The 57,671-nt window shown below is 49.4% G+C and carries 42 protein-coding genes and 1 pseudogene (2 of these 43 cut by a window edge); 27 read left to right on the top strand and 16 right to left on the bottom strand.

Annotation, left to right across the window (positions count from 1 at the left end; translation table 11 throughout):
• The 4 genes in view from NW212_RS01460 to NW212_RS01445 are tightly spaced (at most 44 nt apart) and all read right to left on the bottom strand, a layout consistent with a single transcriptional unit that may run on beyond the window.
• Positions 1-1,250, bottom strand: the 5' portion of a protein-coding gene (locus NW212_RS01460) for a dipeptidase (protein WP_258336881.1). Its footprint begins 121 nt before the window's first position; the window shows 1,250 of its 1,371 coding nt (coding positions 1-1,250); its start codon is at positions 1,248-1,250; its stop codon lies off the left edge, out of view.
• A gap of 5 nt (positions 1,251-1,255) precedes the next feature.
• The gene (gene aroC, locus NW212_RS01455) at positions 1,256-2,329 is read right to left on the bottom strand and encodes a chorismate synthase (RefSeq protein ID WP_258336880.1); all 1,074 of its coding nucleotides are present in this window, start codon (positions 2,327-2,329) and stop codon (positions 1,256-1,258) included.
• Between the two features lie 44 nt (positions 2,330-2,373).
• Complete coding sequence (locus NW212_RS01450) at positions 2,374-3,303, bottom strand: YgcG family protein (protein ID WP_258336879.1); 930 nt, start codon at positions 3,301-3,303, stop codon at positions 2,374-2,376.
• Positions 3,304-3,315: 12 nt separating this feature from the next.
• Complete coding sequence (locus NW212_RS01445; protein ID WP_258336878.1) at positions 3,316-3,906, bottom strand: LemA family protein; 591 nt, start codon at positions 3,904-3,906, stop codon at positions 3,316-3,318.
• A 93-nt stretch (positions 3,907-3,999) separates the two neighbouring features.
• On the opposite strand from NW212_RS01445, the gene lepA reads away from it, so the two are divergent.
• From lepA to NW212_RS01425, 4 genes are all read left to right on the top strand, one after another.
• A complete protein-coding gene (lepA, locus tag NW212_RS01440; protein WP_258336877.1) occupies positions 4,000-5,781 on the top strand; it encodes a translation elongation factor 4 in 1,782 nt (593 codons plus the stop codon).
• A gap of 525 nt (positions 5,782-6,306) precedes the next feature.
• On the top strand, positions 6,307-8,862 hold the full coding sequence (locus NW212_RS01435; protein WP_258336955.1) for a zinc-dependent metalloprotease: 2,556 nt from the start codon (positions 6,307-6,309) through the stop codon (positions 8,860-8,862).
• Positions 8,863-8,894: 32 nt separating this feature from the next.
• Positions 8,895-12,239, top strand: a complete 3,345-nt coding sequence (locus NW212_RS01430; protein ID WP_258336876.1) for a SusC/RagA family TonB-linked outer membrane protein — start codon at positions 8,895-8,897, stop codon at positions 12,237-12,239.
• Positions 12,240-12,251: 12 nt separating this feature from the next.
• Positions 12,252-13,601, top strand: a complete 1,350-nt coding sequence (locus NW212_RS01425) for a RagB/SusD family nutrient uptake outer membrane protein (protein WP_258336875.1) — start codon at positions 12,252-12,254, stop codon at positions 13,599-13,601.
• A gap of 143 nt (positions 13,602-13,744) precedes the next feature.
• Here NW212_RS01425 and NW212_RS01420 read toward each other — a convergent pair whose 3' ends face one another.
• Complete coding sequence (locus NW212_RS01420) at positions 13,745-14,395, bottom strand: HU family DNA-binding protein (RefSeq protein WP_258336874.1); 651 nt, start codon at positions 14,393-14,395, stop codon at positions 13,745-13,747.
• A 412-nt stretch (positions 14,396-14,807) separates the two neighbouring features.
• On the opposite strand from NW212_RS01420, the gene NW212_RS01415 reads away from it, so the two are divergent.
• The 9 genes from NW212_RS01415 to NW212_RS01375 all read left to right on the top strand — a co-directional run bounded on the left by NW212_RS01415 (position 14,808) and on the right by NW212_RS01375 (position 23,332).
• Positions 14,808-15,203, top strand: coding sequence for a SoxR reducing system RseC family protein (locus NW212_RS01415; protein ID WP_375337933.1), 396 nt, complete (start codon positions 14,808-14,810; stop codon positions 15,201-15,203).
• Positions 15,204-15,217: 14 nt separating this feature from the next.
• Positions 15,218-16,096, top strand: coding sequence for a Fe-S cluster domain-containing protein (locus NW212_RS01410; protein ID WP_258336872.1), 879 nt, complete (start codon positions 15,218-15,220; stop codon positions 16,094-16,096).
• A gap of 25 nt (positions 16,097-16,121) precedes the next feature.
• Positions 16,122-17,459: an electron transport complex subunit RsxC gene (rsxC, locus tag NW212_RS01405; protein WP_258336871.1), complete on the top strand. Its 1,338-nt coding sequence runs from the start codon at positions 16,122-16,124 to the stop codon at positions 17,457-17,459.
• Between the two features lie 12 nt (positions 17,460-17,471).
• Complete coding sequence (locus NW212_RS01400; RefSeq protein ID WP_258336870.1) at positions 17,472-18,461, top strand: RnfABCDGE type electron transport complex subunit D; 990 nt, start codon at positions 17,472-17,474, stop codon at positions 18,459-18,461.
• Positions 18,458-19,240 (top strand): RnfABCDGE type electron transport complex subunit G, encoded by a 783-nt coding sequence (locus NW212_RS01395; protein WP_258336869.1) that lies wholly within the window; start codon positions 18,458-18,460, stop codon positions 19,238-19,240. The genes NW212_RS01400 and NW212_RS01395 overlap by 4 nt, the downstream gene beginning before the upstream one ends.
• Positions 19,233-19,817: an electron transport complex subunit RsxE gene (gene rsxE, locus NW212_RS01390; RefSeq protein ID WP_258336868.1), complete on the top strand. Its 585-nt coding sequence runs from the start codon at positions 19,233-19,235 to the stop codon at positions 19,815-19,817. The genes NW212_RS01395 and rsxE overlap by 8 nt, the downstream gene beginning before the upstream one ends.
• A gap of 17 nt (positions 19,818-19,834) precedes the next feature.
• A complete protein-coding gene (gene rsxA / locus NW212_RS01385; RefSeq protein ID WP_258336867.1) occupies positions 19,835-20,437 on the top strand; it encodes an electron transport complex subunit RsxA in 603 nt (200 codons plus the stop codon).
• Between the two features lie 171 nt (positions 20,438-20,608).
• Entirely contained in the window at positions 20,609-21,643 is a 1,035-nt protein-coding gene (gene galE / locus NW212_RS01380; protein WP_258336866.1) for a UDP-glucose 4-epimerase GalE, read from the top strand.
• 324 nt (positions 21,644-21,967) lie between these two features.
• Positions 21,968-23,332, top strand: a complete 1,365-nt coding sequence (locus NW212_RS01375; RefSeq protein ID WP_258336865.1) for an MATE family efflux transporter — start codon at positions 21,968-21,970, stop codon at positions 23,330-23,332.
• A 2-nt stretch (positions 23,333-23,334) separates the two neighbouring features.
• On the opposite strand, the gene NW212_RS01370 is transcribed toward NW212_RS01375, so the two are convergent.
• The 5 genes from NW212_RS01370 to NW212_RS01350 form a co-directional block, all read right to left on the bottom strand.
• Entirely contained in the window at positions 23,335-24,078 is a 744-nt protein-coding gene (locus NW212_RS01370; protein ID WP_258336864.1) for an SDR family oxidoreductase, read from the bottom strand.
• An 8-nt stretch (positions 24,079-24,086) separates the two neighbouring features.
• On the bottom strand, positions 24,087-28,355 hold the full coding sequence (locus NW212_RS01365) for a DEAD/DEAH box helicase family protein (protein WP_258336863.1): 4,269 nt from the start codon (positions 28,353-28,355) through the stop codon (positions 24,087-24,089).
• A 13-nt stretch (positions 28,356-28,368) separates the two neighbouring features.
• Complete coding sequence (locus NW212_RS01360) at positions 28,369-29,148, bottom strand: hypothetical protein (RefSeq protein WP_258336862.1); 780 nt, start codon at positions 29,146-29,148, stop codon at positions 28,369-28,371.
• 185 nt (positions 29,149-29,333) lie between these two features.
• Entirely contained in the window at positions 29,334-29,720 is a 387-nt protein-coding gene (gene crcB, locus NW212_RS01355; protein WP_258336861.1) for a fluoride efflux transporter CrcB, read from the bottom strand.
• Positions 29,717-32,230: a heavy metal translocating P-type ATPase gene (locus tag NW212_RS01350; RefSeq protein ID WP_258336860.1), complete on the bottom strand. Its 2,514-nt coding sequence runs from the start codon at positions 32,228-32,230 to the stop codon at positions 29,717-29,719. Before NW212_RS01350 ends, crcB begins: the two co-directional genes overlap by 4 nt.
• 98 nt (positions 32,231-32,328) lie before the next feature.
• Between NW212_RS01350 and NW212_RS01345 the strand changes: the two genes are divergently transcribed.
• Positions 32,329-34,620, top strand: coding sequence for a cation:proton antiporter (locus NW212_RS01345; protein WP_258336859.1), 2,292 nt, complete (start codon positions 32,329-32,331; stop codon positions 34,618-34,620).
• A 129-nt stretch (positions 34,621-34,749) separates the two neighbouring features.
• On the opposite strand, the gene NW212_RS01340 is transcribed toward NW212_RS01345, so the two are convergent.
• From NW212_RS01340 to NW212_RS01325, 4 genes are all read right to left on the bottom strand, one after another.
• Entirely contained in the window at positions 34,750-35,178 is a 429-nt protein-coding gene (locus NW212_RS01340) for an RNA-binding S4 domain-containing protein (protein ID WP_258336858.1), read from the bottom strand.
• Between the two features lie 15 nt (positions 35,179-35,193).
• A complete protein-coding gene (pth, locus tag NW212_RS01335; RefSeq protein WP_258336857.1) occupies positions 35,194-35,757 on the bottom strand; it encodes an aminoacyl-tRNA hydrolase in 564 nt (187 codons plus the stop codon).
• 22 nt (positions 35,758-35,779) lie between these two features.
• Positions 35,780-36,376 carry a 50S ribosomal protein L25/general stress protein Ctc gene (locus NW212_RS01330; protein WP_258336856.1) on the bottom strand — a complete coding sequence of 199 codons (597 nt, stop codon included), beginning with the start codon at positions 36,374-36,376 and terminating at the stop codon, positions 35,780-35,782.
• A 143-nt stretch (positions 36,377-36,519) separates the two neighbouring features.
• Positions 36,520-36,903, bottom strand: coding sequence for a PUR family DNA/RNA-binding protein (locus NW212_RS01325; RefSeq protein WP_258336855.1), 384 nt, complete (start codon positions 36,901-36,903; stop codon positions 36,520-36,522).
• Between the two features lie 172 nt (positions 36,904-37,075).
• On the opposite strand from NW212_RS01325, the gene nusB reads away from it, so the two are divergent.
• From nusB to NW212_RS01260, 13 genes and pseudogenes are all read left to right on the top strand, one after another.
• Positions 37,076-38,002 carry a transcription antitermination factor NusB gene (gene nusB / locus NW212_RS01320; RefSeq protein ID WP_258336854.1) on the top strand — a complete coding sequence of 309 codons (927 nt, stop codon included), beginning with the start codon at positions 37,076-37,078 and terminating at the stop codon, positions 38,000-38,002.
• Positions 38,003-38,038: 36 nt separating this feature from the next.
• Positions 38,039-38,347: a preprotein translocase subunit YajC gene (gene yajC, locus NW212_RS01315; protein ID WP_258336853.1), complete on the top strand. Its 309-nt coding sequence runs from the start codon at positions 38,039-38,041 to the stop codon at positions 38,345-38,347.
• Between the two features lie 17 nt (positions 38,348-38,364).
• Entirely contained in the window at positions 38,365-39,396 is a 1,032-nt protein-coding gene (locus NW212_RS01310; protein WP_258336852.1) for a YbbR-like domain-containing protein, read from the top strand.
• A complete protein-coding gene (gene coaE, locus NW212_RS01305; protein WP_258336851.1) occupies positions 39,389-39,994 on the top strand; it encodes a dephospho-CoA kinase in 606 nt (201 codons plus the stop codon). The genes NW212_RS01310 and coaE overlap by 8 nt, the downstream gene beginning before the upstream one ends.
• 79 nt (positions 39,995-40,073) lie before the next feature.
• A complete protein-coding gene (locus NW212_RS01300) occupies positions 40,074-40,493 on the top strand; it encodes a DUF5606 domain-containing protein (RefSeq protein ID WP_258336850.1) in 420 nt (139 codons plus the stop codon).
• A gap of 292 nt (positions 40,494-40,785) precedes the next feature.
• Positions 40,786-41,289 carry an RNA polymerase sigma factor gene (locus tag NW212_RS01295; protein ID WP_258336849.1) on the top strand — a complete coding sequence of 168 codons (504 nt, stop codon included), beginning with the start codon at positions 40,786-40,788 and terminating at the stop codon, positions 41,287-41,289.
• A 302-nt stretch (positions 41,290-41,591) separates the two neighbouring features.
• Entirely contained in the window at positions 41,592-42,527 is a 936-nt protein-coding gene (locus tag NW212_RS01290) for a two-component regulator propeller domain-containing protein (RefSeq protein ID WP_258336848.1), read from the top strand.
• A gap of 33 nt (positions 42,528-42,560) precedes the next feature.
• Entirely contained in the window at positions 42,561-44,330 is a 1,770-nt protein-coding gene (locus NW212_RS01285; RefSeq protein ID WP_258336847.1) for a helix-turn-helix domain-containing protein, read from the top strand.
• 346 nt (positions 44,331-44,676) lie between these two features.
• A pseudogene (locus NW212_RS01280) lies at positions 44,677-47,889 on the top strand (SusC/RagA family TonB-linked outer membrane protein).
• 12 nt (positions 47,890-47,901) lie between these two features.
• A complete protein-coding gene (locus NW212_RS01275) occupies positions 47,902-49,635 on the top strand; it encodes a RagB/SusD family nutrient uptake outer membrane protein (protein ID WP_258336846.1) in 1,734 nt (577 codons plus the stop codon).
• Between the two features lie 31 nt (positions 49,636-49,666).
• The gene (locus NW212_RS01270) at positions 49,667-51,130 is read left to right on the top strand and encodes an Ig-like domain-containing protein (protein WP_258336845.1); all 1,464 of its coding nucleotides are present in this window, start codon (positions 49,667-49,669) and stop codon (positions 51,128-51,130) included.
• 76 nt (positions 51,131-51,206) lie between these two features.
• Positions 51,207-52,442: an alginate lyase family protein gene (locus NW212_RS01265; protein WP_258336844.1), complete on the top strand. Its 1,236-nt coding sequence runs from the start codon at positions 51,207-51,209 to the stop codon at positions 52,440-52,442.
• Positions 52,443-52,568: 126 nt separating this feature from the next.
• Positions 52,569-55,691 carry a glycoside hydrolase family 2 TIM barrel-domain containing protein gene (locus NW212_RS01260; RefSeq protein ID WP_258336843.1) on the top strand — a complete coding sequence of 1,041 codons (3,123 nt, stop codon included), beginning with the start codon at positions 52,569-52,571 and terminating at the stop codon, positions 55,689-55,691.
• Positions 55,692-55,780: 89 nt separating this feature from the next.
• Here NW212_RS01260 and NW212_RS01255 read toward each other — a convergent pair whose 3' ends face one another.
• Both NW212_RS01255 and NW212_RS01250 read right to left on the bottom strand, forming a co-directional pair.
• The gene (locus NW212_RS01255; RefSeq protein WP_258336842.1) at positions 55,781-56,212 is read right to left on the bottom strand and encodes a Fur family transcriptional regulator; all 432 of its coding nucleotides are present in this window, start codon (positions 56,210-56,212) and stop codon (positions 55,781-55,783) included.
• Between the two features lie 73 nt (positions 56,213-56,285).
• Positions 56,286-57,671: the 3' portion of an Rne/Rng family ribonuclease gene (locus NW212_RS01250; RefSeq protein WP_258336841.1), read on the bottom strand. Its footprint extends 189 nt past the window's final position; the window shows 1,386 of its 1,575 coding nt (coding positions 190-1,575); its start codon lies off the right edge, out of view — the gene reads right to left on this strand; the stop codon is at positions 56,286-56,288.

Here is a 57,671-nt window from a genome sequence, read left to right as displayed (position 1 = left end):
AATCCCATCAGGATGGTCTTGATGCCCAGAATGTGCTCAAAGTCGCTGATGATGGGGATGCTTCCTCCGCGGCGCACGGCCAGCGGTTTCTTTCCGAAAGCCTGTGCGAATCCTTTTTCCGCAGCGCGGTAAGCCGGGTGGCTGATCGGGCAGACGTAGCCTTCGCCTCCATGCATGGGAGTTACGCTTACGGTTACAGATTCAGGAGCGATCGAGCGTATATGTTCGGCAAACAGCTTTGATATCTTTTCGTGGTCCTGATGGGGAACCAGCCGGCACGATACCTTGGCATACGCCTTCGAGGGAAGCACGGTTTTGGAACCTTCTCCCGTATATCCTCCCCATATTCCGCACACGTCGAACGACGGGCGGCAGCTGTTCCGTTCCAGCGTGGAATAGCCTTTTTCACCTTTCAGAGCCTTTACTCCGATAGCGTCCATGTATTTCTGCTCATCGAAGGGAATGCTGGCAATCATTTCGCGTTCGGCTTCGGACACTTCCTCCACATCGTCGTAAAAATGAGGGATGGTGATGCGTCCGTCTTCGTCCGTAATCTGATCTATCAGTCCGCACAGCACATTGATGGGATTGGCGACAGCACCTCCGAAATGTCCCGAGTGCAGGTCGCGGTTCGGTCCTGTCACTTCAATCTCCCAGTAGGCGAGTCCGCGAAGCCCTGTGGTCAGCGACGGCAGGTCGGCTCCCAGCATGCTTGTGTCTGATACCAGGATTACGTCGGCCTTCAGCATGTCCTTATGTTCATGCAGAAAAGCGTTGAGGCTCGGCGATCCGATTTCTTCTTCTCCTTCAAGGATGAATTTCACATTGTGTCTGAGCTGGTTCTCGCGGACCAGGTATTCGAACGCCTTTGCCTGTATCATCGACTGTCCCTTGTCGTCATCGGCTCCCCGCGCCCATATATGCCCGTCACGCACTTCCGGTTCAAAAGGCCGGCTCTTCCAAAGTTCCAGCGGTTCGGCGGGCATCACGTCGTAATGTCCGTAGATGAGTACGGTTGGCGCGTCGGGGCTTACCCGCTTTTCGGCATATACCAGCGGATTTCCTTGCGAAGGCATGACCATCGCCTCGTCCGCTCCGGCTTCAAGCAAGAGTTGGCGCCAGCGCTCGGCGCACGCCAGCATATCTTCTTTGTGTTTGGGTTCGGCACTGACGCTCGGAATGCGGATGAGGCTGAAAAGCTCGTCCAGAAACCGGCTTTCGTTTTCTCTGATGTATTCTTTGATGTCCATGGTAATTATAGATGTGTGGTCTTGTTCAGCAGGTAGAAGTCGAGTAGAGTCATGGCAGTCATGGCTTCCACGATGGGCACTGCGCGTGGCAGCACGCACGGGTCATGGCGTCCGCGGGCCTTCAGTATGGTTTCGTTTCCGTTGATGTCTACTGTTGGCTGTTCCATCAGTACGGTTGCCACGGGCTTGAATGCTACGCGGAAATAGATGTCTTCTCCGTTGCTGATGCCTCCCTGGATACCTCCCGAGCGGTTGGTGCGCAGCCTGATATGCCCGTTGTCGTTATAGAATATGTCGTTCTGTTCGCTGCCCTTCATCTCCATGTCGCCGAATCCCCGGCCATACTCGAATCCCTTGACCGCATTGATGCTCAGCATGGCTTGTCCCAGAGCGGCGTGGAGTTTTCCGAACACCGGTTCGCCCAGTCCTATGGGACATCCTTTCACCACACAGCTGACAACTCCTCCAATGGTGTTTCCTTCGCCTTTGATCTTGAAGATATAGTCTGCCATTTCTTTTGCCAGCTCCTGGTCAGGACAGCGCACCGGATTGTCTTCGATCCGTTCGAGGTCGTAGGCCGTGTAGTCTTTGTCGAGCTTGAACGGACCCACTTGTGAGGTGAATGCTGTAATGCGGATGCCCAACTGCCTGAGGGCAAGTTTGGCCAACGCTCCGCCAACGACCCTCGCGATGGTTTCGCGTGCCGACGAGCGTCCTCCGCCCCGATGGTCACGGATTCCATATTTCTGCGTATAGGTATAGTCGGAATGCGAAGGGCGGAACACCTCCTTCATGTTGTCGTAGTCGTTTGAGTGCTGGTTTGTATTCCATACCACGAAACCGATGGGGCATCCTGTAGATACGCCCTCGTATATGCCGGAAAGAAACTCTACGGCATCTGCTTCCTTGCGTGCCGTGGTGATGGCTGATTGTCCCGGACGCCGGCGCGCCAGTTCGTTTTGGATAAAATCCATGTCAATGGCTATTCCCGCGGGGCATCCGTCGATAATGCCTCCTATTGCTTTTCCGTGTGATTCGCCGAAGCTGGTCAGACGGAATATATTTCCAAATGTATTCACGTTTTTAAAGTTGTTTGTAGTAATAATGTTTATCTGCTTTCCTTTCAGAACCGGCTTCCGGCTCCTCCTCCTCCGAAGTCGCCTCCTCCGAAACTTCCTCCTCCAAAGCTTCCTCCGCTGCCGCGTCCGCCTCCGAAACCTCCGAAGAACGGGCCTCCGATAAACGGACCGCCCCCGCCTCCACGGTGTCCGAGGTCATTGTCGTCTTTCTGCTCCTGTACCCGGTGTATGTATCCGCAGTGAGCGCAGCGGTATACTGTTTCTACTGTCCTTATTCCGGCGATGCGCGAAACGGTGCGCGAAGATACCTGGCGCAGCTTGTAATGACGGCATTTCGGACATTTCCTGCGCTGGCGGATAGTAAACCACAGCAGGATGGGAACGCCGGCAAAGCAGAATGCTAAAGCGACAAGCAGCAGCACGTTGTCGGAATTTTCTTCGGCAGGAGTCGGTGCGCCTTCTTCGTCTGCCAGCACCTGCCTCACGGCCTGTATGCCTGCAACCATTCCTTCGTCCCAGTCGCCTTTGCCGAATGCCGGCAGCATGTAGCGGTCTTGGATGCGTTTGCAGAGAGCATCAGGGAGAATTCCTTCCAGTCCGTAGCCGGTGGCGAACTGGATGCAGCGTTCGCCGGTGACCAGGAGCACCACCAGTCCGTTGTCTTTTCCTTTTTGTCCTACACCGTTGGTGCGTCCTAATTGGTAGGCGAACTCAAAACAGTCGCCTCCCGCTATCTGTTCTACGGCCACTGCAAGCACTTGGATGCCTGTCTGTTGTTCCAGCGCATAGAGCATGGTGTCCATGACGGCCACAGCATGATCCGACAATACGCGGTCGGGGTTGCTGACGTAGCGCATCTTGTTCTGCAGATGCACCATCGGTATCTCCTTTACCGTATATTCTTTTGCGGCAAGAGGAAGGCAGCACCACACGCACAGGCAGCACCACAGTCCGATGAATGTCAACCGTTTCATAATCCCTGCTGGTTAGAACTTCACTTCGGGAGCTTTCTCGCTTCCTTCTTCTGCTTCAAAATAAGGATGCTTTTCAAATCCGAACATGCCTGCAATGATGTTTTTGGGGAAGTGTCTGATGGTGGTGTTGAATCCGCGTGCCGCTTCGTTGAATTTCCGGCGTTCTACACTGATGCGGTTTTCAGTTCCTTCCAGTTGCGCCTGAAGTTCCTTGAAGTTTTCGTTCGCTTTCAGGTCCGGATACTTCTCCACGGTGACGAGCAGACGGCTCAGCGCACTTCCCACCGCGCCTTGCGCTTGTTGGTAGGCTGCCATGCTTTCAGGCGTGAGATTGTCTATGTCGATGTGTGTCTGTGTGGCTTTGGCACGCGCAGACACCACAGCGTCAAGCGTTTCCTTTTCGTGTGCGGCATATCCCTTTACTGTGTTCACCAGGTTGGGAATAAGGTCAGAACGCCGCTGGTACTGATTTTCCACGTTGCTCCATGCCGTGTTGACAACCTCTTCCTGGGTGACGAGCGAATTATAGGCAGACGCACACCACGCAACCAGCATGATGAGGACTGCTGCGATAATGATAGGGGTAATCCATTTCTTTTTCATATGTATGAATATTAGTTTCGTTGGCAAACATACATAAAAATCTCATTTTTTTCATACCTTTGCCGCTAAAATTAGAATGTTGCTATACTATATATGAAGAATATAAGGAATTTTTGCATTATTGCCCATATTGATCATGGCAAGTCGACGTTGGCCGACCGTTTGCTGGAGTACACGAAAACGATTAAGATAACCGAAGGTCAGATGCTCGACGACATGGATCTGGAGCGCGAGCGAGGCATCACAATCAAAAGTCATGCCATTCAGATGGAATATATCTACAACGGTGAAAAGTACATTCTGAATCTGATTGATACTCCGGGGCATGTGGACTTTTCGTATGAAGTTTCTCGTTCGATAGCAGCCTGTGAAGGCGCATTGCTTGTGGTTGATGCTTCGCAGGGTGTGCAGGCTCAGACCATCTCGAATCTTTATATGGCACTTGAGCACGATCTGGAAATCATTCCGGTGATGAACAAGTGTGACATGGACAGTGCGATGCCCGATGAGGTGGAGGACGAAATCATCGACTTGCTGGGCTGCAAGAGGGAAGACATTATCCGTGCTTCCGGAAAGACAGGAATGGGGGTGGAAGACATATTGAAAGCTGTTGTGGAACGCATCCCTTGTCCGACGGGGGACGAGAGTGCTCCGTTACAGGCATTGATCTTTGATTCGGTCTTCAATTCGTTCCGCGGAATCATCGCATATTTTAAGGTAGAAAACGGAGTCATCCGCACGGGCGACCATGTGAAGTTTTTCAACACGGGCAAGGAATATGATGCTGATGAGGTGGGCGTGCTGAAGATGGACATGGTTCCGCGGAGGGAGTTGCGTACGGGGGACGTAGGTTATATCATTTCGGGTATCAAAAGCTCGAGGGAAGTGAAGGTGGGCGATACGATTACGCACGTCGACCGTCCGTGTGCGGAAGCAATCGCCGGATTTGAAGAGGTGAAGCCGATGGTGTTTGCCGGTCTTTATCCGATAGAGGCGGATGATTACGAGAATCTTCGGGCTTCGCTTGAGAAACTCCAGTTGAACGATGCTTCATTGACTTTCCAGCCGGAATCGTCCTTGGCTTTGGGATTCGGTTTCCGCTGCGGCTTTTTGGGACTGCTTCATATGGAGATTATTCAGGAGCGTCTTGACCGTGAATTCGACATGAGTGTCATTACTACCGTGCCGAACGTGTCGTATATGGTGTATGACAAGCAGGGCGGCGTGCAGGAAGTGCATAATCCGGGCGGAATGCCTGACCCGACATTGATAGACCGTATCGAGGAACCTTATATCGACGCTTCCATCATCACGACTACCGACTACATCGGGCCTATCATGACGCTGTGTCTGGGCAAACGCGGCGAACTGGTCCGTCAGGACTATATTTCGGGCAACCGTGTGGAACTGCACTATAAGATGCCGCTGGGAGAAATTGTCATTGACTTCTACGACAAGCTGAAAAGCATCTCAAAGGGATACGCCTCATTCGACTATCATCAGGCTGGTTTCCGTCCGTCGAAGCTGGTCAAGCTCGATATCCTGCTCAACGGCGAATCGGTAGATGCGCTTTCTACGCTTACTCATTTTGACAATGCCTATGATTTGGGACGCAAGATGTGTGAAAAACTGAAAGAACTGATACCGCGCCAGCAGTTTGAGATTGCTATTCAGGCGGCCATCGGCTCGAAAATCATTGCCCGCGAAACCATCAAGGCTGTGCGTAAGGACGTGACGGCCAAATGTTACGGAGGCGACGTAAGCCGCAAGCGCAAGCTGCTCGAAAAGCAGAAGCGCGGAAAGAAGCGCATGAAGCAGATCGGTACGGTGGAGGTGCCTCAAAAGGCGTTCTTGGCAGTACTGAAGCTGGATTAGTCGTTTGATAAAAAAGTGCGTGAAACGCTTCTTAAGCGTAAAAGGCATAAAATACAGGGTTGCCCGTTGGCGGAGTTAAATGAATGCGTATTTAACTCTGCCGGCGGGTTTCTTGTTTTTCAATGTCTGGTACGGAATCTTGTTGGCTTTGAATCAATGCAGATAATTCAGGATGCGCACAATCATTGCAGCATTGAGGTTGCTGTCTTTATGGGCAGCGGTGTGCTGTGAGGAATTGCGGGTAGAGTGTTGTGCCTCTGCCCTTTTGGAAGAGTAGCGCTCCGGCTTTTCTCTTCGTGGAGAACTTCGGTGGAATTAGCTCAGCATGAGGATGCTGTTTTCCTTTTTTAAACATTCTGCCGCCTGTTTGGGCACAAATTGTATTTTCGTAAAATATATTAATATTTCTTTGTTGTTGTTCACAATGAAAATTGTCTGCTTCCTATGTTATATTTTTGTGGACTTTTTAATAAAACTAAAGATATGAGAGTTTGTAAGGTAGTAATTTTAACGCTGGTCGTTGGCATGGCGGAAGGATTTGCATTTCCTTCCACAGTTGCAGCCGGTCAGTTGAGGTGGTTTAAGAAGAAAAAGAAGGAGTCGACGGAACAGGTACAGAAGGCATCTCCCTACGAGGATCTTGTGAAAGGCAGCAAGGTTTCAAAAGGAATGTTTTCGGTGTACCAGAAAGGGAATGACTATTATTTTGAGGTTCCGGTTTCCTTGTTCGGAAAAGAAATGCTGGTGGTGAACAAATTGCAGCGTGTGCCTTCTGAGTTGAATGAGGCGGGTGTGAACCGCGGAGTAAACTATGAAAATCAAATGGTAAGTATCGAGTGGAATAAGGCGGACAACAAGCTCATGTTTCGTCAGCGCCGTCCGCTTCCTCTTGTTTCTCCCGAAGATGCGATCAGCCAGTCTGTGAAAGACAATTTTATTTCTCCGCTGATTGCGGGCTTTAAGGTTGAAGCTGTCAATGAAGATTCTACGGCAGTGGTCATTAAGGTGAATGATATTTACGACGGCACGGAAACCAGCATCAACAATGTGTTCACCAATATTAATCTGGGAACTTCTGCCATCAAGAATCTTTCGCGGATCTTGTCGGTCAAGTCGTTTGCGAACAATGTGGTCGCCACATCCGAACTGACAACCAAGGTGACCGAGGGGACAACCAGTGTTTATGTGACGGTTGAGGTAAGTTCGTCGTTGCTGTTATTGCCGGATGTGCCAATGCAGGGACGTTTTGACAATCAGAAGGTGGGGTATTTCACAAATCCGCTGCTGAGTTTCAGCGACCGCCAGCAGGGAACGGACAAAAAGCATTTCATCACTCGCTGGCGGCTGGAGCCGAAGCCGGAAGACCGCGAGGCTTATCTTTCCGGCCAGTTGGTGGAGCCGGCCAGACCGATTGTTTTTTATATTGACAATTCTACGCCTTATCAGTGGCGTCCTTATATAAAGAAAGGAATCGAGGAGTGGCAGGCTGCTTTTGAGCAGGCAGGATTCAAGAATGCGATTCAGGCCAGGGAGATGTCAGACAGCATTGCTATTGACGCAGATGATGTGAACTACTCTGTGGTGACATACGCGGCATCTGAAAAGAAGAATGCGATGGGACCGTCGATACTGGACCCGCGTTCGGGAGAGATTCTTGAAGCTGACATTATGTGGTGGCATAATGTGTTGTCGATGGTGCGCGAATGGATAACGGTGCAGACAGGAGCCGTTTGTCCGGCAGCGAGAAACGTACAGTTGCCGGATTCGCTGATGGGCGACGCAATCCGTTTTGTGGCTTGTCATGAAGTGGGCCACTCTTTGGGACTGCGTCATAACATGATGGCGTCGGCTGCCTTCCCGACCGATTCTTTGCGGTCTGCCACATTCACTTCGCGGATGAACTCAACATCTTCTTCCATCATGGACTACGCCCGTTTCAATTATGTGGCGCAGCCGGGAGATGGCGTAAAGGTGCTTTCGCCTCATATCGGTCCTTATGACAAGTTTGCGATAGAGTATGGTTACCGCTGGTACGGGAAGAACTCTCCGGAAGAGGAAAAAGACCTTTTGTATGACCTGTTGAGCAAATATACCGGCAAGCTCTACAAATACAGCGAAGCACAGGATGTGAGGGATGCAGTAGATCCCCGTGCGCAGAATGAAGACTTGGGGGATGATCCGGTGCGTTCTTCTTTGTATGGAATCGCTAACCTGAAACGAATCGTTCCGGAGATATTGAAATGGACGACTACCGGAGAGAAGGGCCAGACATACGAGGATGCTTCCCGGCTTTATTATGCTGTCATAAACCAATGGAACAATTATTTGTATCATGTGCTGGCCAATATCGGCGGCATCTATATCGAGAACACGACGGTCGGCGACGGTGTGAAGACTTACACGTTTGTTGAGAAAAGCCGTCAGAAGGAGGCGCTTCGTTTTCTGATTGATCAGGTGCTGACTTATCCGGCATGGCTCTTTGACACGGAAGTGGGGCAATATACCTACCTGCTTCGTGACACGCCGAACGGAGTGCAGGAAAACGCGCCCGCACAGATTCTGAAGAATGCCCAGGCATATATTCTTTGGGACTTGCTGGGGAATAACAGGCTGATGCGTATGATTGAGAACGAGTATGAAAACGGAAAGGATGCGTTTACCGTGGTTGAAATGATGGATGAACTTCATAGAAGCTTGTTTGGAGTGACTGAGAGAGGGGGAAATCCGGATGTGATGGAACGTTCGTTGCAGAAGAATTTCCTCGATGCCCTGATGACTGCCGCCGCCGAACCGGAGGCCGTGAAAATCAACAAGAAGCTGGCTGGAGGCCACTGCCTGTTTGCTTGCGGTGAAGCAGAGTGTTCAGATGGAGAGAGCGATGAACGGATGGGTGCTCCCCGCGTGCTTAATTTCTACGGAAGCCAGCTTACGCGGATTTCGGATGCGATATCGGTGAAGCGCGGAGAATTGCTGCGTATCAAGAAACTGTTGCAGAAACGCCTTGGAACATCGGATATGGCGGTGCGCTATCATTATGAGGATATGATTCTGCGCATCAATACGGCGTTGGGTATCAACTGATTATTTTTTTTCTTTAACTGCTTGATAAATTTATGACTAAAAAACTTTTTGGCATTTCATTATGCCTTCTGATCAACTTGTTCGCCAGGGCGTATGCCGGCGACCGTATTGTGACCGGAGTGGTGATTTCCGGTGAGGATGACCAGCCGCTGGTAGGTGCATCTGTTTATGTGCCTGCAGAGGAGCTGAAGAGAGTGGGTGATAACCGGACGGTTGTAGCTACTATAACCGATATTGACGGAAAGTTTTCTCTGTCTGTGCCGGATAAGGTGACTGGATTAGGTTTCAAGTATATCGGATTTGAAGATCTGCATATAAAGCTGAAGGAAGGCAAAAACGATTATCGGGTAATCTTGCAGCCAATGTCGCATATGTTGGAAGACGTTGTGGTTACGGGATACCAGGAGTTGGAACGGCGCAAACTGACGGCAGCCATTTCAAAGGTGGAAGTGACCGAGTCGATGGTGGGAGCTTCTACAAGCATTGACCAGGCATTGGCCGGTCAGATTGCCGGTGTGTCGGTGACCAGCGTTTCGGGTGCTCCGGGAGCGCCAGCCCGCATACGTATCCGCGGTACGGCTTCACTGAACGGAACCCAAGACCCGCTTTGGGTGTTGGACGGCATTCCGCTGGAAGGAACGGACATCCCGGCCATGGACGCGAACAATGCCAACGATATTGTCAATATCGGCCAGTCGTCTGTTGCCGGCTTGAGCCCGAACGACATCGAGAACATCACTATCTTGAAAGATGCAGCCGCTACGGCCATTTATGGAGCGCGTGCGGCAAACGGTGTCATCATAATCACGACGAAGAGAGGACGGACCGGCAAGCCTGTCGTCAACTTCAATACCAAGCTGACCTATACGCCGAATCTCGACACTTCGCGATTGAATCTGCTGAATGCCGATGAAAAGGTAAATCTGGAGCTGCAGCTTATGAAAGAAAAACCTTTCCTGATGTGGGACATTATAGAATATCCCGTATTCAGGGAAAAGGGCGAGGTGGCCGCTATCCTGAAGGCGAACGACGAGCTTGCGCTCTACCGCGAACAGGGATGGGACGCGCTGAGCCCTGAAACGCAGGAGGCGATCAACCGGCTGAGGGGAATAAACACAGACTGGAACGACATCCTTTTCCGTGATGCCGTTACGCAGGAATATAACTTCAGCATTTCGGGCGGAACCGAAAAGGTGACGTATTATAACTCGCTGGGATATACCATAGAGAACGGAAATGTGCCGGGCGTGAGCATGAAGCGTTTCAATCTGACCAGCAAGACTTCCTATCAGGTGAACAAGATCTTGAGGCTGGGCATCTCGGTGTTTGCCAACCGGCGGAAAAACACTTCTTTCGTGTCGGATACGTACGGACTGATCAATCCGGTGTATTATTCGCGTATAGCCAGCCCTTATTTCCAGCCGTTCGACAAGGAAGGAAATTATCTGTACGACTACGATGTGCTGGAGGGCAGCGAGCGTGACGAGAAGCAAGGATTCAATATCTTTGAGGAGCGGGCCAATACCGGAAACGAGTCGGTGACTACCGCCATCAACTCGATCTTCAATGTAGACTTGCGCTTCAATGACCAGTGGAAGGTGTCGTCGCAGGTAGGCGTTCAGTGGGACCAGCTTGCGAAAGAGGAGTATGTGGGCAAAAATACATACAACATGCGCAACCAGCGTGAAAACAACACTTACTATAAGAACGGTACGCGCATCTACCTCATACCGGAAGGAGGAATGCTGCGGAATACATCCAGCACGACTTCGCAGATAACCTGGAAGCTTCAGGGAGAATACAAGAATACGTTCGGAAACATTCATGACGTGCAGGTGATGGCCGGTTCGGAAATCCGCAAGAACTGGCTGGAGAACACGGCATCAACCGGGTATGGCTATGATCCGAAGACGTTGACGTTCCAGAACATCGTGTTCCCCGACGAGAGCCGTGCAAACGACTGGAAGCTGAAAAGCAAAAGCTATCAGGAGAATGCTTTCGCTTCGTTCTACGCCAATGGTTCGTATACGCTCATGAACCGTTATACGTTCGGGGCCAGCGTCCGTCTGGATGGCTCTGACCTCTTCGGGGTGGACAAGAAGTATCGCTTCCTTCCCATCTATTCGGCCAGTGCTCTGTGGAGAATCTCCAACGAAACTTTCATGCAGGAAGCGAAATGGCTGGACAATCTGGCCCTGCGCTTTTCATACGGTCTGCAGGGAAACATCGACAAGAACACGTCGCCCTTCCTTGTAGGCATTTACGACAATGTGAGTCTGCTGCCCGGATTTGGAAGCGAGCAGTCCATTGCCATCAACAGTGCGCCGAACAGCAAGCTGAGATGGGAAAAGACCGCCACGTATAATGTGGGGCTGGACTTCTCTGTGCTGAACCAGGCGATCAACCTGAGCGTAGACTATTATCACCGGAAAGGAACGGATCTGATCGGATCGAAAATGCTGCCTCTTGAAAACGGGTTCAGCACCATGACCATAAACTGGGCAAGTATGCGCAACGAAGGTGTGGAAGTGAACCTGCAGACACGGAACATTGCAACGAAAGACTTCTCATGGTACACGACCTTCAACTTTGCATACAACCAGAACGAGGTGCTGAAAGTGATTACGGAGAAAGATCAGACAACGCCGAGTCTGGAAGGCTATCCGGTAGGAGCGATTTTTGCCTTGAAAACGAAAGGAATCGACAAGGAAACCGGGCAGATTCTGCTGGAAGACAAGCAGGGAAATGCCGTGACCGTGGAAGAAATGTTCAAGATGACGGATACCGGAGCGGGTGACGCTTCATACAACATTGGAGCTACCGTGGAAGAGCAGAGGGATATGTATACCTATGCAGGAACGACAGACGCGCCGTATACGGGCGGATTCCTGAATACATTGTCGTACAAGAACTGGGAGCTGAACATCAACTTCTCGTTCAACTTCGGGGCGCATGTACGCACTTCTCCCAGCTATTCCATCACAGACTTTGACCTGGGGCGCAACGTAAACCGGGATATTCTCGACCGCTGGACGCCGGAAAATCCGAACGGCACGCTGCCTGCGCTGGCAACACAAAGAACGAATCCGGCCGACTATTACCTGTTCAATTCGAGAAGGGACATCTATAATTCGCTGGATATCTGGGTGAAGAAACTGAACTACGCCCGCTTGCAGAACCTGCGCCTGGCTTACCGCCTTCCTTCCGAATGGACTCACAAGCTGCGCATCGGCGACGCAACCGTTGCGATCGAGGCGCGCAACCTGTTTGTCATCAGCAGTGACTACAGCAATTATATGGATCCGGAATCGATGGGCAACCTGTATTCCACACCGATACCGAAGTCTGTGACTTTTAATTTGAATCTTAACTTTTAACGTATGATCATTATGATGAAGAAACTATACCAGACAGCATTCTTGGCCGGATGCCTGTTTTCATTGCCTGCCTGCGACTCTTATCTTGATATACAGCCGGTAGGGAAGGTCATTCCGAGCACGCTCGAAGATTACCGTGCGCTGCTTGCCACGGCTTACGACAAGAAAATGAGCGACCGGGGCGTTTGTGAGCTGCGCACTGATGCCGCTTTCGTATCCGCCAGCAGCAGTTATGATGTCAATATCTACCAGGATATCGAAATCTGGAACGATGTGAATCCGGGAGCAAGCACCCGCCAGTTCGGCTGGTCGGATTATTACAGCAACATCTATTATGCGAATGCAATCATTTCCAAGCAGGACGAAATTGCTGACGGAAGCCCTGAAGACGTGAACCAGCTGGTGGGAGAAGCCTATATGATGCGCGGATACATGCATTTCCTGCTGGTCAATCTTTACGGAGAGCCTTATACGAAAGCGGGAGGACCCGAAAGCAAGGCCGTTCCCTTGAAGTGGGACATGGATCTGGAGGGAACGCCCGGGCGTGTCACGGTGAAAGAAATCTATGATGCGGTGCTTTCGGACATAGCGCGCGCGAAGACGCTGATGAGCAAGGATATATGGGAAACCCAGTATATTTACCGCTTTTCTTCACTGGCGGCCGAGGCTCTTGAATCGAGGGTATACCTTTATATGGGCGAATGGGAAAAAGCATACCAGGCTGCGGAACAGGTGCTGAAAGTGAAGGCTGACCTGGTTGACCTGAACGCTTCGGGCGGAGATACGCCGAAGCTTCCCGGCGAATTTGATTCGGCCGAAATGATCAACGCCTACGAGATTATCTGCGGCGAATCGAATGCTCCTTCAATAAAGGTGGCTCCTGCTTTTGTGGAGCGGTATGAAAACGGGAAGGATCTCCGCCGGGCAACGTACTTCTCGCAAAACGATAACGGCAATTACATTTCGGTGAGGGGAGGAAAATCGCAGTACAAATGCTCTTTCCGCACCGGCGAGCTTTATCTGAATGCGGCTGAAGCGGCTGCGCGCCTTGGCAAGTTGCCCGAAGCCCGCGAACGCTTGCTCCAGCTGGTGAAGAACCGCTACACGCAGGCCGGCTATGAAGAGAAAGCGAGGGCGGCAGAAGCGATGGGCCAGGAGGAGCTGGTTCAGGAAATACTGGACGAGCGCATGCGTGAACTCGCTTTCGAAGGCCATTATTGGTTTGACCTGCGACGCACTTCGCGCCCGAGGATTGAAAAGGAAATCGGCGGCAAATCGTATGTGCTGGAGGAGAACGACTCGCGCTATACGCTGCGCATTCCCCAAGACGCCATCGATGCCAATCCGGGACTTCAGAACTGAATGTCTTTCTGCTGAAGAGCCGTACAAGTCTTTTTAGGGGAGCGACGTAGTTGAAAGGCCAGGTCTGGGAACCGTGTGTTCAGCTTTTGTGCATGAACGCTGTGTCCCCGCGCCTGGCTTTTTGAATGCCGCCGCTCCCTTTTTTATGCCTGCTTTCCTTCTGCTCCGGGAGCCTTTACATAAATCCGGTGGGAGCCTTTCCCTTTGGTTCCGATGTCTTTTCTGTTTGTTTCGAGCCATTTGCGCAGTTCCTTGCTGGCTGTGGTCCGGCTCAGCCCCACCAGTCTGGCATAGTCGCTTACGGTCATCATGGCATGTTCGGAGAGAAACCGCTTTGCCATATCCAGCCGTTGCTCGGGCGTATATTCAGAAACATGGAGCTTCGACTTCTTCGGCGCCCGTTCCAGTCGGCAGTGCAGGCTTGTTTCTTGAACCAGTTCTTTTGCCGGCCTGAAGTTTACCGACCTTATTTCGATGCTTTCCGCATTTCTTCGTGTCCCTTCTCCATCGGGCGTTTCCCTTTCCTTGCCTTTTTTCAGAGTCAGCGAGGGGGTGAACGTGCCGATTCCTTCGAGTTTCACCGCGTGTCCGCCAGCCATTTCTCTGGCCATTCTCTGGGCAAGCTGGCCGATGATTCCCCGTATCTCTCCCGTGCTGAACGTGGTTTCTCCGGCTATCATTCTGGCCAGTTCGTTGGTTCCGCAGCAATCCTGCATGACCATTTTCGGATAAAGCAAGGTTTCTCCTTCTTTCCTGAGATTCTTCATCTCCTGCATCGTATACTTCGCTGCCATGGTGTTTTGTTTGTTTTTTCTTGTTGGACAATATGTTTTGCAATGCGGTTTCTGCATTCCGCGGTGTGGTTTGTATAAACGGCATCGTGGTTTCTGCATTCCACATTGTGGTTTCCAGTTTCGTTTGCGCAAGGACCGGCTTTGCGCCGGAAAGGCAGAGATTCTGTCTGGCTTTTGTCCGGTTTCTGCTTGGGCCTGCCGGCGTATTAAGCGGGGCCTGTATTTCTGCTGATTCCATATTTAAGTAATCTGCTGTTTGGCATATTGTCCATCGTGTTCCGCTTGTTTTAGCAGTTTTTAATTCGATTTTCTCCGTGAACGTTACCAACGAAACAATTTTTATGTTACATTTGCTCCTGCATTGTAATGTACGGTTTGCAAAATGGCTGACAAGATAAAACATCTCGGTATTGTGGAAAACATAAATGGCTCTTGCCTGAAGGTAAGAATCGTGCAGACATCTGCGTGCGGATCATGCGGCGTGAGAGGGCATTGCAGCGCGGCCGATGCGAAAGAGAAGTCGGTCGACGTTATCAATGACAAGCAGATGGAATGTCGTGTAGGCCAGCAGGTTATGATTGAAGGAGCGTCGTCGCTGGGACTGAAGGCTGTGGCATGGGCTTTTGTCTGTCCTTTTCTGGTTATGCTTGTTTCGCTGTTTGCGGCCATGAATTTCAGTGGAGGCAATGAGCCGTTGTCGGCTTTGGTGGCTTTGGGGATGCTTGCGCCTTATTATGCAGGGCTTTATTTCTTCCGGAACCGTCTGAAGCGGACTTTCGTTTTTACCTTAGAGTCAATAATCAATTAATAAACTAACTATCTATGAATCTGATTTTGGTGGCAGTGATTTCATTGGGCGCTATAGGACTGGTTTCTGCGGTCGTCTTGTATGTGGCTTCCAAGAAGTTTGCCGTGTATGAAGATCCTCGAATAGGCAAGGTTGCTGAAGTGTTGCCGCAGGCCAATTGTGGCGGATGCGGCTATCCGGGATGTTCCGGATTCGCTTCAGCTTGTGTGAAGGCCGGTTCGCTGGAGGGAAAACTGTGTCCGGTCGGAGGGCAGGCTACAATGGAGAAGATTGCGGCTATCCTCGGACTGGAAGCTGTGGCCGCAGAAGCCAAGGTGGCTGTAGTGAGGTGTAACGGGACATGTGCCAACCGTCCCAGGCTGACGGTATATGACGGTGTGCGCTCGTGTGCGGTGGCCAGCTCGACTTACGGCGGGGAAACCGGATGCACGTTCGGCTGTTTGGGATGCGGCGATTGCGTTGCGGCATGCCAGTTCGGAGCCATCCGGATGAACGCTGAAACGGGCTTGCCCGAAGTGGACGAAGCGAAGTGCACCGCTTGCGGAGCCTGTGTCAAGGCTTGCCCGCGCAGCATCATCGAGCTTCGGCCGAAGGGGAAGAACAGCCGGCGGGTGTATGTCCGTTGTGTCAACAAAGACAAAGGGGCTGTAGCCAGAAAGGCTTGTGCGTCGGCTTGTATCGGTTGCGGAAAATGTGTCAAGGTTTGTCCTTTTGAGGCCATTACGCTGGAGAACAACCTGGCGTACATCGATCCGGCCAAGTGCAAGTCGTGCCGCAAGTGCGAGATGGAATGTCCGCAGGGAGCGATTGTTGCTGTTAATTTCCCTCCGCGCAAAGCGAAGGCTGCGGCAGAAGACGCGCCCGGCCAGGCAGAAAAAGCGCAAGTAAACTGAATCAAGAATTTAAACAAGAATAACTGTGAGAACATTTAGAATAGGCGGAGTTCATCCGGCAGAAAACAAGCTGTCGGCAGGCAAGGCCATCCGTGAGGCAGGGCTTCCCGGACAGGCTGTCTTTCCTCTGTCGCAGCACATCGGCGCTCCGGCTGTGCCCGTCGTGAAGAAAGGCGATGCGGTGAAGGTAGGCACGAAGATAGCCGAAGCGGGAGGCTTTGTTTCGGCTGCAATCTTTTCGTCGGTTTCCGGAAAAGTGAACAGAATCGATAATGTGGTTGACGCGAGCGGTTACCGCAAGCCTGCCATTGTCATTGATGTGGAAGGCGACGAATGGGAGGAAGGCATCGACCGAAGCTCTGCGCTGGTCAGGGAATGCAGCCTTTCGGCTGAAGAAATCGTTGCAAAGATAAAGAATGCGGGAGTGGTCGGTATGGGCGGCGCATGCTTCCCGACTCATGTCAAGCTCACTCCTCCTCCGGGATGCAAGGCAGAGTATGTGATAATCAATGGCGTTGAATGCGAACCGTATCTCACCGCCGACCATCGGCTGATGCTCGAAAAGACAGACGAAGTGCTGGTAGGGGTGAGCATCCTGATGAAGGCCGTGAAAGTGGACAAGGCTTATATAGGGATTGAAGGCAACAAGCCCGACGCAATCCGGATTATGACTGAAAAGGCGGCCGGCTATCCGGGCATAGAGGTTGTTCCCTTGAAAGTGAAGTATCCTCAGGGAGGAGAGAAGCAGCTGATAGATGCCGTCATCCGCCGGCAGGTTCCTGCACCTCCTGCAATTCCCGTCAATGTCGGGGCGGTGGTGCAGAATGTGGGTACGGCTTTCGCCGTGTATGAAGCGGTGCAGAAGAACAAGCCGCTGATCGAACGTGTTGTGACGGTGACCGGCAAATCGCTGGCCGAACCTTCTAACTTCCTGACGCGGCTCGGCACGCCGATGAGCCTGCTGATTGATGCGGCAGGCGGACTTCCGGAAGATACGGGAAAGGTTATCGGAGGCGGTCCGATGATGGGAAAGGCGCTTGCCACAATTGAAGTCCCTGTATGTAAGGGCAGTTCGGGCGTTTTGATAATGAACCGGAAAGAGGCCGGACGGACGGCTCCGCAGCCTTGCATACGGTGCGCCAAGTGTGTCAGCGCGTGCCCGATGGGGCTGGAGCCTTATTTGCTGGCTACGTGTTCGGCGCATGGCGACTGGGAGCGTGTGGAACACGAAATGATAATGTCGTGCATCGAGTGCGGGTCGTGTCAGTTTACTTGTCCTTCCCACCGTCCGATGCTCGACTATATCCGGCTGGGAAAAGGAAAGGTGGGCGGAATCATCCGCGCACGCAATGCGAAAAAATAATAGAAGAATCTTATGGCAAATAAATTGATCGTATCTTTATCTCCCCACGTGCATGGCGGCGACAGCGTACAGAAAAATATGTACGGCGTGCTCATAGCCTTGGTTCCTGCCTTGCTGGTGTCATTCTATATGTTCGGGCTGGGAGCTGTAATCGTTACGCTGACATCAGTCATGGCGTGCATATTCTTTGAGTGGGCAATAACCAAGTTCATTCTGAAGCGTGAGCGGACCACGATAATGGACGGGTCGGCTGCGGTGACAGGAATCCTGCTGGCATTCAATCTTCCTTCAAACATCCCTTTGTGGATCATTGTTGTCGGTGCTTTGGTGGCTATCGGCATAGCCAAGATGACGTTCGGCGGACTGGGCTGCAATCCTTTCAATCCGGCTCTGGCGGGACGTATCTTTCTGCTTATTTCGTTCCCCGTGCAGATGACGTCGTGGCCTGTGCCCGGCCAGCTTGCCAGCTATACCGACGCCGAAACTGCCGCCACTCCGCTTTCGCTGATGAAGCAGGCGGTTCATGGCAATGCCGGCGCGTTGGCCCAGCTGCCGGACAGCCTGGATCTGTTCTTGGGAAACAATCCGGGATGCATCGGCGAGATAAGCGCGCTTGCCCTGCTGCTGGGCCTGGCCTATATGCTTTGGAAGAAGATTATCACCTGGCACATTCCGGTGTCGATTCTGGCAACGGTGTTTGTCTTTACGGGGCTGATGCATTTGGCTGACCCGACGACTTACGCCTCGCCCTGGGCTCATCTGTTTACCGGAGGACTGATGCTGGGAGCCATCTTCATGGCAACCGACTATGTGACTTCTCCCATGACCCGTAAGGGGATGGTAATCTATGGCATAGCCATCGGCTTTCTTACCGTGGTTATCCGTTTGTTCGGCTCTTATCCGGAAGGAATGTCGTTCGCGATCTTTATCATGAACGCTTTCACTCCGCTGATCAATACATTCTGTAAACCTAAACGTTTTGGGGAGGTAGTGAAAAAATGAAAAAGCTTGATTCCTCACTGAAAAACATGCTCCTGTCGCTGACCGGTTTTTCTGTGGTCGCGGGGGCGTTGCTGGGCTGGGTCAACAATGTGACCGCAGGTCCTATTGCCCAGGCCAATGCCAAGGCGCTGAGCGATGCCATCGCTCTGGTCGTGCCCGGCTTTGACAATAACCCTGCCGAATCGCCTGAAGAGGTGGAAGTCGGAGGGACAATGTATAAGATATACCGCGCTACGAAAGACGGAAACTTTATCGGTGCGGCGGTAGAAGCCTCGGCCGGCGGTTTCGGAGGTGCCCTGACGGTGCTCGTCGGGTTTGATGCCGAAGGAAACATCATCGACTATTCGCTGCTGGCTCATTCGGAAACTCCGGGGCTGGGATCGAAAGCTGCCGACTGGTTCAAGAAAGGTGGAAAGGGTGACATCACGGGGAAGAATCCGGGAGAATCTCCGCTCAAGGTAACAAAGGATGGCGGAGATGTTGATGCCATAACTGCTTCTACCATTACTTCGCGTGCCTTTCTTCAGGCTGTAAACAACGCATACGCTGTGTATATGAAAGGAGAGGTGGATGCCTCAAGCGGAGCTTCGGGCCAGGTTGAGGAGCCTGTAGAAACGGAAGCAGATACAGACGCTTCGAGCGGAGCGACGCAGCCGTCGGAAGGCGGTGCCGGAACCGGCAAGGGAGCGGATGCTTCGAGCGGAGCGACTTTGTATGCCGAGCCGTCGGAAGGCCATGATCCGATAACTTCAGAACAGAAAGGAGGCAGCCATGAATAATCTGAAAGTCTTGCTCAATGGGATGATTAAGGAGAATCCTACATTCGTCCTTTTACTGGGTATGTGTCCTACGCTGGGAACCACATCGTCTGCTCTTAATGGCATGGGGATGGGACTGGCCACGATGTTTGTGCTTATCTGCTCGAATGTGGTGATATCTGCCATCAAGAATCTGGTGCCGGATATGGTCCGCATTCCTATTTTCGTGGTGGTGATAGCCGCATTTGTAACGATACTGCAGATGGTGATGCAGGCCTATGTGCCCGGACTGTATGCTACGCTTGGCTTGTTCATTCCCCTGATTGTGGTCAACTGCATCCTGCTGGGACGTGCCGAAGCTTTTGCCTGCAAGAATGGTCCGGTGGCTTCTTTCTTCGACGGGCTGGGCATAGGCCTGGGCTTTACCGTCGCTCTGACTCTTCTTGGAAGCGTGCGTGAATTTCTCGGCACGGGCAAAGTGTTCGGCCTGGCGATTGTTCCCGAAAGTTATGGAATGCTGATTTTTGTGCTGGCTCCGGGTGCTTTCATTGCTTTGGGCTATCTGATAGCCATCGTGAACCGTTTGAGAAAATCCTGACTTAAAAACGTTGCATTATGGAATACGTACTGATATTTATTACCGCAATATTTGTAAACAACATTGTCCTGTCGCAGTTTCTTGGCATTTGTCCGTTTCTGGGCGTATCGAAGAAAGTGCAGACGGCAATGGGAATGGGAGCGGCGGTGGCTTTCGTGCTTACCCTGTCGACTATCGTCACGTATGTGATACAGAAGTTTGTGCTCGATCCGTTCGGACTTGCTTATATGCAGACGATAGCCTTTATTCTTGTGATAGCCGCACTGGTGCAGATGGTGGAGATTATTCTCAAGAAAGTGTCCCCTGCGCTGTATCAGGCTTTGGGAGTCTTTCTGCCGCTGATCACTACGAACTGCTGCATCCTGGGCGTGGCGATTCTGGTCATTCAAAAGGACTTTGATCTGCTTACAGGTGTTGTCTATGCTTTCTCCACGGCCTTGGGCTTTGCTCTTGCACTGATTGTGTTTGCCGGTATCCGCGAGCAGCTCAGTCTGGTGAACATACCGAAAGGAATGCAAGGCATGTCTATCGCATTGATAACCGCGGGATTGCTGGCTATGGCCTTTATGGGGTTCTCCGGTGTAGACAAGGGGCTTGCCGTATTGTTCGGGCTTGGCTGAATGGCCTGAAAAACAGAGGGAGGATTGAAACGCTGTCTGAAACTTAAATAAACTATATTCAACTCACTTTTTTTATTAATCAGGCGGTTTTCTCAATCCTTTTTCTTATATTTGCTCTAACATAAATAAAAAACTCATTATAATACACAATATACAAAAAAAACTTTGGTCATGAAAAAAAGAATTCTTGTAACTGGCGGAACTGGATATATCGGTTCGCATACTGTAGTTGAACTGCAAAATAGCGGATACGATGTAGTAATCGTGGATAACTTGTCTAATTCGCGTGCGGATGTCGTAGACAGTATCGAACAGATTACCGGTATTCGTCCGGCTTTTGAAAAAGTTGACTGTCTGGATTATGAAGGGCTTGACAACGTTTTCGCCAAATATCCGGGCATTCAGGGCATCATCCATTTTGCAGCCAGCAAAGCTGTCGGCGAGTCTGTTCAGAAACCGCTGTTATATTACCGCAACAACCTGGTATCATTGATTAATATACTTGAGCTGATGCCCAAGCACAACGTAAAGGGAATCATATTCTCTTCTTCATGCACGGTTTATGGCCAGCCCGACAAGCTGCCTGTAACTGAAGATGCTCCGATCAAGAAAGCTGAATCTCCTTATGGCAACACAAAGCAGATTAACGAAGAAATTATCCGTGATACGGTTGCTTCGGGTTCTCCGATCCATGCTATCATGCTTCGTTACTTTAACCCGATCGGTGCGCATCCTACAGCTTTGATCGGCGAATTGCCTAACGGCGTGCCGCAGAACCTGATTCCGTATCTAACCCAAACCGCAATGGGCATCCGCGAAAAGTTGAGCGTGTTCGGTGATGACTATGATACTCCTGACGGCTCCTGCATCCGCGACTATATTTATGTAGTGGATCTGGCCAAGGCTCATGTGATTGCCATGAACCGTATCCTGGAAGACAAGCAGAAAGACAAAGTTGAGGTGTTCAATGTAGGTACCGGACGCGGAGTTTCTGTGCTCGAACTGATCAATAAGTTCGAAGAAGCTACTGGCGTGAAATTGAACTATCAGATAACGGGCCGCCGTGCAGGGGATATCGTGAAAGTTTGGGCTGATCCGACTTATGCCAACACGGAGTTGGGATGGAAGGCTGAGGCTACACTGGAAGACACGTTGCGTTCTGCATGGAAGTGGCAGGTTCATCTGCGTGAAAAAGGTATTATGTAATTTATATTTTGTAAATTGGTAAAACATAAGACGTGTTTTACACGTTTTATGAATGCGGCGTACTTATGGCGGATTATAGGTGTGTGAATATATATGATGCGTCGTCTTTTCCCGCAAGGGGAGAGAATAGTACGAATGCATAGTAGTTTTGTCGTGTTTTATTTTGTGTTTGTGTTGTGGCTGTTCTTCGACGTGAGTCGGGGAACAGTTTTTTGTTCTTGACATAAAGCAAGAAAATATTTGCTGTAGCACGAATTAACATGCTGTTCATCCTGCCGTTTTAAAGCTTTGCTGTAACTTTGCCCGACTTTAACGGGTGATGTTATGACACAGACTACAAAAGAAATGACTTCAGGCCCCAGCCTGCCTTTGATTCTGAATTTTACTTTTCCCTTGCTGTTAGGAAATGTTTTGCAGCAAACCTATTCGCTGGCTGATGCTGCTATTGTCGGCAAGTTTCTTGGCATCGATGCTTTAGCTTCTGTGGGTGCAAGCACTTCGGTCGTTTTTCTCATTCTTGGCTTTTGCAACGGATGCTGCGGCGGATTCAGCATTCCTGTTGCCCAGAAGTTCGGCGCACGCGACTATGTCACTCTTCGCCGTTACGTGTCTGTCAGTCTGAAGCTGGCGGCTGTGATGTCTGTGCTGATAGCCGTAATTACCAGCCTGTTGTGTGCTTTGATTCTGCGTACCATGCGTACTCCTTCCAATATATTTGACGGAGCCTATATCTATCTGCTGATAACTTTTGCCGGTGTGCCCTGCACGTTCTTCTATAATCTTCTTTCCAGCATCATACGTGCGCTTGGCGACAGCAAGACTCCGTTTTGGTTTCTGCTTTTTTCAGCCGTACTGAATATCTTGCTTGATTTGTTCTGCATTCTGGTGCTTGAATGGGGAGTGGCAGGAGCTGCCATTGCTACTGTTTTCTCTCAGGGCGTTTCAGCTGTGCTTTGTTATTTTTATATGTACCGCAAGTTTGATGTGCTCAAGCCCCAAGGCTCCGACCGCCGTTTCCGCCCGGAGCTGGCGCAGCAGTTGCTTTATATCGGAGTTCCCATGGGACTTCAGTTTTCTATCACCGCCATTGGAAGCATCATGCTGCAAAGTGCGAACAATGCGTTGGGAACAGCTTGTGTGGCTGCATTTACTGCGGCCATGCGTATCAAGATGTTTGTGATGTGTCCGCTTGACAGTCTGGGTATGGCTATGGCAACTTATTCGGGGCAGAACTATGGTGCCGGCAAGCCTGACCGCATTTGGGCAGGAATCAAGTCGGCTGCACTGATGATGGTTGTCTATTCGCTGGCTGTGGCTTTAGTAATCTGGCTGGCTGCCGAGAAGTTTGCACTTCTTTTCATATCTCCCGATGAAACAGAGATTATCGCCGATACGGCATTGTTTCTGCACATTAATGTGTCATTCTTTATTCTTTTGGGTTCGTTGAGTATCTTGCGCTATTCCATTCAGGGAGCCGGCTATACGAAGCTGGCCATGTTTTCCGGCGTATCCGAGATGGTAGCCCGCGTATTGGTCAGTGTGGTGGTTGTTCCTCTTTGGGGCTTCTGGGGCGTATGTTTCGGCGATCCGACCGCCTGGCTGTTTGCCAACCTGTTTCTGGTTCCGGCTTTTATCTATGTTTACCGTCGCTTGCACCTCATTGTCGCCAAAGAACGTGTTTTGTCATGAAATCAGTTGCTGACAGGAAGCCTTTTCCACACTTGGCGGGGAATCATCCGCCAGAAGAATACCAGTATTTTATACCGCCAGTCGATGATTTCCACGCGGTGCCGGCGTTCGATTGCAGATACGATTTTCCGGGCCACCGTTTTCGCGTCCATTAGCAGCGGATAATGTTTTCCGTCATTCAGCAGGCTGGTAGCAACGAAGCCAGGTCTGATATCCGTGAACTTTATCGGACATCTTTGCATATATGCCAGTTGTTCCAGGCAGTCGATGTAAATGTTCTGAAAACGTTTTGTTGCCGAATAAGCCGGTGCTGCTCCCAGTCCTTTGGTGCCTGCTATTGAGCTGACCGCGCAGATGTGTCCGCCGCCTTTTTCCGTGAAGTAGCGGAAGGCTGCATCCATCATGCGGACGAATCCTTCGGCATTGGTCCCTACCGTTTCCAGTTCAGTTTCAGCTTTCAGTTCCCTGTTCTGAAATCCGATTCCGGCACATTGGATAAACAGTTCCATTCCTCCCATCTCATTGACCAATGCCAGCAGTTCATCGCCTGCATTGTGATTCCGAATGTCAATCCTTCTTGTATGAATCTTCTCCGGAGCCATGTTCTGTATTTCTGTCAACTTTTCGGTTCTTCTTCCGGCTACACCTACAGTCCATCCCTTCTCTACCAGGCGAACGGCTGTTTCATATCCGATTCCGGAAGTGGCGCCGATGATGACGGCACGTTTGTTTTGCATCTGTTTCATGTGGCAAGTTATTGTATGTTTGTTCTGACTTCGTATAAGAAATCCTCGCAGGCTGGAGTCCGTATGTCTTTGTTCTGCGGATAAATCAGTCTGCCGTAGAAAGGCATTTGCGGTTGAAGCGGATGCAGTTCTTTGGTCAGATGCTTGCAGAATGTTCTGTACGGATGCGTATGAGCACGCTTTCCTGCATCATCTCTGTAGAATACCGCATAGTGATTAAGCGGTCTGGAATGCACCAGCTGGTTTATTTGCAGTGCGAGGCTTCTGGCTTCGTCCTCGGATATCCTGTCGAAGACATTCCCGAAATGGAAGATTATCAGTTCGGAAAGCCTTGAGTGGGCTGTCCAGAACTCATTCTTTACGGCTGACAGGCTGGGAGGAAAACTTGCGTTTGCTTCCGGAAATAGCTTCTGAAGAAAAAGTCTTGCCGTTTGTGCCAGTTCATCCGCCGGATAAATGCAAAGCATGTTCAGGTCGCAGTGCCGGATGTTCCGGCAGGTTTCGGCGAAGGCGAGGGCAGAAGAACCCGCTTCGAACGAGAAGTCGCAGAACACAGTCCGTCCGGATACGTTTCTGATGGCCTGCCGCAGCCAGTTTCCGCAAATCTCAAAGGCAGTCCTTGCCGCCATGTATTGTTTGCGCATATAATAGCGGTTGTAGGTCCGTATGCAGTCGTGTATTCTTTCTTGCGGCACCTTTCGGAAGTCTATGCGTCCGTAGGCAGTAGATTCTCTGCATTCCGTATCCGTTTCCGTGGTTTCCTGTCCCTGTCCGTTTCCGATGTATTCTGCATAGAGGCGGCTCATTTCTTCCGGCAGATTATAGGCGGAGTCTTTCAAATCCCATTGCCGGTCGTATTCCGGCAGCAGAAACCTGCCTTCGAGGAATTCGCTGACCGAAGCTTCGATGTATCCGTTATGCATCCGGATATATTCCATCAGCTTATAGAAAGTGACGTTTGCTCCGAGTATTTGCGGATTTCCTGTGAGGATGAGCTGTTTTCTGGCCCGTGTGATGGCTACGTTCAGTTTCCTGTCGATCAGGAATCCGTTTTCGCTGAACGTATTTGAAGTCAGGAAATTCAACTGGCTGAAGTTTCGGACAGTGAACGAATAGATGATGACGTCACGTTGGCTTCCCTGGTAACGTTCTACCGTATCGATTGATATGCCGGACAATGCCGGTATGTTGAGCTTGCTGATTTCTTTCCGGATCATGGCTATCTGATTCCGGTAAGGAACGATTACGCCGACTGTTTTGTCGGGATTGAACGAGTCTGCCGTAAGCCGATATACGTGTTCAAGCACAGAAGCCACAATGCGTGCTTCGTTGATATTTGTCTTGTCTGAAAGTGTGGCCGATTCTTCGGGAGTGCCGGCCGGAATGAATATCATGCGCCGGTTCATCAGCAGACGCTCGGTGGCGCTGTCGGTTCCGGCTGACGGATTATAGGGATATGCTTCCTTCTGATGTTCCAGCGGGACAGGCTCCAGGTGTTCGTGGAAGTAAAACGCATGGTTGGGAAATTCAGAAACGTCCGGATGCATCCGCCCTTGTTTCCGCAGCACATTCTTGAAGTCCGCCGGGCATTGGCCGTACAGCCTTTCAAACAGAGAGTTGCGGCAGTCATATAGTCCGATTCCGTTCAGCAGCGGGTTTGTGACTGCAGCTTCCGTTCCGTCCTGAAGCGCTATGGCAGGCAGTTGCTTGTAGTCGCCTATCAGTACAAACTTCCCGATGGCATTTTTCCCGTTGTGGCGTGCCGAAAGCAGGCCGATAAGGTCCGGTTCCAGAATCTGTGAGGCCTCGTCGATGAAAGCGGTTTCAAAGCGTTTGATGTTGAAGAAATGCGGACGGCTTGCGAAAGCAGTTGTTGTGCCGACGAAAATCCGCGTTTCCGCTATTTTCCGTTTGATGTCCGCCAGTTTGGGGCAGTCAGTCAGGCTGTTCTTCAGCAGATAAGTCCTGAAACGCTTGTCGCATGAAAGCTCATGGCCTATCCGGATAAAGGGCGTTTTTCCGGAGATGCCCGATTCGGTGAGCATGCTGCATATTTCGTCTACAGCCCTGTTCGTGTATGAGAGAAGCAGGATAGAAGCTTCCGGTTCTGTCAGTGCCTCTTCGACCATGTATCTGAGAGCGCACGATGTCTTTCCCGTGCCCGGAGGACCTACGAGCAGAAAGTAGTCGTTGGCCTGCTTTTCCTGCAGCACCAGGCTGTCGAAAGTCCCATAATGCCCGTTCAGCTTTTTTGTCGGGTCAGATGTTGGCATTCTTCTGCCCAGCAGCAGCTGCTTGCGCAAGTCGGTAGCATTCAGAAACTGGAAAAGGCCTTTCAGTGCGTTGGCCGGCGACATGTCGGAAGAGTCGTGCTCGATGCAGTACGTTTCGTTTTCGTTTCCGATGATGTCCTTGTTCTGCTGTCCGTTGCGCAGCTGCAATGTCAGCTTGTCGTGCGACAGGTCTACGATGTTTCCTTTCATCAGAATCTGGCTGCGCACATCCGGTTCACCCTGACAGGAGTAAAGAATCACCATGTCGCCGGCTCTGAAGTTCGGCAGGAAGTCATCCTCCTGCTGTGGTATGTTCAGCTCCAGCCAGTCATATCCTTTTTCCGGGCTGCTTTTCTTCTTGTCCGCCACGGTAAGTCCTGTCAGGATGTTTCCTGCCTCCATCTTTTCTTTCGTCGGATTGTGCCATGTAGCTGCGAATCCCCTGGACGGGTCGTCGTTCCCTCCCGTCTTGTTGAGCAGCATTTCCTTTGACACGAACGTGAAGAAGCGGTCGAAATACGCCCTCTCAAGGGGAGTGCAGCGTTTCAGCGTGTTGATGGCAGCTTGTAGCTGAGGCTCCTGGAAGTCAGTCCATAGCCTTTCGTGCGTCCGTGCTTCATTGAGCAAGTCGGTGCTCAGGCCCTCGATGACTTTGGTGACTCCTCCTTCCGCGAAGTTCATTTCCTGCGCTGCGATGCAGTTTCTGAGGCGTATGCTTTCGCGGAACAGTTTTTCAGAGAAATGCTCCAGGATCAGTCCGTCCTTGTACTTTGAATAGAGCAGGAAAGTCTGCATGTCTTTTGCCTGCTGTCCGAAATTATACATCAGCACGCCCTGATACAGCATCATCTGGACGAAGTGTTCTTCCTTATGCCGGTTCTTCCGTTCGTCACGTTTTCCGGCCTTCTGTTCGATGAGAATCTTGAAGTCCTTCTGAAGCATGTCGACACGTCCCTGCAGTCCGAGGCGTTCGCAGATGAACGAAGCCTCGAGCAGTGTGTTCTGTCTGTCGAAGCCGGAGATGTTGCGCGGAAGCATGTCATGGATAAACGAGCGGATGTTCATCATCTGGCTTTGTGCCTGGGCGTGAAAATCAGCAGGCAGGCTGCATGTGCAGAAGTCGAGCGCGGCGGAAGAGAAAAACTTGTTTACCGAGCCGGCATAGCTGACAGGCATGTCCGGGTTTTCGTTTATGAAGTCGTCCAGCAGCTGGCTGGCCAGGTTACCCATCAGAATGGGGGCCGAGTTGGCTCTCGGCAGAATCTTGTCCATGAAGTAGTTCAGCGGATGGTGTCCGTATTCGCGGAAGCATCTTGACAGTGCGCTGACATCGATGAGGTAGTCGGGATAAGCGACTATGAGTTTCGGTATATAATGGTTTTCCTCGTCCACCTTTACGTCAAGCAGGTTCAGCGGCAGGTTTTCCCTCAGGAGTTCCCGGATATAAAGCTGGTCGCCTTCGTATCCCGCTTTTTCGTAATTGATAATGATGAAAGGCTCTTCCTCGCTGTCGCAGGAAGCGAAGATCTGCGAATCGTTCCAGCTGGTCACATACGCTCGTATGTAGGGAACGAGCGAAAGCCTTGTTCCCGGATAGGGACGGTTGGAGTGGGGGATTTCGGGCAGCAGTGATGCGGGAATATCTTCTTCGAATCCCAGCGACACGAAGCGTACCAGCGCGCGGAGGTCATAGAGATACTCTTTCATGTCCGGCTGGAAACGGTCGCCCATCGCCTTGTTGCAGTTGCGCCTCATGGTCTGGATCGCGTAACGGTCGGAAGGGGTCATCTTCTTTTCCTTTCCGATATAGTCGATCCGTGAGAAAAGGTTGGCGAAGTTCAGGGTAGAAGCAGCCGTCAGTTCATAGGCGGCTTCTTCCAGCACCTTGTAGAGCAGGATATATTTAGCCCGGATATTCTCCGGGCTTGCAGTCGGTTGGCGGTGGATACGTTCGATACGGTCGAACAGGTCGAAAGATTGCAGTTTGATGCGGTGGCTCTCCAAAGTCGTTTCTTTCTTATTGTTCCACCTTCAGTTCATAAATCCGGTATGCCTCTTCCAGCGCAGGATAAGTTCCCTTGTATTGGTTGGTTACGTCTTCCTGGAATCTGTATGTTTTCTGTTGGAGATAAGTCACGAAGAAAGTGTAGGTTTGTGCCGAGGTTCCTGCCATGGTCGCTTTGATGCAGACCTGTCCGGCACCCGTATTCTCGTTGTACTTTCTGCTCTGCTCAAAGATTCCCACGCTGTATCCCCCTGTCGCTTCGGGATAGATCTTGATGTCCCCCGAAGACAGTTCCTTGTCGGCATAGGTCAGTTCAAAGCGTCCGCCGATTTTTACGGGACTGTTCTGGGTGATTTCGTTCTGCAGCGCCTGTGTCTGGTTCTGTGTCAGTTCCCCTCCGATTACAGTGGCGTCGATGCCTGTTACGGTGAATATGCTCTGTGGATTCCCTACGTTTACGCTCAACTGATAACTGTTTCCCGACCGGTCGGCAATGATGGATTCGGTGGTTCCCGCGCTTACGGGCAGGTAAGTCAGCGTGTCCCCGTCATAGCGGAAGTCGGCGATGCTCTTGTCGGTTATGGAAACCGTATAGTTTCCTTTCCCTCCGCGGATGAGGTATTTCTCTCCTTCATTGTTGAATATGCTGATTTGCAGCTGGTTCCCTTCGAGCGCGGTTTGAGTTTCCGCTTCAACCAGGTAGATGGGATTATAGTCGTCGCTGCTGCATGATGCAAGTGAGATGGCCGCAGCCGAAAAGGCGGCAAGGATAAAAGTTTGTTTGTTGCTCATTTGTGTCTGATATAATGTTAGTTTTCAAAAGTACAATTTTTTGTCCAAAATCAAAAGGAACGCCGTAAAAAGTTGTTTCTCGTATGGCGCGAAAAATGTCCCGTTAAGTCATTTAAAATATCCCAACAAGTCAATCAATCTTTCCCAACAAGTCGATGAGTTTTTCCCAACAAGTTTTTGGCGGTTTATTTGCCCATGAAAAGTTTGCCGCAGTACGCTCCGGCAAAGGCCGTGCCCAGCCCGAAAATTACGCTGCCCGCGACATAGGCAAAGAATGTGCCGTAGAGTCCCTGTCTGAGCAGGCTGACTCCCTCGTAGCTGAAGGTGGAGAATGTGGTGAAGCCTCCGCATATGCCGGTTGTAAGGAAAAGCTTCGATTCGGCGGAAAGATTGAAACGCCCGGCCAGGGCATAGAACAGTCCGATAAGGAAGCTGCCTGCCAGGTTTACGGCGAATGTGCTCCATGGGAACGAACCGGGCGTGATGCGTCCGGCAAACAGCAGTTGGACGGCATACCGCAGCATGCTGCCGATGCCTCCTCCCAGAAAAACCATCAGCATCAGTTTGGTCATATCTCTTTCAGTGTATAGTCGCCTGCTTTTTCTGTAATTGTTCTCTGAATCTGCTCCAGCGGAAGTTTCTCGTTCGCAAAAGTGACCGTTGCTTCGGGCGGGGTGAGAGTTACCTCGGCCGAGATTCCTTCGATTGAATTCAGCACTTTTTCCACACGGGTGCGGCAATGGTTGCACATCATTCCGTCTACCGAGTAGACTTGCCTTATTTTCCCGGCTGTAGGTTCTGCATCCTCCTTTTCTTTTTCGGGCGCAATGTGTCTTGCCCCGGCTGCGGGCCTTGCGGCCGTGTTGCCTAATTTTTTCTTGCGCAGGCGCAGGCTGTTGGTCACCACGCTCACGCTGCTCATTGCCATGGCCGCTCCGGCTATCATCGGGTTGAGCAGGAAGCCGTTGACGGGGTAGAGCAGGCCGGCTGCTATCGGAACGCCTATCAGGTTGTAGATGAATGCCCAGAACAGATTTTCGCGGATGGTGAGCACCGTCATTCTTGAAAGCCGGATGGCATCGGCAATCTTGTTCAGGTCGGACGAGATGATGGTCATCTTGGCCACGTCCATGGCGATGTCGCTTCCGCGTCCCATGGCGATGCTGAGGTCGGATTGCGCCAGGGCAGCACTGTCATTGATTCCGTCGCCCACCATTGCCGCGATTTTCCCTTCTGCCTGAAGCGATTTGATGAATGCAGCCTTCTGTTCGGGGAGTACGCCTGCCTTGAAGTGGGTGATGCCTGCCTGTCGGGCTATGTAGCGTGCGGTTCCTTCATTGTCGCCTGTCAGCATATAGACATCAATGCCCATATCCTTTAATTGTCGGACGGCCGCCTGTGACGTTGTCTTGATGCGGTCGGTGATGGCAGCCAGTCCGTAAGCTTGTTTCTCATCGGCAAACCAGATGACTGTTTTCGCTTCGCTTTCCAGCCTTTCGGCTTCTTTCTTCAGTTCGCCGGAAACGGCGATGTGGTTTTCTGCGAGCAGGCGGGAGTTTCCGGCAAAATAGACCGTCCCGTTTACGGTTCCGCTTATTCCTTTTCCGGTGATGCTCTTGAAGTTCTCGATCGGAAGGCTTTGTCCCTGAAGCCGTTCGGCGATCGCTTCGACCAAGGGATGTTCGGACATCTTCTCGAGGCTGTAGAAAATGTTTTTCAGGCCGTCCTCCTCCAGACTTCCGGACAAGTCTGTCACGGTCGGTTTTCCTTCGGTCACGGTGCCGGTCTTGTCAAGTACGATGGCATTCACCTTGCGGGCCGTTTCAAGACTTTCCGCATCTTTTATCAGAATCCCGAGTTCGGCTCCTTTTCCTATTCCCACCATGATGGCCGTCGGGGTTGCCAGTCCCAAAGCACAGGGGCAGGCGATGATGAGTACGGTCACGGCGGCCAGAAGTCCGTGCGTGAATCCGTTGGAAGGAGCGAATATGAGCCAGCCTGCAAATGAAAGAAGTGCAATGCCTATGATTGTCGGCACGAAAACGGCTGCGATGCGGTCGACCAGCTTTTGTACGGGGGCCTTGCTCCCTTGAGCGTCCTGCACCATGCGGATGATGTGTGCCAGTACGGTTTCCGTTCCCACTTTCTCAGCCGTAAACCGGAAGCTGCCCTTCTGGTTGATGGTGCCGGCAAATACCTTGGCTCCTTCGTCCTTCAGCACTGCCACCGGCTCTCCGCTCAGCATGCTTTCGTCTACATACGAGGTGCCTTCGGTTACAGTTCCGTCAACGGCAATCCTTTCTCCGGGCTTTACCAGCAGGCGGTCGCCGATGCTCACCTGTTCCACCTTCACTTTCTTTTGCGTCCCGTCGGCACAGAGCAGGGTAACTGTTTGCGGCTGCAGTCCCATCAGCTTCCTGATTGCTGCCGACGTGCTTCCTTTGGCCCGTTCTTCCAGCAGCCGTCCGAGCAGGATAAAGGCAATGATGCCGCTGGAAGCATCGAAATAGACGTGCGGTTCGATTCCTCTTTCCAGCCAGAACTCAGGGAAAAACAGGTTGAACAGGCTGAACAGGTAGGCTATTCCCGTGCTGTTCGCTACCAGCGTATCCATGTTTGACGTGCGGTGTTTCAGTTGTTTCCATGCATTGATGTAGAAATCTCTTCCCAGCCAGCATACAACCGGCGTGGCAAGCAGCCACATGATGTAGTCTGTATAAGGCTTTCCTGCAAAGAATATTCCGATAATCATCAGCGGAACCGACAGGATGACGGCCCACATGGTGCGGAACTTCAGTTTTCTGTATTTGCTTTCGTGGGCATCTTCCACCTCTTGCTTGCGCTTGTCTTCGTTTGTTTCAATGACCAGGTCATATCCTGCGGCAACGACAGCCTCTTTCAGCTTCTCCGGCGAACAGAGGTCCGGCTCGTATTCGACGGTTGCGGTAGCGGCCGCATAGTTTACGCTTGCCCGGCATACGCCCGGCTGCCTGTTCAGTGTTTTGTCCACCCTTGCTGCACAGGCGGCGCAGCTCATTTCCAGTACGGGAAATGTCTTTTTTATCGTTTGCTGTTTATCCATTTTGATTCTTTTTCTGCATTGCCGCAAAAATACAAAATATCTGTAAAGGTTTTGGCCGTAAATCGTTACTTTTGCAAAAATAAAACCTTGCAGAAATTATGTCCCATCTGACTCCTCTTATCAGCGATCTGGCATTGATACTGATTTGTGCCGGAATTACCACCCTCATATTCAAGAAACTGAAGCAGCCTTTGGTGTTGGGCTACATCGTGGCCGGCTTCCTTTGCAGTCCGCATTTCCAGTTTACGCCTTCGGTTGCGGATGAGGTGAACATGCAGATATGGTCTGAAATCGGCGTCATCTTTCTTCTGTTTGCGCTGGGGCTGGATTTCAGTTTCAAGAAGATGCTTAAATCAGGTTCGTCAACGGTAATCGCCGCCTGTACCATCATTTTCTGCATGATTCTGATCGGGATGTTTGTGGGATGGCTGTTCGGCTGGAAGCAGATGGACTGCATGTTTCTGGGGGGTATGCTCGCGATGTCGTCGACCACCATCATTTACAAGGCGTTCGACGACATGGGCCTGAGGCAACAGCGTTTTGCGGGCATCGTGTTAAGCATTCTGGTGCTTGAGGACATTCTGGCGATCGTGCTGATGGTGATGCTGACCACGCTGGCGGTTAGCAAGAATTTTGAAGGAGGGGAGATGGCCTACAGCATTGTCAAGCTGGTTTTCTTTCTGGTGCTGTGGTTTGTGGTAGGCATTTATCTGATTCCGCTGTTCCTCCGCCGGGTACGCAGGCTGATGAGTAACGAAACATTGCTCATCGTGTCTTTGGCGCTGTGTTTCGGTATGGTGGTTCTTGCGGCCAAGGTAGGCTTCTCGCCGGCTTTCGGTGCCTTTGTGATGGGCTCTATCTTGTCTGAAACCATCGATTCGGAGCGTATTGAGCATTTGGTCAATCCGGTCAAGGATTTGTTTGGAGCCATCTTCTTTGTATCGGTAGGGATGATGGTAGACCCGGCTATGATTGTAGAGTATATCGGCCCGATTATTGTAATCGTGCTGGCGATTCTGGTCGGCCAGACTGTTTTCGGTACGGGCGGCGTGCTGCTTTCCGGACAGCCGTTGAAGATTGCCGTTCAGTGCGGGTTCAGTCTGACCCAGATCGGTGAGTTTGCATTCATCATCGCGTCGCTTGGAGTGAGCCTGAATGTGACGAGCCATTTCCTTTACCCCATCGTGGTTGCCGTTTCGGTCATCACCACTTTCTTCACTCCTTATATGATACGGCTTTCCGGTCCTGCCTATCGCCTGGTGGACGCTCATCTGCCCCGGTTCTGGAAAGAGCTTCTCCGCCGTTATTCCGCAGGAACCAGCACCATAAACCATCAGAACAACTGGAAGAAGCTGCTGACGGCTATTCTTCGTATCGTATTGGTCTATTCGGTCTTGTGTGTGGCTGTTATGGTCTTGTCGTTCAATCTGTTCCTTCCCCTGCTTGTTTCCGCCTTGGGCGACTTTTGGGGAAAGGTGGCGGGGGCTGCCGTGACAATCGTGCTGGTGGCTCCGTTTTTGCGGGCCATGATCATGAAGAAGAACCACTCCATCGAGTTCAAGGCATTGTGGGCTGACAACCGTTACAATCATGCGCCGCTGATTTCGGTAATATTGCTTCGCATCATCCTTGGCATCGGGTTTGTTGTATATATCGTAGAGTATCTTTTCCAGACTTCGACGGCCTTGGTTGTCGGCATAGCGCTGGTGCTGGTTGTGCTGATGATCTTTTCGCGTTTCCTGAAAAAGCAGTCGATCGGGTTGGAGCGGACTTTTGTGCAGAACCTTCGTTCGAAAGATGTCCATAAGGTCTATTTGGGAGAGAAGCGTCCGGAATATGCGGGCCGTCTGCTCGACAGGGACTTGCACTTGTCTGACTTCACTGTTCCGGCAGATTCGCTGTGGGGCGGCAAGACGTTGAAGGAGCTGGATTTAGGGAAGAAATACGGGGTGCATGTGGCTTCTATTATCCGCGGAAAGCACCGGTTGAATATACCGGGAGGAGAAAACCGGATTTATCCGGGCGATACGTTGCAGGTCATAGGGACAGATGATCAGTTGTCTGTTTTTACGACTCAGGCAGAAAAGGTTTCAGACTATCATTCGGATGATGATTTTGAGAAGCGTGAAATGTATCTGAAGCAGTTTGTCATAGTGGCGGGTTCTCCATTCTGCAAGCGTACGATAAGAGAGTGCGGCGTGCGCAACAAGTATCACTGCCTTGTTGTCGGTATCGAGCTGACCACCGGAGATTCCCTTCATAAGCCCGATGTGAACCTTCCGCTTAATGAAGGTGATATTCTTTGGGTTGTGGGAGAAAAAGATAATCTGGCGGCGCTCTTCGCTGTAAACCAGCCGGAGGAGCGAAAGAATGATGTGGACGAAGAATGAGCGCCTGCGCTTGTTTTTCCCGGTCATATTTTGACTAAACTGAAAGAGGGGGTATCTCTATCGATAACAAAAGAGCCGTATCATTTTCAGGCAGAGAAAATGATACGGCCCTTCTGCTTCAATATCTGATCATTCGTCTTCTTCGTCCTCAAAGTCGAAGTCAAAATCGAAATTGTCGCTGTATTCGGGAGTGAAGAACTCGTCGAGGTCGCGCCTGTCTTTTTTTGTCGGGCGTCCTGTCCCTTTGGCTCTGTTTACGAATCCGCTGATTCTGTTCATTTCCAGCAGTTCGTACTGGTCTGGAGTGGTTACATTCTCCATGATTTCAGGTACCAGTTTGGCGCCTACCCTTTTTTCGATAGCCTGCAGCACTTTAAAAGAGTAGGTTACCGGCGGTTTCCTTACCTGTATTACATCGCCAGGCTTGATCATCCTTGCCGGTTTTGCTTGGGCTCCGTTTATGGATACACGTCCTTTTTTGCATGCTTCCGCCGCTATTGTCCGTGTCTTGAAAATTCGTGCAGCCCACATCCATTTGTCTATTCTAGCTTCAGGCATAGTTTTCTTACAAAATCATTTGTTGTTGAATTGGTTCATTGCATTGTTCAGTCCTGCCAGGCAAAACATTTTGACGGCTTCGCCAGCCATTTCCAGCCGTTCGGGCATGAGTTTCATGTCTTCTTCGCTGAAATGTCCGAGCACATAGTCTATCTGTCCTCCTCTCGGAAAGTCGTTTCCGATGCCGAAGCGCAGGCGGGCGTAATTCTGAGTCCCTAATGTAGCGGCGATGTGCTTCAGTCCGTTGTGTCCGGCATCGCTTCCTTTTCCTTTCAGCCTCAGCGTTCCGAAGGGAAGTGCCAGATCGTCCACTACTACCAGCAGGTTTTCCAGCGGAATCTTTTCCTGCTGCATCCAATAGCGCACAGCATTTCCGCTCAGGTTCATGTAGGTGGAAGGTTTGAGCAGGACCAGTTGTTGTCCTTTGACCGACATGTTTGCCACTGCACCGTATCGCTTGTCGCTAAAAACAATATTGGACGCCTTAGCAAGGGCGTCCAATACCATAAATCCTATATTGTGACGGGTATTCCGGTATTCTTCACCGATATTCCCCAGTCCGGCTATCAAGTATTTCATTGAAAAGGATTGTCAGTTTTTATTATTTGCCAGCGTTAGCTTGTGCACCACGAGCCGCACGAGTCAATTTAACTGCGCAGACAACAGCGTCTTTTGCGTTCAGCAGTTCCAGACCTTCGTAGCTCAGTTCGCCAACTTTGATTGTTTTGCCCAGTCCCAAGTTAGAAACGTTGATAACCAGACGTTCCGGAATGACGTTATAAAGTGCTTTAACTTTCAGCTTGCGCATCTGAAGTGACAATTTACCGCCGGCTTTCACACCTTCAGCCAATCCTTCAAGCTGAACGGGAACTTCCATTACGATCGGGTTGGATTCGTCAATCTGATAAAAGTCGATGTGAAGAATCTTGTCAGTTACCGGGTGGAACTGAATGTCTTTCATGACCGCATTGACGATTTTGCCATCGATGTTCAGGTCTACAACATAAATATGCGGAGTATAAACCAGTTTTCTTACGGCTTCGTTTGTTACGGCGAAGTGTGTGTCGATGATATTCCCGTTTTCATCTTTCTGTGATCCGTAAAGCACGCATGGGATAGAATCGTTCTTGCGCAGTTCGTGAGTTGCTTTCTTTCCTGTTTCTGTTCTTAAAGAACCTTTTACTTCAATTGATTTCATTACTTAAAATTTTTGTGTTACTCTAAATTAAGTTGATTTGCTGCTTAATTCACCATCACACTGTGTGTTTGCACACGATGATTTTTTAAAAGCGGTGCAAAGATAGCCTTTTTCTCCTTTTTGACCAACTTTTCCCCGAAAAATTAGAAATCAATGTCTATTTTTATTTCATTGGCGTCTGGCGTAAGCGCATTCTTTCCCAAATTGTTTGTGTCGGCTATGTGTGTCTGTCCGTAAACCGGACCCTGTTCCTGTTCGATGAACTGAATGGCCTGCTTTAATCCGTCCATGAATTTCTCGAAATCTTCTTTGTAAAGAAAGATCTTATGCTTTTCAAAGTTCACTTGAGAATCGTTTCCTTCGCCGAGTACGATTTTTTTGCTTTCGGTTATGGCTAAAAACATTTCATCTTTTCTGTTTCTCTTGACATCAAGATAATAAATGCGTTTCCCCGCTTTGATTGCTTTGGAGAAGACGATTTCTTTGTCTGCTTCACTAGCTGTTGTTTTCTTTTTCAGTTCTTCCATAGTTCACAATACTTATAAAACCGCTTCAAAATTGCTGATTTTTTTGTAAATTGCAAAGGGCTGGCAGGATAAAAAAAACAAATCTCTAAAAAAAAGAAAAAATATGCCCTGCAGTGATGTCTGGTTTGAGAAATTTGATTACTTTTGCAAACCTGAAATTTGTATAATTAATATGATTAATAGAGTTCTTATTCGTCTTAAGATAGTTCAGATAATATACGCATATTATCAGAATGGTGGTAAAAACTTGGATACGGCTGAGAAAGAATTGTTTTTCAGCTTGTCGAAAGCGTATGATCTGTACAACTATCTTCTCTTGTTGATGGTTGAGGTGACGCGGTATGCTGCAAAACGAATTGATGCAGCCAAACACAAACTGGCTCCTACGAAGGAAGACTTGTCGCCCAACATGAAATTCGTTGAAAACCGTTTTATCGCGCAGCTCGAATCAAATGTTCAGCTGAATGAGTTTATGGCTTCCCAAAAACGGACATGGGAGAATGAAAGTGAATTCGTTAAAGGCCTCTGCGAACAGATTATGCAGAGCGATATATATAAGGAATATATGGCCAGCGAAACCTCTTCGTATGATGAAGACCGCGAACTGTGGAGAAAGCTTTACAAGAAGATGGTGTTCAACAATCAGGCTTTGGATGATGTGCTTGAAGACCAGAGTCTGTATTGGAACGATGACAAGGAAATTGTGGATACGTTTGTGCTGAAAACCATCAAGCGCTTTGATCCGAAGAACGGGGAAAAGCAGGAGCTGCTTCCGGAATTCAAGGATGAGGAGGATCAGGACTTTGCCCGCCGTCTTTTCCGCCGTTCGATTCTGAATGCGGATTACTATCGCCATCTGATAAGCGAAAATTCGCGGAACTGGGATTTGAACCGTGTGGCGGTGATGGATATGGTGATCATGCAGATCGCTCTGGCAGAAATACTCAGCTTCCCGAACATACCGATCAGTGTTTCGTTGAACGAATACGTTGAGATTGCCAAACTGTACAGCACGCCTAAAAGCGGGGCTTTCATCAACGGTACGCTCGACGGCATCGTGAAGCAGTTGAAGAAGGACAATAAACTGACAAAGAACTGAGAATAGTATTAATCAAAATCTAAATCAAGAAAAAGTATGAATTTGTTAACTGTTATGTTGCAGGCACAGGGGGGAGCCGACTACTCTTTCCTCATTATGATGGTAGCCATCTTCGTAATCATGTATTTCTTTATGATTCGTCCGCAGAACAAGAAGCAGAAGGAAATACAGAAGTTCCGCAAAGGTCTTGAGGTGGGTCAGTCTGTAATTACGGCCGGCGGCATTTATGGCAAGATTAAAGAAATAGAAGACAACGCTGTGATCGTTGAAATCGCTCCGAGCGTAAAAATTAAAATCGACAAGAACTCGATTTACCCTGACGCGCAGTCGCAGGCTTCCAAATAAATTAAGTCTGACTTAAGATGTTCGCCAAGAAGAACATAAGAAGATATATTCCAATTGTTTACAGAAGGATCAGAAACTTCCTGCTAAGCGACAAGAGCAGGGAGTTTCTGATTTTTTTGTTTTTTGTGTTCGTGTCATTCTGCTTCTGGCTTCTGCAGACAATGAACGACGAATATCGTGCCGAATTCAAAATACCCTTGCGCCTGAAAGGGATTCCGGAAGATGTTGTAATGACTTCCGAAATCCCCGGACAGCTTAGAGTGAAGGTGGAGGACAGGGGAACTGTGCTTTTGAATTACATGCTGGGGCGCACGTTCTTTCCTGTGGTGTTCAATTTCGACGATTATAAGGATAAGGGAGGCTGCGTGCATATCCCGACGGCTGAAGTCATGAAAAGAATATCCTCGCAATTGAACAATACCACGCGGATCGTTTCTGTGCATCCCGATACGATCGACTTTATTTATTCGCAGGGGGAGGCTAAGCAGGTGCCTGTCGCTATAAACGGAACCGTGCTGGCCGGGATGCAGTATTATGTGAGCAATATGTATCTTTCTCCGGATTCCGTAACGGTCTACGCGCCGAAAAACTTGCTTGAAACTCTTTCTGTTGCCTACACCGCTCCTTTCACGATAGAGAATATCACGGATACCGTGAGGCGTCATCTTCCGTTGCAGAAGATCCGCGGTGTCAAGTTCGTGCCTGCGTCGGCCGATCTGACGGTATGCACAGACATGTATTCAGAAAAAACGATTGAAATACCGGTCGTTGGCCTGAACTTTCCTCCGGGAAAGGTGTTGCGCACCTTTCCTTCGAAAGTCCGTGTGACATTTCAAGTGGGCCTGAAAAACTTCAAGCTTGTCTCGGAAGACGATTTCTTTATTGGAGTTTCTTACGAAGAGCTTGTAAAAAACAAGTCGGACAAGATTGAATTGTCGGTAAAGAAGTCGCCGGATTTCGTCAATCATATCCGCATTGTTCCGGCTGCGGTGGATTATCTGATAGAGCAGCAGCCCGAAGATCTTAAAGCAGATTCTATCGATGATTAAACTGGGAATAACGGGAGGGATAGGCAGCGGAAAGTCGTATGTGTCTTCTCTGCTTGAAAAGCGGGGAGTGCCGTTGTATGACACAGACAGCAGGGCAAAGATGCTGACTGTAGATTCGCCGGAAATACGTGACGGACTGACGGCACTGCTGGGAGCCGGTGTCTATGCTCCGGACGGATCCCTCAACAAGCTGTTGCTTGCCTCCTATCTGTTTGCCGGTGAAGAAAATGCCCGGAGAGTCAATTCGATCATTCATCCCTGCGTGTTTGATGATTTCCTTTTGTGGGCGGAGAGAATGCGAAGCGAGGGATGCCGTCTGGTGGGTATGGAAAGTGCCATACTGTTTGAGTCCGGATTCAACAAAGGAGTCGACAAGACCGTGATGGTATATGCCCCGGAAGCCTTGCGTATCCGCCGCGTTATGCAGCGTGACGGAATGAGCGAACGCCAGGTGCTTTCGCGGATGAAGGCGCAGATGGGAGATGAGGAGAAAAGGAAGAAATCGGACTTTGTTATCTTGAATGACGGGATTTCTTCTCTTGAACCCCAGATTGACAACCTTCTTATTGCGCTCATCGGCAGAAAAGACATCGGATAGTTTGTGTATTTCGTCTGAGGATTGTATTTTTGTCAACCGAAAGACAACTAATTTTTTTAAGACATTATTTAGACGAGCTATGTTAAAGACTATTTTGGCAATTTCCGGCAAGCCCGGTTTGTATAAGTTGGTATCACAGGCAAAAAATATGCTGATTGTTGAGTCGGTGAGTGCTGAGAAGAAAAGAATGCCTATTTATGGCAGCGACAAGGTGATTTCGTTGGGAGATATCGCCATGTATACCGATGCGGACGAAGTTCCGCTGGGCACAGTTCTTGAGTCGATCAAGAAAAAGGAAAATGGAGGCGAGATCTCTTTCAATTACAAGAAGGCTTCCAACGAAGAACTCCATGCTTTCATGGCAGAGGTGCTTCCGAATTACGACCGTGACCGTGTGCATACAAGTGACATCAAGAAACTTGTACAGTGGTACAATCTGCTTGTAGCCAACGGAGAAACGGAGTTTGTAGAAGAAGAAAGCGAAGAAAAGGCTGAATAAACAAGCTGTTTTTCAGCGGCCGGTTTCAAGGGCATCGGGAGATCTTGTTTTTAAGATGTTTCCGATGCCCTTGAAGTTTGTTGTGCCTGTCGGCCCGGTTTGAGTCTTATATTATTGAATGATACAGATTAATTTTGAATTATCTGTTTGATTTTCAGCAGAGTTCCGCGGTTTGAGTTTTGTTACGTGTAGTTGTATCAATCAGGATTTTTATTCTTTTCTGTAAATAACCTTGAGGTTTATATTTGTGGAGCATATATAAATATTCAAAGATAAATCCATGAATGATACAATGACAGAATTTAGTGGTTTGGTGGGCGATGCTTATCGGAAATACAGACATGATGTTTTCTTTTACGTTTATGGCAGGATAGGCAGGAAAGAGGATGCGGAAGACTTGGTGCAAGACACTTTTCTCCGCCTTTGGAGTGCTGGCAGGCCTTTGAGTGAAGACACGCTCAAGCGATTGCTTTATACGATAGCCCGGAATCTGGTTACAGACTATCTGAGGAGGTTTTACAGGTGGCAGGAGGTGATGGAATATGTAGGCGGGGCGGAAGAGAGCTTCTGTGCGGGGACAGAAAGCCGTGTTATTATGGATGAGTTGAGGTGTCTGCTGTGGCGCAAGCTTTCGGAGCTGCCCGTACGCCGTCGTGAAGTATACATGCAGAGTCACTTCCGGGGGAGAAGTTCTGCGGATATTGCGGAAAAGATGAATCTCTCCAAAAGAACGGTAGAGAATCATTTGTTGGCCGGACGCAAGGAAATACGTACATATATGAAGCAGTTTCTGTGAAAATGTTTGTTGCTTGTTTGTGCATGTATTTTCCGAATGCCGTGAACGGTTCTATATTCCACGTTGTGGAACGTACATTCCAGCCTTTGGAATGTACATTCCAGATTGTGGACCGTATATTCCACGTTGTGGAATATAAAAAATGCCGCGGCAGACATGACTCTTTGTCGGGGTGAAAAGGAGAAGCGGATGGATGCGAATTCTGAGGCGGCCGCAATTTCGGATGCGGTTGGTCGGTTTCTGCTTTTGTTTATGAGTTTTTTTGCTATCTTTGCGGTATCATACCGTAATGACGACTGACTATGAGAACTATATACCTGGCTGTATGCCTTCTTTTCCTTTCTTTTCTTTCTGCAATGTCCGCTCCCTTCACATTTCGTGGGCTGACGGGTTCAGACGGCCTTTCCGACCTGACGGTCTGCGCTTTGTATAAGGATTCGTGCGGATATATGTGGATGGGGACTTCCACTTCTGTGGAGCGTTTTGACGGAATACACTTGAAGCATTATCCGATACCCGGTGAAAATGAAAAGCTGAAATGGGTGAATACGATTGTAGAAACCTCGGACAACCGGATTTGGATGGGAAATGACATGGGACTCTGGCAGGTGGACGGTGACTCGTTGCGGCGGGTTGCTCCGGATGTAATTGCTCACGGCGTGCGGTCTATTTGCCAGGGTGATGACGGAACATTATATATAGGCAGCGAAACAGGATTGTACATTTGCCGGGACGGGGCTTTTGAATTCCGTCAGGTTGACTCAAACATCCTTTCTTCCGGTAATTTTGTCATCAGCCTTTATCTGGACAAGGCGGGCGGCAGTCTGTGGATGATCACGCGCAACGGTCTGTATGCCATGAATCTGAAGAATGGAAAGACAACTCACTATCCGAACAGCCTTTTCAAAGAGGAAAGCGAATGCTCCTATCGGACGATGACGTGCCTTGATTCTGTTTTGTATATCGGGACAATGAATCACGGAATCCTGCGGTTTGATATGAAAACAGCAGCTTTCTCCCGGTATGTTGATGTGGGATGCGATGTAATAATGTCCTTGTCGGATGATGGGAACGATATGCTCTATGTGGGGACAGACGGCAACGGCGTGCATTTCGTGTCTGTACGCGAACGGAGGATTGTGCGCTCTTTCCGGAATGATCCGGAGAGAAAGGAAGAGCCGGGGCTGCGTTCCAATTCCGTCTATTCACTTTTGGTCGACAGGGACAGTTTGGTATGAGTAGGGCTTTATCAGACGGGGGTTGACTATACTGTGCATCAGGAACCGTTATTTGCTGTTTATAAGACTCCGTATTTCACTTCCGAACACATTCCGGTGCGCAGCATTTACATTGGTTCCGGGAAAAAACTGATCGGTTCGCGTAACGGACTGTATTGCATTGATGAGCAGAAGCAGTCGGTTGTGCGTTTCGGAACTCCTTCGCTGCGGTCTAACATAATTCTCACGTGTTATGCTTTTCTCGGCAAAGTTTATATCGGTACATACGGAGGAGGAATGTATGTGTTTGAGCTTGATTCCGGGAAAATTCTAGATTTTGATGCCGACGGTTCTGAGGCGTTCAGGCATAACAGCGTTTTTTGTTTTTCCTCAGATGAAGAGGGACGTTTGTGGATAGGTGCATCAACGGGTGTGTATTGCTATAAAGGAAATTCGCTCTTGCATCATTTTGATCATAAAAACTCTCCGCTGCCGGAGGGGAATGTCTATGTTGTGTTTTTTGATTCCATGCGCAAGGGATGGATCTGTACGGAAACAGGAATAGCCATTTGGGATCCGGCCTCAAAAACGATCAAGAAGAATGTTTTTCCGGAATATTTTCCGGACAAGGCAAAGGTCGGTTCCATGTTTGAGGATTCGGAGCATAAGCTTTACTTTGTTCCGTATAAAGGAAATCTTTTCGTTTCAGATCTGGCAATGGGCAAGGTCTATGAAATAGGGCCGGACACTCCGCTGGAAGGAAAGGAAATCAGATTCGTTACGGAAGACAAAGACAGCTGTCTTTGGATTGGTACGGGGAGCGGTCTGTTCTATTATGATAAGAAAAACAGTTTTGTTCCCTATAATTTTGTGAGCGGCATTCCCGATCCGAACTTTCTCCCTTGTGAGCCGGTTAGAGGCAAGGACGGGAGAATATGGTTCGCTAATAATGAGGGCCTGCTTTATCTTCCGGAGAATTGGAAGCGGCAAAGGCGCGGCTTGCCTTATACGATGCATGTGACAGAAGTTTATGTAAACGGGAAATCCGTTCCGTTTCCGATGAAAGGCGGTGCTGGAACATACGGTAAGGTCATATTGGATCCCGAGCAGAATAATGTGACTTTCCGTTTTTCCGGATTTGCCTTTACCGATCCGGCTTATGCGGCATATGAATATAAGCTGGAAGGCTTGGAGAACGATTGGAAGAGATTGGTGGGGAAATCGGAAGCGGTATACTATAATCTTGAGCCGGGTGCATATGTATTCAAGGTCCGCCGTATGGGTGAGCCGGATACGGAAACCGGCATGGCCGTCAAAGTGCTTTCGCCGACGAACTGGAAGGCCTGGACTATAGGAATAGTCTTGTGCTGTATTGCAATGGTGTGTTCTTTCTTCGTTTATGTTGGGAGAAAAAGAAAGGAGCGGAAGAAGCTCGAGGCACCGAAAGAAAAATACCGGACCAGCAACTTGTCGGATTCCGAATGCAGACAGCTTGTCCGCAAGCTGGAGAATGCGATGTCAGAGAAGAAGCTTTACGCGAATCCTGACCTGAAGCTTATGGATCTGGCGGAGATTATCGGTGTTTCCTCACATACCTTGTCTTATCTGTTCAATCAATATCTGAAGAAAAGTTATTATGATTATGTCAATGATTGGCGGATAGAAGAGTTCAAGGAGCTGATAGCTCGGAAAGCACATGCAAAATATACGCTGAATACTTTGATAGAGAAATGCGGATTCGGTTCACGCGCTTCTTTCTTCCGTTGCTTTAAGAATAAGACGGGTATTACTCCGAATGAATACATAAAACAGTCTAATCAGTGAGCTGAGCCGCCAGGCTTTCCTTTGCAAGTGTCCGTACGTTTCGGTTGAAGCGTGCGGACACTTGCTATAATCCCCCCCCTGTTGCGTGAAAAAGGAAAACAAAAGCTTCCCAAAGAGTCTTATTCAATTAAATAAGACTGACTTTTTTGTTGTTAAACCTCTGTTTTATAGAATGTTGTCTTGTGCGCGGTCTTATCGGGCGAAGATAGACATCTCAAGGGTGAAAAGATTCTTCTTCTTGTTCCTTTTAATCTACATTTGCAATGTGTCCGATGCCTCTTTTGGCTGGTGAGGAAAGAAACCGGATGCAAAAATGAGTGATTGTTAATTTTAAAATTTGTAGGTTATGAAGAATGAATTCTTGAAATTCCCTTCCAAAAGAATTTTGTTTTCTGCGTTCTTTGTATCTGCCGCCCTGTTGGGAGAGAGCGTTTTGCCCTTGCGTGCAGATGTGGCGGAGATACGTTCGGTGATGCAGAAAACAAAGGTGTCGGGCGTGGTGCTCGACCCGAACGGTGAGCCGGTTATCGGTGCAACCGTAATGGAAAAAGGCACGTCCAACGGATCGGTTACCGATTTGGACGGCAAATTTTCATTGAATGTGGCTTCGCCTCGGTCGGTGATTGTCATTTCTTATATAGGTTACAGAACGACGGAAGTTTCTGCAGAGAAGAAGGTGTTGTCGGTAACTTTAAAAGAAGATTCGGAGATGCTGGAAGAGGTGGTCGTTGTTGGATACGGCGCACAGAAAAAGGAAACGCTGACCGGTTCTGTGGCAGTTGTGGGACCGGAAATGTTCAAGGACAAGGGCACGGTGGCCAATCCTTTGCAGGCTATGCAGGGACAGGTGCCGGGACTTCGCATCACTCGTTCTTCCGCAGCTCCGGGTGAAGAAGGATGGGGCATCTCGATTCGTGGAGCCGTTTCCAGAAACACGACAGAACCTTTGCTGATTATCGACGGTGTGCCGGCAAGCGGAGTAAGCGAGATGGCGCAGCTGAATGCCGCCGATATTGAGTCGATTAACTTTCTGAAGGATGCCTCTGCAGCCATCTATGGTTCGAAAGCTGCGGGCGGTGTGATTCTTGTCACAACGAAGCGTGCGGAAAAGGGAAAGACCAGGGTAGAATACAACGGTTCGTATACCCGCAAGATAGTCGGGCTTCAGCCTCGTCTGATGAGTCTGGACGAATGGGCGGACGGAGTGATTCAGGCGCGCCGGAATGACGGACGTCCGGAAGATGACCAATGGATACGTTATGCCACAATGGCCAAACAGATGAAAGGCAGTTGGTTTAAAGCGGACGGGGGAGGCGGAGTCGCTCCGATACCGGGAGCATATACGGGTGTAGCAGATTTCGTATTTCACGACATGAACTGGACGGATGTGTTGTGGGGGAACGCTAATTCCACTCAGCACGACTTGAGTATTTCAGGAGGTTCGGATAAGGCCACTTACCGTTTGTCGCTCGGATATTTGTATGATCAGGGAACCTTGCAGTGGGGAAACAATTCGAACGAACGTTTTAATGTACGCCTTTCAAATACCTTTAATATAACAGACAACTTCAGTGTTGACTCGAACATTTCTGCCAGCCGTCAGCATCAAGTCGCTCCGACACAGATTGGAGGAGCATTGGGGAGAAGCGTTCCCCAGCCGGGCTTGCCTGTTTCCACAATTGACGGAAAACCGTACGCATGGGGAGGAATACATACGCCGAACTGGTTATGTGAACTGGGAGGTGACAATAGACTGGTGGTCACTTCCATGAGCATCAATGAGGTGCTGAAGTGGAAAATCATTGACGGATTGAACTTCAATGCAACCTTGGGATACAGCACGAATACTGCTTTCCGTGATGAAGAGTATCTGCCTATCGACTGGTATTCTTATGACGGAACGCTGATTCGCAACGAAAACAGTCCTTATCCCAGGCAGGAAGACTCTTCGTATATGAGAAGCTCATCCCGTACAGACAATGCCACAGCATCTGCATTCCTTACTTATTCGAAGTTGTTTGGTCAGAAGCATGATTTGACGGTTATGGCAGGTGTCCAGTATGATTATGGGGCATACGATTACAGCGCGACAAAGGCAGAGAATGTGGAGCCTTCCTTGGATGCGTTGAACGGACAGGGTGAAGTTTACATTGATAAAGTCGATAAATGGGAGGAGGCCATCCTTTCTTATTTCGGTCGTGTAAACTACAATTTCAAAGAAAAATACCTGCTCGAAGCGAATGCGCGCTATGACGGTTCTTCCAAATTCCTTCCTGAAAATCGTTGGGCTTTTTTCTATGGTTTCTCCGGAGGATGACGAATCACAGAGGAGGCGTTCATGGAAAATATAAAGGATTATGTCAATGAACTGAAACTGAGGGTTTCGTACGGCGAGGTCGGCAACCAAAGCGGTATCGGGCGTTATGACGGTATTCAATTGTATAACTATCGGGCAGGTTCGGGTGCATATCTGGGAAGTTCGAATGCGACTTATGTGGAGTCTGCTGGTCTGGTCAGTACGGAACGTACCTGGGAACGCATCTATAATTATAATGTCGGTTTGGATTTCGGCTTCTTGAACGGACGTCTTTCGGGCAGTTTCGAACTTTTTATGAAAAAGAACAACAATATGCTGGTTGAAAGGCTTTATCCGGGCATATTGGGAGGAAGCGCGCCTGATATGAACAGCGGAAAGTTCGAGGCGAAGGGTTATGACGGAAGTCTGACATGGCGTGACCGGATTAAGGATTTCAGCTATCATGTCGGAGGTACGTTGACCTATATGACCAACGAATTGATTGATGGAGGTGAAACAGTGAAGGTTGCCGGATATAATGCAGCTTTGAACGGATATCCGTTGAATTCAATTTTCGGTTACCGCTATATCGGAAAAATCCAGAACGAAGAACAGTTGATGAAGTACACACAGAGGTATGGAGGAAACAATACGATAGACATGCCGAGCAATCTGCTGCGTCTGGGTGATCATATGTATGAGGACGTGAATAAAGATGGCAGGCTGACGCAGGACGACTTGGTCTTCTTGGGTTCTGACGATCCGAAACTTTCATTCTCGTTCAATTTCGGGTTTGAATGGAAAGGTCTTGATTTCTCTGCAGTATTCCAGGGAGTCGGCAAACGTACCATCTATCGTGGCATTGACGCGTGGAAAGTGCCATTCTCAGCCATTTGGCTGAATACTTCCAACCAGTCTGTGGGCAATGTGTGGAGTCCGGAAACGCCTGATAACTATTATCCGAGCTATTCGAATACCGGCTCTATCAACAATTACAACTACATTTCGTCTACATGGTCCGTTGATAACGGTGCTTATCTGCGCTTGAAGGACATTGTGCTGGGATATACATTGCCCAAGTCGGTGCTGAAGAAGATGGGCAACTTCATGACGAATTTGAGAATTTATGTAGCCGGAGCCGATATTTGGGAAAAGACTTATATTCATGACGGATGGGATCCGGAAGCAACGAGAGAGGTTGATGACAAAGACCGCTATCCGTTCAACAGAACATTCACGGTAGGTATAAACGCAACATTCTAAACAATTGATACAATGAAAAAGCTTAAACTACATATCATTTTGGGATTGGCGGCAGCACTGGCTTTTCCTTCTTGTCTGGACTTTGATCCGAAGACACAGCTTGCCGATACGAACTATTGGTCTACTCCCGACCAGTTCAAGTTATTTGCTACGCAGTTTTACGGGTGGCCGCTTGATTTCCGGCGGCTGGATAGTAGTCCGCATAGCGACGGACGTTCGGACCTGAAGACAAGCACAACACTGGACCTTTACAGTAACGGAACGAATACCGTTCCTACATCAGACAATAACTATACGGACAACTATAATCGGATTCGTCAGGCAAATATTCTTCTGCAACGGGCGGAATCCTATGGTACTCCTGAGGATATTGCTGTTTATGTGGGCGAGGCCAAATTCTTCAGAGCTTATTGTTTCTTTGATCTGGTGCAGCTTTATGGAGATGTAATCATTGTGGACAGGCCGCTGGATGTGGATGATCCGGAGATGCAGCAGGGACGCGATCCGCGTGGGGAGGTGATTGACTTTATAGTGCAGGATTTGCAGGAAGCGGCGGAAGCGCTTCCCGGTTTCAACGAAATAGCTTCTTCGGACGAAGGGAGAGTGTCAAGCGAGGCTGCTTATGCGTTTCTCTCAAGAGTTGCTCTTTATGAAGGGACTTGGCAGAAGTTTCATGATGGAAACGGCCAAAATACGGAACGTTCTCGCCAACTGCTGGATATTGCTGCCAAGGCTGCTGATGAAGTGATAATGAGCCGGAATTTTGAACTTTTCAAGCCGGCGGAATTGGGGGATTTCGCATACAAGTATCTGTTTGTTCTGGAAAACGAGAAGTCTAATCCGGCAGGTATCAACAAAAGCGCGAACCGGGAATATATTTTTGCAAAGAGGCATGACGGCGTGATTAATCCCGTCGGAACTAACATAACGGAGGGGCGCTTTAACAATGATGTCACCCGTATAACCCGTAAGTTGGCGAACATGTATCTTCAGAGCAATGGCTTGCCTGTCGATCCGTCCGCATGGGATTACAGTACGATGGCTTCCGAATATCAGAACCGTGACAACCGTATGAAGAATACGCTGATGGTTCCGGGAGAAACTTACTGGAGCAACGGGGGAGGCCGGATTGACTGGAGTGGAAGTGCGGAAGAAGTGGCGAACGCAACAATCCGTGAATTTGTTCCGGGGCACGGAACAGGGTATTCCATGCACAAATGGTGTTGTGAGCGTGACGGGGTGGCTAACCGCAGTGAAGGATACGACTATCCGGTTATCCGCTACGCGGAAGTGCTTCTGAACTATGCGGAAGCGGTGTTTGAACGCGACGACAAGATAGAAGATCAGGATCTGGCAAAATCGCTCAACCTGGTGCGCAAGCGCGTTAACCCGGATATGCCTGATCTTACAAATGATTTTGTTCCTTCGAATGGCTTGGACATGCGGACTGAAATCCGCAGAGAACGTACAGTGGAGCTGTTTGACGAATGTTTCCGGTTGGATGACCTGAAGCGTTGGAAAACGGCGGAAACTGAGATGCCGATGAATCTGACCGGCATCAAATGGACGGGCACTGAATACGAAACTACATGGGCGTCTGCGGCTTCGGCAAACAAGGACGCCGAAGGCTGCTTGCTCATGGAGTCTGGGCGTGTATGGCAGGAAAAAAATTATTTGTATCCGCTGCCGGTCGACCAGTTGCAATTGAATCCGAATCTGAAGCAGAATCCGGGTTGGGACGAATGACGAACAGAATATTAAAGTTAAGGAAATGATTATGAAACGAAACATATTTGCGAATATAATCGGGATGTTTCTCGTATGTGGAGGAATGTCCATGGGATTTTGCTCTTGTGATGACGAAACTGTTTCTCCCGCATTAGACGAAAAGGTGCTCATCTCGGAAATAAATGTAGGAGTAACTCCAAATCTCCCGTTGCTGATTAATACGGATTCGCTGATGACATGGGAGGTCTTGCCGGAAGAAGCGACAAACAAGAATGTGATATGGACTTCTGCCAATCCGGAAATTGCCAGCGTTTCGGAGGATGGACGTATATCAGCTCATGCACTCGGCACTGCTGTTGTCACGGTTTCGCCTGAGTGGGGATATGCCACGGCAGCATCCGTTACGGTAGAGGTTATAGAGCACATCGTATTTATAGATGATATCGTTCTGACAAATCCGGAAGACGAGCTGTCGGTTTATGCGACGGCATCTCTTCAGTTGACGTGGGAAACCGTTCCTGAAGAACCTACCTATCCGGGACTGAAGTGGGAAAGCCTTACTCCGGAAGTCGCTACCGTTTCAGAATCGGGGCTTGTGAGAGGCGTTGCAGCAGGAACGGCGCAGATCCGGGCAACGGCTACTGACAGCCGGCATTTCTCGAAGGTGTTTGAAATAGCTGTGATGCCTGTGATACCGATAGAGTCGCTCGAAATAGATGAATCTCAAAGCGAGCTGGCCATCGGTGAGGTGTCGAAATTGAACGTGAAAGTGACTCCGGAGAACGCTACGGTTTCTACTTTGGTTTGGGAAAGTTCGAACCCTTCAGTTGTTAGTTTTGACGAAGACGGTGTGATGACCGTGCATGATTATGGTTCTGTAACTATTACCGCATCGGCAGAATATGGAGGCAGTTCAGTTTCTGCTGCGCTGGATGCACAGGTTGTGGAAGGAAAGGTGAATGATACGTTCGACTATACAGCCCCCTGGGCTATTTTTAACAATGTTGGAATGGTTGTAGGGATTGAAGACAGTGAACTTGTGCTCACCCCGGGAGATGATAAGAACTATAAGGCGGTTCGCATAGCAAGAACCGGGGGAGTCAATTTTCATGCAGGAAATTATCCTATTCTTGCTGTCAAAGTATGGATGCCAGGTGATGTTGTAGCGGAGTCTGATAAGATGGAATATTATCTTGATATCTGGACCAAAGGACAAACACCTGCCGGAAAGTATGGTGAAAATACAGACAAGGGCAAGAATCAGATGGAAGTAAAAGATTGTGGCGACTATAAGGTGTATGTGGCTGATTTTACGAGAAAGGGACTTGGGGCGTCCAATGAGTTTCTTCCTTCATCGGCTATTAATATGGAGAATGTAGAATTCCAGTGGTGGAAGCTGTGGTATGATGCCGGTGCTCCGCTGGATGGAACGATCAAAATCGACTGGGTGAAAACATTCAGGTCGGAAGAAGAGCTGGATGCGCTTATAGCTTCGGAAAGCGGTATCCGGTAATGGATGTGGCAAGTTTATAATAAAGGTAATCGATTGTTTTCAGGATTTATTTGAAACGGAATAAAAGATAAGTAGTATGAAACTGAATTATATACAAATGTTTGCGGCCTGCGCCCTTTCCGTTCTGACAATGGGATGCAAGGCGGAATTTGAGAACGGGGTGAACGATATCGACTCTTGGGAAGTGGGTGCGGAATATACACCAAGTCTGGTTCATCCGGGTGTACTTCATACGCAGGAGGATATAGAGCATATCCGTGACCTGGTGGACCGGCAGAAAGAGCCGGCCTACGGCATCTTTCTCAAAATGAGAGAAGACTGGAAAGCCAAGTCAGACTATTCGATGAACGGCCCTTACGAGGTGATTGCCCGTGACGGGGCTTATGCAGCCAATAAGGTAAATGCAGAACGGGACTTCGATGCGATTTATCTTAACTCGGTGATGTGGATGATAACTCAGGATGAGGCACATGCGAGGAAGGCACTCGAAATCATGCTTGCCTATGCCGGTACGCTGAAAGACATTGACGGGAATGATACGGCGTTGATGGCCGGGCTGGAAGGTATCAAGATTGTATACGGGCTTGAAATGCTGTCGCACACTTATCATCAGTCGGAAAAGTATCCTGACGGAATAACTGACGAACAGATTGAGCGGATCAGCACAATGCTCCGCAACGTCTTCCTGCCTGTGTGGGAAGAGTTTTACGCAAGCGATCCCAATACGAATGGAAACTGGGGGCTTCATGTTACGAAGTCATATATGGCGGCTGCCATTTTGTGGGATGATGTGGAGATGTACCGGAAGTGCGTGAACTTTTATCTTTATGCTTATGACAACGGTACTATTGCGCACTATATTGACGGAGATACCGGACAATGCCAGGAATCAGGGCGTGACCAGCAGCATACTGTATTGGGAATCGGGGCTTTGTCGGCCATTTGTGAAATTGCGTGGAAGCAAGGGAACGATCTCTATTCGGCTTACGACAACCGTGTGCTGAAAGGGTATGAGTATACGGTGAAATACAACCTCGGTTACGATGTACCGTTCAAGACATGGACGGACGTTACGGGGAAGTATTCCAACTGGACAGAAATTTCTGCTGTGACGAAAGGTGAAAACGATGGGGTGGACACGGAACGCGGACAATGCTGGCAGCCCGTATTCTATATGGCATATAATCATTATGTGAACCGCAGAGGATTGAGTATGCCCTATACGGCGGAGTTGCTGGAAACATACGTGGAAGACGAGTATGACGGCGGTCATCCGAGCTTTGGTCCGCTGCTGTTCAATGATTTGGATTGAGAAACTACTTAAGGATAAATGTGAAACTACCCCTGAGCAGATGGCAGTTTACCCCGTAGTAATCAGACAACCGCTGCGGGGTAATTTTCAGACATCGTTTGAATACAGTAAAAACATGATTTTAAGATGAATAGAATTGCGATATTGGGAATGTTGTTATGTGTGCCGGTCATAGCACTCGCCCGGCAGAACGAATGGGAAGACCCCACACGGTTTGAATGGAACAAGGAGAAGCCTCATGCGTGCTTTGCGCTCTACGAGTCGGTTGGAGATGCGCGGACTGAGGATTACAGCCGTTCTCCCTGGTACAAGTCGCTCAACGGGACGTGGAAGTTCCGTTACGCTCCTTCGATAGAGGCGAGTGTGAAAGATTTCTATCGCACGGACTTGTCCGACAGGGACTGGGATGAGATTCGAGTGCCCTCCAACTGGGAACTGCAAGGTTATGGCGAACCGATTATCCGCAACATCCAGTATGTCTTTTCGCCGAATCCGCCTTACATAGATGTGGACAATCCGGTGGGGACTTACCGCACTCGTTTCACCGTTCCTTCGGAGTGGAAAGGCAGGGAGGTGATGCTTCATTTCGGATCGATAACAGGTTATGCACGTGTCTATGTAAACGGAAAACAGGTGGGAATGACCAAGGCTTCGAAAACTCCCGCAGAGTTTAACGTCACTTCCTGTGTGAAGGAAGGAGAGAATCTGCTGGCTGTGCAGGTATACCGCTGGCATGACGGAAGCTACATGGAGGATCAGGACTTCTGGAGGTTGACCGGTATCGAGCGTGATGTTTATCTTCAGGCTTATCCGAAACTGACCATTTGGGACTTTTTCTTGAGGCCTGGCTTGGACAGAGATTACCGTCACGGTGTGTTTCATGGAACAGTGAATTTGCGCGAATTCAGCGGCAATGAGATGAAGCGCGGGCAAGCAAGGTTGGATTTGCTGGATGCAAACGGAAAAACAGTTTTTTCCCGAACAGAGCCGTTTGATCTGGAAAAGGAAGCAAATGTGGCGTTCTCAGGTATGGTGAAGAACGTGGAGAAATGGAATGCTGAACGGCCTTATCTGTACGATTGTGTATTGTCTTTGTCTGATTCTTCGGGCCGCGAACTTGCATTGATATCGTGCAAGGTTGGTTTCCGCAAAATAGAAATCAAGGACTCGAAACTTCACGTGAACGGAGTTCCTGTATATATAAAAGGTGTAAACCGTCACGAACACAACGATACGCTGGGGCATGTGCAGACACGGGAAATCATCGAGCATGATTTGAAAATGATAAAGCGTCTGAACATGAATGCGGTGCGCACATGCCATTATCCCAACCATCCGATGTTCTACAAGCTTTGTGACAAATATGGCATTTATGTGGTGGATGAGGCGAACATTGAAAATCATGGGATGGGATCTGTTCCTTATTTCAAAGATACGATACCTCATCCGGCTTACCGTCCGGAATGGTACGATGCGCATGTCGACCGTATCTCGCGGATGGTTGAACGCGACAAGAACCATGCATGTGTCATAGGATGGTCGTTGGGCAATGAATGTGGGAACGGGAAGGTGTTTCATGACGAGTATAGACGGCTGAAGGCATATGATCCCGACCGTTTTGTTCAGTTTGAGCAGGCATGGGAGGATTGGAATACTGATATTGTATGTCCGATGTATCCGCGTGTGAGTTGGATGGAAGAGTATCGTAATTCGGGAAAGACACGCCCGTTCATCATGTGCGAATATGCCCATGCCCAAGGAAACAGCAACGGAAATTTCAAGGACTTATGGGATTTGATTTATGACAGCCCTAACCTGCAGGGAGGATTCATTTGGGATTTCATGGATCAAGGCATTAAAATGCGTGCCGATGCGCAGGACGGAAGGACGTACTGGATGTACAACGGAAAACTGGGAGCGCACCGGTGGCTGGAAGATAAGGAAGGCGAACTGAATACCGGAACGGATGGAGTCATTTCGGCGGACGGTACTCCCAAGCCTCAGGCATACGAAGTGAAAAAAGTCTATCAGTACGTTCATTTTAAAGAAAAGGATTTGCCGGAAGGCATCGTTACGGTTCGCAACCTGTATGACTTTACGGATCTTGCAGACTATGATTTTCGTTGGGTGTTGGTGAAGAACGGAGAGCCTGCTGATTCGGGCCGTTTCTCGGTAAATCTGAAACCGCATCAGTCGAAAGATGTAAAGCTGAGTCTGCCGGATGTGCCTGAAGACGGAAATGAATACTTCCTTAATCTGTATGCTTATACACGTGCCGCAACAGATTTGGTTCCGGCCCGGTATGAAGTGGCGAAAGAGCAGCTGAAGATAGGAAAGAGTGATTTCTTTATTTCTCAAAAGGGTGTTTCCGGACAACTGGCTTGTCAGGTAGAGGGAAACATGTTCTTGTTTACATCCGGCAAGGTGTCGGGCAAAATTGATTTGAAAAGAGGTGTGTTGTGCGGCTATGCATTGGATGGAAAATCACCGTTCGTGCAATATCCGGAGCCGTCTTTCTGGCGTGCCCCGACAGACAATGATTTCGGAAACAAGCTGCCTTTGCGCTCTAATGTATGGCGCACGGCCCATGTAAATCGGGAAGTGCGAAACGTTTCGGTGGGAGAGAAGACTGCTGATGGGGTTTGCGTAACGGTAGAGTGGATGCTGACGGACATTCAGGTACCCTACACTGTGGAATATCTGATTCGGAACGACGGTTCGGTCAAGGTGACGGGGAGTATCAACATGGAAGGGAAGAAACTTCCGGAACTGCCCCGCTTGGGGATGCGCGTAGAGCTGAAGAGTGGTTATGATAACTTGGCTTATTATGGCAGGGGGCCGCAGGAAAACTACATAGACCGATGCGCCAACACCCTGATAGGGTGTTATGAAAGTAAAGTGGCGGAGCAGTATTATCCTTACATACGTCCGCAGGAAACGGGCAACAAAACGGACGTGCGTTGGCTTTCTCTGTTGGACAAGGACGGTTTCGGCTTGAAAATTACCGGAATGCAGCCTTTGTCGTTCTCTGCTCTGCACTTTGCTCCTGAGGACCTTGATCCGGGATTGACACGCAAGATGCAGCATCAGGTAGACGTGGTTCCCCGGAAAAATGTTTTCTTGCATGTTGACTTGAAACAGCGCGGACTGGGAGGCGATAACAGTTGGGGGATGCTTCCCCATAACGAGTACCGCCTGTTGGAGAAAAAGTATGCTTACAGTTATGTGATGCAGCTGGTGGGGGGATAAATGATGCCATTGGATGGCTTGAAAAAAATGTCCCGTCATCTTGATTAAAATGTCCCAACATCCTGATGAAGATGACGGGACATTTTACTTCAGATGTTGGGATGTTTTTTTGCGCATTGTGCGCAGATTCCTTTGACGATATAGTTTGTCTTGTTGGCGATGAAGCCTTCCGGGATATGGACGGGAGGAATGGAGTCTTCGCTGAGGCAATAGGTCTTCCGGCATTTCTCGCAGAAAAAGTGGCAGTGTGCTTCCTCCGAACTGCAATGTCCGTGGTTGTGGCACAGGCAGTACTTGTGAAGTCCGCTTCCGTCGTCGACGCTATGGATGAGATGCCGCTCGTGGAAGAGCGAAAGAGTCCGGAATATGACGGACTTGTCGATGCTTTGCAGTTCATCTTCAAGCGAGGTAAGGCTGAAGGTGTCGCTTTTCTTGCAGATGGCGTCATATATAAGGAGGCGGGTGGAGGTAGGGCGAATGCCTGCGTCTTCCAGAATCGGAATATAATGTTCAGCTTTCATAGTGTAAAAAAGAGATGCTTATCCACTGCAAAGATAAGCATCTCTTTTTGCAATCCGGTTGTTTGTTGCCGTTTTATTTCATTTCCAGTTCCTCTTTCATGTCGAGTTCTTGTCCGTGGGTGTCGAAGAACTTGTATTGCAGGAAGGCCAGACTCTGGTCCGGAATGATCCGGATGCCGAATCCGTATTTCATCTGCCATTTTCTCTTCAGAGAAACAATGCCCTGGTTGATGTATGCGGCAACATAAGGATGTATGTGTAGGGTAAATTTCTTCACTCTCAACTTGTTGACCATATAGTCGATCTTGCTTTCCAGCGAGTCGGTGAACAAGATTGACGGCTTTATTTTTCCTTTACCGAAACAAGTGGGGCAGTCTTCGTCCGTTGTCACATCAATGGCCGGGCGTACACGCTGGCGCGTGATCTGCATCAGCCCGAATTTGCTTAGCGGAAGGATGTTGTGTTTGGCGCGGTCTTTCTGCATGTTCTGGCACATCCGCTCATAGAGTTTCTGCCGGTTTTCTGCCAGATTCATGTCGATGAAGTCAACCACAATGATGCCTCCCATATCCCTCAGTCTTAACTGGCGTGCCAGCTCGTCAGCTGCTCCCAGATTGACATCCAGCGCATTGGCTTCCTGCCCGTTAGCCGATTTCGAGCGGTTTCCGCTGTTCACGTCAACCACATGCAGCGCTTCCGTATGTTCTATAATCAGGTAAGCCCCGCTTTTGTAGGAAACGGTCCGTCCGAACGACGACTTGATTTGTTTGGTAATGCCGAAATTGTCGAAGATGGGAAGTTTGCCGATGTAGCGCTTTACTATTCCTACCCGTTCGGGAGCAATAAGAGCCACATAATTTCTTACTTCGTTGTAGACCTCTTCGTCGTTCACGTAAATGTTTTCGTATGAAGGGTTAAACAGGTCCCGCAGCATTGCAACCGTGCGGCTTGTTTCTTCATAAACCAGTGAAGGCAGTTTGGTTGCCTTCTGTACTTTGGCGATGGTTTCTTCCCAGTGTTTCAGCAATACCTTCAGTTCGGTATCGAGTTCCGCGACTCTTTTTCCTTCGGCTACAGTCCGTACGATTACGCCGAAGTTCTTCGGCTTTATGCTTTGCAGGAGTTGTTTGAGCCGTGCGCGCTCTTCGCTCGATTTTATTTTCTGTGAAACCGATACCTTGTCGTTGAACGGGATAAGGACCAGATAGCGTCCGGCAAACGACAGTTCACAGGTCAGACGCGGTCCTTTGGTAGAAATCGGCTCTTTTACAATCTGCACGATGACCTCTTGTCCCTGCTTGAGTACGTTTGATATGGCGCCTTCTTTTTCGATGTCGGGAAGCATTGAAGCCTTCGACATGGGAAAAAGCTTTTTTCGGTCGCTGGTTACTTGTTTCAGGTATTTCTCGTACGAATGAAATTGTGGTCCCAAGTCTAAGTAGTGAAGGAAAGCGTCTTT

The organism is Bacteroides sp. ET225, assembly GCF_024733745.1.
GTDB classification, from domain to species: domain Bacteria; phylum Bacteroidota; class Bacteroidia; order Bacteroidales; family Bacteroidaceae; genus Phocaeicola; species Phocaeicola excrementipullorum.
Note: the sequence above shows the minus strand (reverse complement) of the source record. Positions and strands in the feature narration are given on the sequence as shown.

Bases quoted from the DNA above. Each gene is read 5' to 3' on its own strand.
- NW212_RS01450 (WP_258336879.1), bottom strand. From the start codon at position 3,303: ATGAAACGGTTGACATTCATCGGACTGTGGTGCTGCCTGTGCGTGTGG.
- NW212_RS01445 (WP_258336878.1), bottom strand. From the start codon at position 3,906: ATGAAAAAGAAATGGATTACCCCTATCATTATCGCAGCAGTCCTCATC.
- lepA (WP_258336877.1), top strand. From the start codon at position 4,000: ATGAAGAATATAAGGAATTTTTGCATTATTGCCCATATTGATCATGGC.
- NW212_RS01435 (WP_258336955.1), top strand. From the start codon at position 6,307: ATGGCGGAAGGATTTGCATTTCCTTCCACAGTTGCAGCCGGTCAGTTG.
- NW212_RS01430 (WP_258336876.1), top strand. From the start codon at position 8,895: ATGACTAAAAAACTTTTTGGCATTTCATTATGCCTTCTGATCAACTTG.
- NW212_RS01425 (WP_258336875.1), top strand. From the start codon at position 12,252: ATGATGAAGAAACTATACCAGACAGCATTCTTGGCCGGATGCCTGTTT.
- NW212_RS01420 (WP_258336874.1), bottom strand. From the start codon at position 14,395: ATGGCAGCGAAGTATACGATGCAGGAGATGAAGAATCTCAGGAAAGAA.
- NW212_RS01410 (WP_258336872.1), top strand. From the start codon at position 15,218: ATGAATCTGATTTTGGTGGCAGTGATTTCATTGGGCGCTATAGGACTG.
- NW212_RS01400 (WP_258336870.1), top strand. From the start codon at position 17,472: ATGGCAAATAAATTGATCGTATCTTTATCTCCCCACGTGCATGGCGGC.
- NW212_RS01395 (WP_258336869.1), top strand. From the start codon at position 18,458: ATGAAAAAGCTTGATTCCTCACTGAAAAACATGCTCCTGTCGCTGACC.
- rsxE (WP_258336868.1), top strand. From the start codon at position 19,233: ATGAATAATCTGAAAGTCTTGCTCAATGGGATGATTAAGGAGAATCCT.
- rsxA (WP_258336867.1), top strand. From the start codon at position 19,835: ATGGAATACGTACTGATATTTATTACCGCAATATTTGTAAACAACATT.
- galE (WP_258336866.1), top strand. From the start codon at position 20,609: ATGAAAAAAAGAATTCTTGTAACTGGCGGAACTGGATATATCGGTTCG.
- NW212_RS01375 (WP_258336865.1), top strand. From the start codon at position 21,968: ATGACACAGACTACAAAAGAAATGACTTCAGGCCCCAGCCTGCCTTTG.
- NW212_RS01370 (WP_258336864.1), bottom strand. From the start codon at position 24,078: ATGAAACAGATGCAAAACAAACGTGCCGTCATCATCGGCGCCACTTCC.
- NW212_RS01360 (WP_258336862.1), bottom strand. From the start codon at position 29,148: ATGAGCAACAAACAAACTTTTATCCTTGCCGCCTTTTCGGCTGCGGCC.
- crcB (WP_258336861.1), bottom strand. From the start codon at position 29,720: ATGACCAAACTGATGCTGATGGTTTTTCTGGGAGGAGGCATCGGCAGC.
- NW212_RS01350 (WP_258336860.1), bottom strand. From the start codon at position 32,230: ATGGATAAACAGCAAACGATAAAAAAGACATTTCCCGTACTGGAAATG.
- NW212_RS01345 (WP_258336859.1), top strand. From the start codon at position 32,329: ATGTCCCATCTGACTCCTCTTATCAGCGATCTGGCATTGATACTGATT.
- NW212_RS01340 (WP_258336858.1), bottom strand. From the start codon at position 35,178: ATGCCTGAAGCTAGAATAGACAAATGGATGTGGGCTGCACGAATTTTC.
- pth (WP_258336857.1), bottom strand. From the start codon at position 35,757: ATGAAATACTTGATAGCCGGACTGGGGAATATCGGTGAAGAATACCGG.
- NW212_RS01330 (WP_258336856.1), bottom strand. From the start codon at position 36,376: ATGAAATCAATTGAAGTAAAAGGTTCTTTAAGAACAGAAACAGGAAAG.
- NW212_RS01325 (WP_258336855.1), bottom strand. From the start codon at position 36,903: ATGGAAGAACTGAAAAAGAAAACAACAGCTAGTGAAGCAGACAAAGAA.
- nusB (WP_258336854.1), top strand. From the start codon at position 37,076: ATGATTAATAGAGTTCTTATTCGTCTTAAGATAGTTCAGATAATATAC.
- yajC (WP_258336853.1), top strand. From the start codon at position 38,039: ATGAATTTGTTAACTGTTATGTTGCAGGCACAGGGGGGAGCCGACTAC.
- NW212_RS01310 (WP_258336852.1), top strand. From the start codon at position 38,365: ATGTTCGCCAAGAAGAACATAAGAAGATATATTCCAATTGTTTACAGA.
- coaE (WP_258336851.1), top strand. From the start codon at position 39,389: ATGATTAAACTGGGAATAACGGGAGGGATAGGCAGCGGAAAGTCGTAT.
- NW212_RS01300 (WP_258336850.1), top strand. From the start codon at position 40,074: ATGTTAAAGACTATTTTGGCAATTTCCGGCAAGCCCGGTTTGTATAAG.
- NW212_RS01295 (WP_258336849.1), top strand. From the start codon at position 40,786: ATGACAGAATTTAGTGGTTTGGTGGGCGATGCTTATCGGAAATACAGA.
- NW212_RS01290 (WP_258336848.1), top strand. From the start codon at position 41,592: ATGAGAACTATATACCTGGCTGTATGCCTTCTTTTCCTTTCTTTTCTT.
- NW212_RS01275 (WP_258336846.1), top strand. From the start codon at position 47,902: ATGAAAAAGCTTAAACTACATATCATTTTGGGATTGGCGGCAGCACTG.
- NW212_RS01270 (WP_258336845.1), top strand. From the start codon at position 49,667: ATGAAACGAAACATATTTGCGAATATAATCGGGATGTTTCTCGTATGT.
- NW212_RS01265 (WP_258336844.1), top strand. From the start codon at position 51,207: ATGAAACTGAATTATATACAAATGTTTGCGGCCTGCGCCCTTTCCGTT.
- NW212_RS01260 (WP_258336843.1), top strand. From the start codon at position 52,569: ATGAATAGAATTGCGATATTGGGAATGTTGTTATGTGTGCCGGTCATA.
- NW212_RS01255 (WP_258336842.1), bottom strand. From the start codon at position 56,212: ATGAAAGCTGAACATTATATTCCGATTCTGGAAGACGCAGGCATTCGC.